The following is a 57,671-nucleotide window of genomic DNA, read 5'->3' on the forward strand; positions in this document are numbered from 1 at the left end:
GCTGTTATTGTTATCAAAGCAGGCGCCAACTTCCACCCTCAAATAGTCAGCTCCGCAAATGGTACTATCATAAATTATGGCTATTCGTTTTTCAATTTCGAATTTAAGCCAAACGTAGGTTTTCAATTACGCAACTACGGAACTTTACACCTTGCCCAAAACTGCGCCCTAACCAGTGCAACAGATTGGCTGAATACTTTTGGCGCCATCTTAGAATTTGATCAAACATTCTCAGTACAGGCCAGCACAATAACTAATTCCGGGGAAATAAAAATTGGAAAACTGGAGTTATATTCGGGCTCAACTATTACAAATAGAAACAAAATAACAGTTACATCCAATACTGAACTAAATGTAGGGACAGCTATAAATAACTTGGGCCTTATTGAAAACAAAGGCAATCTGACAAACAATGGAACCTATCAGAATGGATGTCAATTAAATGTAGCAGGGAATCTGAGTAATTTCGCTACTATTAACAATAGCTCCCTTATAACTTTAAAGGAAGGATATACATTTGGAAACTCTGGATTTATTAATCTGTCGGGTAATGGAACCATAAAGGCTTCCAACCTTACAAATGGCCATACAATTACTGGTTCTGGAAATCTTTATCTCACAGACAATACTGTTAACTGGGCCTTCATTGGCGTAACAGGCACTACTACCGATACAATAAAAATTTACGACGTAACCCGTACAAATGCACCTAAGTTTTTTGATGTAGACTGGGGCAGTATGAGGCCCAATGTTGTTTTCAGCGCTTTTAGCGAACCTGACCCTGCACAATTCACATCGGGATGTGCAGCAGAATTCACTGGCGCGGTTCCCCTGCCTATTCATTGGAAATCCTTTACGATTAACGAAATAAACAGGCGTCCCAATTTGTCTTGGAAAGCCTCCTATCCTAGTAACACAACATTTATTGTAGAAAGAAGCACAAACGGCCAGTCGTTTTCTCCTTTGTATTCAATTACCACAAGTTCAAATGGGGTATTTAACTGGTCAGATCAAGCTACTATTGGACCAGTATCTTTTTACAGGATAAAAGCCGTTGAAAGCAATGGAAATACAAGCTATAGCGAAACAATAAAATATATCAAAAAAGAAACGGCTTATAATCAAGCAAAGGTTTACCCAATTCCTTTCTCATCTTCCTTTCATTGGTCCTATGTTTCAACAGAAAATACAAACGTGACTATAGTGATCCGTAGCGTTAATGGACAAATGCTATTTCAGAAAACAGCCAAACTCAATAAAGGGCAAAATGAGATTTTGTTTGCTGAAGCTGCAGAATTACCAGCTGGCATTTACTCATTAGAAAGCTATAAAGGCAATGAGTTACTAACAACCCATAAGCTAGTTAAAAAGGGGTAGCCATTATAAAGAGAACCACTTACCCATTATCATCTCTAAATCGTATATCCTCTTACGTTACTCCCCTTCCCATTAGAGGAATAGCTTAGCATCCAAGCATATACACATCAACAAATAACATATTTGTATTTACTCTATCCGCCTATTTACTTAGTGAGCGTTAACAGGTATCAACTCCTATCCAAAAGCCCACGTTCGTTTATTCCTTAATCCTTAAACCAAAAGAAATGAAACATCACTTACCAACTAAAAAGCGAAAGCTTTTCTTAAACCTCTTCCTGATCAAGCTGCCTCAAAGATTAACTTATAGCGGTTAATGCAGCGTATCTGATCCATTGATCAGTCTACCAATCTTCCAATCAACTTCTTATAGTTTCCTGGTAGATGTTCTTGCGTGCGGTTGAATTATTAACACCTCTAAAAACCAACCCCATGAAAAAGAATCTAATCCTACGGGCTATTATTCCCGTACTATTCATCCTATGGACACCTCTCATTACACAAGCTACTATCTATAATGATAATGGCTCTAGTTTATCGTACAATCTGCTGGCAGGCGATGTCCTGAATATACAATCAGGCACCTACATTGGCCGGATTGATAAATTTGAAAAAGGCGCCCTTATTAAAGTCATGTCTGGTGCTACTTTCAAACCAGCAGCTCTTATTCGCCCACAGGGTAATATTATTAACGTAGGAACATCAGTACTATCCTTTTCAACAGATGAAAATGTTCCGCTAAGTGGGTTTAGCCTTGACAACTTTAGCATTGTTCAATTTTTAGGATCTACCAATACGAGTAGTGATGAAGTATGGTTCAATCGGTTCGGTGCTACTATGCTATTTTCTGGTGAGGTACAACTAAATGCAGGTGTTCACCTAACAAATAATGGCACCATTCAGAGCGATAATGATCTTATTATAAATGGGGGTACCTACTTCCTTAACAATAATTTAGTTGACGCTAAACGTAATGTCATGTTTAATGGAGGTACTTCTGTAAATAAAGGAACCTTACAGGCAAATGGTAATATCCTGTACCCCTTAGGAACCGACCATACAAACAACTGCCGGTTAATAGCAGAAGGGAATTTCGAAACGTACAATACATTTATCAATGATGGCTTTGTTTTGGTTAAGGGAGCAAGCAACACTTTTACAAATTATGGTCATAGTGCCTTAACCCTAATGCCCAATTCTATTATTAAGACACCGGACTTTATTAATTATAGTACCATTAATGGAAGCGGTTCACTTTACTTTACTGGCAATAGCTATAACCTCGGTACAGTTGGTTCAAATACAGAAACAGGAACTATTAAAGTGTTTGAGGCTAGTCGGGTTAATCCTACCGGCACCTTTGACTATAACTGGGGGACCATCCACCCGAATGTCAGTTATTCTACGATTTCTGACCCACCAGATAGTTATAGGCCCACAGGCTGTGCAGATCTATCGTTGATCGTTGTTCTACCTTTAAAATGGAACTATATACAGGCAACTGTAAAACAAGATTTGCCTGTTGTTTCATGGAAAGCCTCCTTTGATAATATAACTGATTTTATAGTGGAACGCAGTTATGATCAGCAATCATTCCAACAGATAGCCTCAATGGTGGCCACAAAGGATAGTCTTTACACACTTACAGATCACCAAGCGCCAAATTCACCAACACTATTCTATCGTATTAAAGCCATTGGTATAGATGGTAAGGCAACCTATAGCGAAATCAGGAAGGTATTATTAATTAAGTCTAATGCTCCCCAACTACGGATCATACCAAACCCTACAGTAGGGAAAGCATCAATAGTATTACAAGCAGAACATCAGGAAACCATTCAACTAACTATACGCAACATTACAGGACTACCCATATTTAGTACGATTTACAAACTACCACTTGGTCATATAAACGTAGAAATCCCTAACGTCTCCCAACTTCCGAGTGGTCTGTATATTATTGAAGTAAAAAGAGCTGATGGAACAATTCAAACAGCTAAACTGATAAAACAACAACCCTAAATAAAAAGCCCCGCAATTGCGGGGCTTTTTATTTAATTAGAATGTTTGCTTTATTCCGTATTTGTGATTGTAACGTTGATTCAACTGTTTTTGTTTATCAGTCAGATCCACCTTACGACCTTGTATAAAGGCATCTGTAACATTATTGGTTCTCATATCCAATATATCACCAGCGCTGATGATGATATTGGCATCTTTACCTACTTCAATGCTACCGGTCTTATCACTAACACCTAAGATTTTAGCAGCGTTAAGTGTAATGGCCTGTAGTGCTTGCTCTTTGGTTAAACCGTAAGTAGCAGCAGTACCTGCATTAAACATAATATTACGTCCACGTGTTTGAGCATCGTCGTCATTAATAGCATACGTTACACCGGCTTTTTGTAATGCCGCAGCTGTCTTGTACGGCTGATCTACATCATCATCATCCAGTGTAGGCAAGCTATGTGGTTGGTTCAGGATAACAGACACATTGTTTTGCTTCAGCAAATCAGCAATCTGCCAGCTATCGCTACCGCCAACAATAACTACATCAAAACCAAACTCTTTTACAAAGTCCAGTGCTATCAACATTTGCTTTACAGTATTGGCATGTACATACAGCTTTTGCTTTTTATCATACAAACCTTTTACTGCAGCAAACTTCAAATTGGTTTCTTCATGATTGTCAACGCTATTATACGCTTTTGCCTCACGGAAAAAGGTTTTCATACGTTCAATCTGCTCCAATCCTTGTTTTACTGGATCAGCTTGCGGTGCGCCAGCACCTCCGCCAAAGCCACCAAAACGCGGGCGGGGCATTAATGTAGGCATATAGAAATGCATGCCGGCATCGGTTTTAACGGCTGCATCTTCCCAGTTCCAGGCATCCAATTGCACCACAGAAGAAGTACCTGCTAACAGGCTACCCTGCGGTACAATATTCGCCATCAAAACACCCATAGAGCGAAGCGTGTTGATCACTTTAGAATCAGTGTTGTATGCAGACAAGGCGCGTACATTGGGGTTCCAGTCGCCGATCTCACGCTCGTCGTTAGAAGCTCTTACGTTGCCTTGTTCTACTAAACCAAGGTTACTGATTGGTAGTATAACACCTGGATATACATGCTTTCCAGTCGCATCTATAGTTGTAGCGCCGGCTGGTGCATTGCTTCCAGAACCAATGGCTGTAATCTTACCGTCTTGGATAGTGATAGAGGCATTGTTTAAAACCTGTCCATTACCTGTATGCACTGTGGCATTTGTAATGACAATGGTCCCCGATTGCTTCGGTGCCGGGTACACCGTCTCCTGCGCCTTTAGCTGCAACAAGAAACATAAAGAAGCTATGCTAAAAAGTATCTTTTTCATTTTTAAAGTTTTATAGTTTACATGTTTACATGTTCACTTGTTCGCTTAGTTTGTTTGACGATCTTTAAACTTTAAGCCTTTCAAGTCAGATTGCTTTAGATAGTCTATGAGCTTTTGCAATAAGATTATTATTTCTTTTGACAACAAAAACATTTCCTCAAACTCTTCCTTTGCTATATAACCTCTATCTAAAGCTCTATACAATTGAGACCGAAATTCTCCGCAAGATCCTTTAGATATATATATAAGAATTGAAGAAACTCACGATTACCACTTCGCTCAAATCCCTCGGCAATGTTATCCATTATAGAGCCAGCAGAACGCTCAATCTGGTTAATCAAACTATAATTCCGATTGAACCGTCCTTGATCTATATGGCGTCCAACTATCTCATTTAAAGCTCGAGCTTTCTGCCAAGATTGAATTTCCTCAAATGTTTTGATTGTTGCCATAACTAAACTTTCAAACTTGTGAACAGTAAACTAGTGAACTTTTAATTTACATCGTCCGTATCAATAGTCAACAAACCATGGCTATGACCATGCTCCGTACAAGTATGCATATATTGATAGCTAGGCATTGCAGGCTGAACAGGTGCACCGGAGCGCTTTTCACCTACCAGTTTTTTCACCAGGCGGTTACGTTCAGCATCTACTGTTTTTTGCATTTGCTCATCTTTAGCTCTATCAAAATAAACAGTACCATCTACAATGGTGTATAATGGTTTTGCATAAATGCTTAACGGATGATCGCTCCATAATACCACGTCACCATCTTTACCAGTTTTCAGACTACCTACTTTATCTTCTACGTGTAGCATTTTAGCAGGATTCAAGGTTACCATTTTCAGGGCTTCCTCTTCTGTTACACCACCATATTTTACAATCTTAGCAGCTTCCTGGTTTAAACGACGGGCCATTTCAGCGTCATCAGAGTTGATAGCCACATTTAATCCTACACGTTGCATGATAGCAGCGTTGTATGGAATAGCGTCTTGTACTTCCAATTTATAGTTCCACCAATCAGAGAAAGTAGAAGCATTGGCGCCATGTGCCTTCATTTTATCAGCTACTTTGTAACCTTCTAAAATGTGTGTAAAGGTGTTTACATGGTATCCCATTAACTCCGCTACTTTCATAGCTGTATTGATTTCGCTCTGTACATAGGAGTGACAAGTAATAAAACGTTTGTTGTTCAGGATTTCTACTAATGCATCCAGTTCCAGGTCACGGCGAGGAGCAGTCAGACCTTTTTTGTCTTTTGCTGAATTATAAGCATCCCAGCTTTTTGCATAATCCTTAGCACGCGTGAAGGCATCAATAAGAACCTGCTCGACACCCATACGTGTATCTGGATAACGCACGTTGTTGGAAGAGTTGCTGATAGAACTAGTAGAACGCTTCACATTCTCACCCAAGGCAAACTTGATGAATGGTGCAGAACCTTTGAATTTCAAGTCTTCATCATTAGCACCCCAACGCAACTTGATCAGTTGAGTTTGACCACCGATAGTATTGGCAGAACCGTGCAGGATATGTGAAGTTGTAACACCACCGCTTAACTGACGGTAGATGTTGATATCGTCAGGGTTTAAATTATCAGCAATACGCACTTCAGAAGTTACGCTCTGTCCACCTTCATTAATAGAGGAAGCCGCAATATGTGAGTGCTCGTCGATAATACCTGGTGTTATATGCTTTCCTGTACCATCAATAACACGGGCAGAAGCATCGGATAATCCTTTACCTACTGCAGCAATTTTACCGTTCTTGATTAACACATCGGCATTCTGTAAAACACCTTCTTTTTCATTGGTCCATACAGTTGCGTTTTTGATCAGGATCGTCTCCTGCTTTGGCGCTTGTGATTCATCCCAGCCATATGGCTCAAATGGATAGGTTACTTTACCTACTGGACCAGCAGGACGCTTACGTACGCTGTCAGCCTTTTGTGTAGACGGACGATCATAGGTAGCTGTCCAGGTAAACATGTTACCAACACTGTCTTCACCAGTACCGCTCCATACATCGTTATTAACAATACCACTCAAGCGCATATTTTCACCAGGCTTTCTTTCTGGTGCTACGTTGATACGTACCTGGCGGCCGTCAAAATAAAACTTAGACGTAATGGTATCCTTACCTATCAGGTTGGCAGAAGTATTACTCTTGAAGTCTAAGGTATAGTTAACAGGACCAGAAGCGGTATTTATTACCAGCTTGTAAGTACCGCGGTTATCTTTCCAGCCATCTTCTTTAACGCTGTACTTATTACCTTGTACCCAGTTTTGCAGAATGTTGGTCTTCTCACTGAAGATAGGACCACTAGTGATCAAGAAGTTGGCCCATTTACCAGCATCCAGACTACCCACTTGGTTATATACACCTAAAATAGTAGCAGGTGTTTTCGTTAATGCGGTTAAAGCAGCTGTCTCGCTCAAGCCATAATTAAAGGCAGAACGTAGATTGGTCATAAAGGTCTTTACATCACGCAGATCAGCAGTGGTTAAACAGAATGGAATTCCTGCTTTTTCAAAAGCTCCCGGATTCGTAGGTGCCAGCTCCCAATGTTTCATATCAGATAATGATACAAAACGCGCATCATTAGGATCTTCTACATCCTGCGCTTGCGGATATGCAATAGGCACAATGAAACTAGCATTCGTAGCCTTCATTTCTTTGATACGCTGATATTCATTACCACCACCTTTAATAATGTACTGAACACCAAACTCATCACCAATGCGATCAGCACGCAGATCGTTCCATTTATCATTGGCTTCAAAGATCTGTGGTAATCCCTGCTCATCATTCCAAAACTGTAATGATAAGTTAAGGCCTTCAGCAGCAGGCTTGGTCTTATACCATTGAGCATCCAGGTAGGTTTGACGCAATAAGGCAATCATCCCCATCATAGAGCCAGGGTAGCTTTGTGTAGATGTACCTTTATTAAAAGAGTAGTGTGCAGATGCACGGTCTTTAAGAATTACAAAGTTTTCTTTGTCGGTAGCAAGTGTTACCAAGGTACCAGTACCACGGGCAATACCATCTTTTACATGCGATAACACCGTACCAAAGCCTAACTCACGTAATGGCTTAGCCTTAGCGTCATCCACTACAAATTGTTTATAAGCTTCAACGTCAGTTTTGATGGCCTGGTTCCAGCCATAGGCACCTTTAGCAGCACTATTCAATTGTGCTTGCTGTGCAAAATTAAACCCGCCGGCCTGGCGCTGGGGTGTCGCAATGCCGTAGTCAGCATAAATATCAATGAACGATGGGTAGATGAACTTTCCGTTACAATCTACTTCTACAGCCCCGGCAGGAACCTTAATTCCCGTGCCTACAGCAGTAATCTTCCCGTCCTTGATAATAAGCGTTGCATTGGTCAATGTCGTTCCGGCATCTTTTACAATTGTGGCATTTGTAAATGCGTAGTGCCCGTGTCTTGGATCAGCTACTCCGTTCTCAGGGAAGGACGGTTGAGCTAAACCAAATTGAGCAAGCAATACAAAGCCGCAAGCCAAGAGCCAGCTTTTCTGTTTTGTCATGTGCATTTGATTTTTGAATTACTTTGTGTGTTTATGTAGGGAAAAACGGTCCCGCTCTAAAATTAAATACTTTTTACATGTCAATAGCCTCTTACATCGACCATACCATACTAAAACAAACCACCACAACCGAAGATGTGACTAAAGTGTGCAAAGAAGCTTTAGAATATTCATTTGCAGCTGTTTGTATTCCCCCTATATATGTCAAGGAAGCCGTTAAACAGCTTCTGGGAAGTACGGTAAAGGTGGCTACGGTTATTGGCTTTCCTTTTGGCTATACCTATACTGAAGCCAAATTAGAAGAAGCGAGGATAGCCTTAGGCGAAGGAGCCCATGAGCTGGACATGGTTATGAATGTAACCGCGCTTAAAAACAAGGATTATCAACAATTAGAAGAAGAAGTAAAGGCAATCCTGGCTATTTCAAAGCCTCAGGAAGCAGCACTTAAAGTCATTATAGAAAGCGGCGTATTGACAGATGAGGAGATCGTTCGCTGTTGCGAGATCTACCGCCAATTTGATATAGACTTCTTAAAAACATCTACCGGATATGCCGAAAAAGGGGCTACCATTGAGGCCGTGCAACTAATACGGGCACATCTGCCATCTTCTATTCAAATCAAGGCTAGTGGCGGCATCCGCAGTTATGAGTTTGCTAAAAGCCTGGTAGATGCGGGTGCTACACGCCTGGGATGTAGTGCCAGTGTGGCCATTGCTAAAGGGGAAAATGCAGGTATCGGAAATTACTAATAGAAAACTGGAACTATTTTTGACTAGAAAACGTACAATAAAGAATACAATTAAGAAATAATGAAAAACCTATTATTAATTATTACCCTATTTGGACTACAGACCGCCGCCTGGTCACAGGAAACGGCTTCATCCATTACTTCGGCACCATCAACATCGGTTATTGTTCATAAAGATCCACGCGTAGACGCCTTGATCAAAAAACAAGGCAGTATCAATAAAACGGTAAAGAAAAATTCAGCACGCTTTGGCAAAGGTTATCGCCTAATGATCGTGAATACCAACAAGCGTGATGAAGCCATTGCTGCCAAGACAAAAGTTTACACCTACTTCCCTGAATTAAAAGCCTACCTCTCCTACCAGTCGCCTTACTTCAAATTGAAGGCTGGCAACTTTAAAACACGCGATGAGGCCGAACGCTATCGTAAATTAATGTCGCCACACTTTCCAAAAGGTGTCTTCATAATGAACGATACGATTGAAATTAAACCGGAAAAGGATACTGGCGAAGTAGAAGAATAAGGACTTCCATTTATAAACTATTTATCCATCTCACTAGAGATGGATTTTTTTTATAGCCAATTAACAGATAATCTGGAATTTTGCAGCCGTATGATACAACAAAAAATCAAACAACTGGCGCAGGCCTATGCTCCAGACTACATAAATGTTCGCCATCATCTTCATGCAAATCCTGAACTGAGTTACCAGGAATTTGAAACGTCCAAGTATATACAGGAACATCTGAAGCGCTATAATATTCCCTTTGAAGTAAAAGCTACAACAGGTGTTATTGGTATCATTGAGGGCCGCAACCCGCAAAGCAGGATCGTTGCCCTTCGTGCAGATATGGACGCTTTACCCATTACAGAAGAAAACGATGTTCCGTATAAATCCACCAAACCGGGTATTATGCATGCCTGCGGCCATGATGTACACACTACCTGTTTGCTGGGAGCTGCCCGTATATTATCGGAAACAAGGAACGATTGGGAAGGCACTGTCAAACTGATCTTCCAGCCGGGAGAAGAAAAGAACCCCGGTGGTGCTAGCCTTTTAATCAATGAAGGCGTACTGGAAAACCCTAAACCCCAGTGCATTTTTGGCTTACACGTTAATCCGCAACTGGAAACAGGTTTATTGAGTTTCAGAGGAGGCAAGATCATGGCCAGCGCTGACGAACTCTATATTACCATTAAAAGCAAGGGTGGTCATGCGGCAGCTCCACATCTTACGGCAGATACTATCCTGATTGCCTCACACTTAATTGTTAGCCTGCAGCAGGTAATTAGTCGCAATAACAATCCATTATCACCTTCTGTTTTATCTATCACATCTATCCAAGGCGGCCATACTACTAATGTTATACCCACTGAGGTAAAGCTGATGGGTACCTTCAGAGCTATGGATGAAGAATGGCGCTTTAAAGCTCATGAGTTGATCCGCAGGCAAACTGAGTTCCTGGTGAAAGCTATGGGCGGAGAAGCCGATTTACATATCGATGTAGGCTATCCTACGGTTTATAATCATGAAGGACTGCACGAATATGCCAAGCAAATAGCAAAAGACTATATGGGAGAAGAAAAGGTGGAAGAAACCGAAGTACGCATGGGAGCTGAAGATTTTGGCTTTTATTCCCAGGCCATCCCAGGTTGCTTCTATCGCTTAGGCACCGCAAATAAAGCTCAGGGCATTACATCTGGCGTACATACGCCAAGGTTCAATATTGACGAATCGGCCATTGAGATCGGCATTGGCATGATGGCCACGTTCGGAGCCACAGCAAATTTTCAATAAACTAAAAAGACCTATAAACGTAAAGCTTATAGGTCTTTTTCTTTTCTATTACTAATTCCTTTCTTACTGGCTACCCCTGGTAGAGCCTCTCCCCGTGGATGACGCGCCTCTTCCAGATGATGCACTACGGCTACTGGTACTGCGTACGTTGCTACGGGAACTTGCACTTGACTTACGAACGGGCGTTTTTGCAGTTCTTGAACTGGCGGAAGTCATTCCTCTTTTCGAGGTGTCGCGACCGGTAGAAGAACTACCTGTTCCTGCAGTCCGTGCAGCGTTTCGTCCTCCTGCAGCACTACTGGCAGAAGTTCTGCTTCTTGATGCAGAAACATTGCTTCTGGAGGCTGTTGACCGGCTGCTGGAAGTACCAGTTCGGCTGGCTGAAGCACCTGTACGACTACCAGAAGCGCTTCTTCCACTTGCAGTAGTTCCAGTACGACCGCTGGTTGTTCCTGAACGACTGCTAGAAGATCCAGTACGACTGTTGGACATTCCAGAACGGCTACTAGCCGCTACCGGACGACTGCTGGCAGAACTAGAACGGACACTGGAGGAGCCTGAACGACCAGTGGAAGGCGCAGACCCACTACTAGTTGTTTTTGAGCGACTACTAGAAGTGCCTGTACGACTAGTTGAAGAACCCGTACGACTGCGGCTACTGCCCCCTGATGCACTTCCTGAAGATGATGCCCGGGAAGTTGACGGAGTACTTCTGCTAGATGAAGTGCTTCCACTTGCAGCTTTCCGCATGCCTTGTTGATTAGCTTGTGAACGAGGTTGCTGACTCGCCGTGCGACGACCAGCAGCACCTCTTTTGTTTGGATCACCTGCCATAAGTTAAGTTTTATCTATTGTTTCAAATGGCATGCCACGCAACCCTATCCGCGTTCTTTACGAAACTTCAGATCCAAATAACCAAGAATCAAAAAGAAAGCACAATACCCTATTGAGTTTAATTCATGATTTTCTATCACTAGGCTGTTGTTCTTCCCAATTGATTGTAAGGTTAGGAAGGGATGTGCAAAGGGAAACTTGTAAATATGCTTCCAACCAATTTGTGCCAGTATGATGGAAGCGATGATCATTGCCAATCCAATACCCACCGGCGCTATAAAGTTTTTGATACGGAAACTTAGCCAGTATTGGATTGCCGTAATGCCCAGAATAGAAATATATGTTTTTAAGCATAAGCGGCCAAGCATAGCCCAATCAATACTTTGATCTAAAAACTGGAATTTTGAATTGATCAGATTGACGATGATAGCGAATGAAATTAGGAACACATTAAACAACATGAAGAAGAAAAAGATCATCATGTGGATGGATATAAACTTGGAGAAGTACACATTCGCTAAAGGCTGAGGCGAAGCGTATACCTGCTTCCAGGTGTTGTTCTTATATTCAATTTGAGGAATCAAACTGCAGATCAAAATGATAAACATGGGAAATAGGAAGGCGTTAGCTACCTGCCAGGCATTCCCAAAATGGAAGCTCCAGGCATTACCACTTAGTTTCATCTGCCTGATTAAACTCTCTGGTTCTACAGAATAACCAATAGAAAAAAGAGTGGGCAGGAATAGGGCAGCAATAATGCTTAACCAAAAAGAAGCACTACGCTTTGTCTTTAAGATCTCTGTCTGTGTGGAGATTAGAATATTCATAGCAATTAGTTTGTAGTAAGGTCAATAAATAATTGTTCAAGGTTGGTTTGTTGAGCGTGTAAGTGGTATACATCCAATCCCTCCTGTACCAGGATGCGGTTTACCAAAGCTGTCTCTTCCCGGTTGTTAAATGGAAGAATGATGTGGCCATTTTGTCTTTCCACTTTAAACTGAGGTTGTAATACACGAAGCGCCGTATCATTATTACTGGTTATTACCTGAAGCTGGCTCTCCTTAGCCTTCATTAGCTGTAATTCTGACAACGTGCCTTGGAACAAGAACTTTCCTTTATGGATAATACCTACATGAGTTGCCATCTTTTCAATCTCCGCCAGAATGTGACTGGAAACGATAATGGTAACACCAAATTCTGTATTTAGCTTTTTGATCAATTCGCGGGTCTCAATAATGCCGTTAGGATCTAATCCATTTGTAGGCTCATCTAATATCAACAATTCAGGTTGATGCAAAAGGGAAATGGCAATGGACAGCCGTTGTTTCATCCCCAACGAAAACTGCTTTGCTTTCTTGCGGCCAGTATCTTCTAATCCAACCAACTTCAATACGTCTGCTACACGCAGTTGGCTTACCTGGTATAACTTACGGTATATTTCCAGGTTTTCTTTAGCAGTCAGGTGGCCATACAAGGAAGGCTGTTCAATTAATGAACCTAAGCGCTTAAGAATATTGACCCGGTTGGTTGCCAGATCTTCCCCAAACACTTCAATACTTCCCTCCTGCTTTTTCAACAAGCCTAATAGCAGTCGTAAGGTAGTGGTCTTACCAGCTCCGTTAGGGCCTAGAAAACCATAGATCGAACCTTTGGGTACTTCAAGGTTTACATCTTTTAATGTTTGAAAGCCATTGCTGAATGTATAATTCAGACCGCTGGTTTTAATAATAAGATTACTCATGAGCAGTTGCTTTATTGGTTAGGTTTGATAGATTTTTATATTGAAGGTTAATACGAGAGGCGCTATCGGCTTTCAATTGTAATTCCTGAATGTCAGATTTCTCTTCTTTTAACTCAGAGTCATTCAGTTGAACAGCCATTTTATTGATGTGTGCATTCTTTAATTCAATGGTGGCCTGATTGGCAGCTTCTATATTCAGACTATCAATTTGCAGCCCGTTTTTATCCTGCACAATACCTAATAGTCCGCCAGAAGTTATGAAGTTTAGATTGCGGATCGTTTTCCCAGCTTCTCCTTCTACGTTTACATACGCCTTGTAAGCTGTGATCACAGCATTTTCGGGCACATATACAATGGTATAATCAAACATGGTCCTGGAGCCAATGGAATCTTTTAAGGCTATTGTTACCCTACCCCCCTGCTCACTTAATACAACTTTGTCAGCTTGATTACCAAATTGCTCTACTTTCATTTTATCACCAATACGTACCACCACATTAGTGAGATAGCGGATATCAATGGATCGTGCATTAGCAAACTCTTTCACCGTTGCCGCTTCCTCGTCTTTCTTTTCGCTGAATGGCACATAATTACCCGCTTTGTAGCGTGCATATATGGCCACATTTACAGCTAGCAGTACCAGCATAATGGTAAGCAGGCCTCCTAATAATAGTTTATTACTTGTTTTCATCAGTAAATAATTAATCAGTTCGTTTTAATTAATAACATAAACCCCTACTTGCCACACATTCCACAGATCCACTTCTATTGCAGAAGAAGGTTTCACTACATTATGCTGTTTATTGACAGCTGGTTTCCAGATAAAGCACAGGATCACCATTAACAATATCCCAATCAGTAATGGACTTAAACGCTCAATATCTGTTAGTTCTTTTTTCATGATGAAATGTTTGATGTTTATGGTTAAGGTTAGCTGAGGTATTGTTTCTTGAACTTTTCAAATTGGGGTCTCAACTCTTCTACATCCATGCCCAGCATGTACATATTGCGGAAAACGGCAGGCAACTCTTTGTCCATAAACTCTGTTTTCTTGTATTGCATGGCGTTGTTGATAGCATCGGCCGATACGAAATAGCCAATCCCCCGCTGGTTATAAATGATGTTTTGTTGCTGCAGAAACTCATAGGTACGCATTACTGTATTCGGATTCACCTCCAGTTGCATAGCCAGTTCCCGCACAGCCGGAATACGCTCCTCGGACTTCCATTCTTTGAGCAACACACGCTCACATACGTATTCGGCAATTTGTAAGTATATCGCGCTTGATTCTCGGAATTGCATAAATAATTTGTTTTAAAACTTACACTTCTTTCTCCTTTAACCGGAAATACGTAACCACCCAGAAGAAAAACGGGAATCCCCATTGAAACAACGCTATGATTACTTTTCGTATAACCAATGGCAGCTCTATCAGGTAATCACCTTCACCCTTTTCACTGGATATGCGATAAGTGCCAATATCTCTCATATAGCTGCCATGCGGCAATAGTGAATTCAAAAGGAAGCCAACTATTAGCCATAACACTATAAGTAGGCAGAAGAGACTGATAATGGTCTTTACAAAACTGTATCGCTCAAAATAAACCGACCCTAATAAGAAAGCTGCTTGTACGGCGAAGAAAGCTGCTAAGAAAAACGGAATAGCGTTTTCAATACCAAACCAACTGAAAACATTGACCACACTTGCCTTATGTATCACGCCATTGGCATTAGGTGTATTATAGGCCGAATGAAAAGCATTCGCAAAGTTTACCATTATCATATCTACCAAAAAAAAGATGGCAGTATAAACGATAAAGTAAAGCACGACTACATATAAGAGACTTACCATCAGTTTTTCCAAAGAAGAAGCCGGCAATAGCAAATAGTTAATGGCCTTGCTCCTTGAACCCAGTTCTCTAAAGAACTGGCTGGCATAAAAACAACCGCCAGAAAAAAGAAGAAAGAAATACGTTCCTCGTTGGATGCTGTCTTCCATTGGGTCCAAATCGTTGACCATCATCATAAAGAAAAACCACATGGATAAAATACCCGCAGCGGCACCTACCGATAACAGGTAGCGCTTCTTATTTTCAATCCAGTGCTGTTTCACCAGCAATACCCATCTGCTAAAATCAAAAGAGGGAATCATAGAATGCATTTATACGTTGAATAGTTTTTGAATAGTGATACCATTGGTTACAATGGCTTTGTAAAGCAGCTCCAGGTCTAGCTTTCCTTCTTCGCCTTCCGTATTTGCAGCTACAATCACACTGCCTCGCAATGAGGGCTCAGCATAAAAAGCAGCCTTTACCTCGGCATCATCAAAAGAATAGCGGAATGATAGTTTTTGCACGATAGCCTCTACTGTTTGATCAAAGAGGATGCGACCATCTTCAATGATAGTTACCCTGTCAATTAAATTTTCCAGATCCTTTACTTGGTGAGTACTAACGATAATGCAGCGCTCATCATTAATAGACTCTGCCAATACTTTCCGAAACTGGCTCTTACTCATAATATCCAGTCCATTGGTAGGCTCATCCATCAACAGCAACTTGGCATTCGATGCCAACGCAAAAGAGATCAGCACTTTCTTTTTTTGACCATAACTCATATGCTGCAGCGTACTGTCCCTGGGAATGTCAAAAATGTGCAGGTATTGCTGAAACTGCTGGTTATTAAACTGAGGATAAAAAGGCGCATAGCCGTCTAAAAAAGCTTCGATGCTAATATTAGGCAGGTGAAACTCTTCAGGTACCATATATATACCTTGTAGAAACTCCGCCTGGCGCTCAGCCGGGTTAAACTCATTCACCCGCACCACCCCTTCTTTGGGAAAAAGCAAACCAGCCATATTGCATAGCAAGGTTGACTTCCCCATGCCGTTCTTTCCCAACAAACCATATATATGTCCAGGCTTCAATTCCAGGTTTAGCCCATCAAACACCTTTTTCTTTTTATAACTGAAATGCAAGTTTTGGATTGATACCATATGCAGTGATTTAGTGTACTACTTAAATAGTACACTACGAAGATAGATAGCTTTTCCAGTTTTCCAAATCCATTTTCCGGCTATTTATTAAAAAAGCTGGTATTGAAGGTTCGACGGTCATTAAAAACGATAAACGGTATTTAGCTAATAATGACCTTTACTGCCAGTCTTAAACTCGCTTACCCGTACCTACCCTCTTTTACCATGATCACCTTGAAAAGGTGGCATCGGCAGCTTCTTTTGGTAGGGTTTTGTTCGATAGGAACAAAATAGGTCGAATCCTGCCGCTTGTGTCTTGTTTTCGGATCATTCCTTGTTCCTTGAGCATTGAGCGTTGATTATTGAGCATTCAACATTTCCCCTCTTTTTCCCAATTCCTTCTTTCTTCCTTTCGCATTTCGACTTTCCCTTTTCGATTTTTTCTAACTTCTATCTTCTTCATTCCCTGTTCCTTGTTCAATATTCTCTTTTCCTCCTTTCCCTCTTTTCACTCTTAGCTCCTCAAATTCTGGTTCTGACATTCCCCGCTGATTAATTTGTATTTTGCGCCCGAATTGTGATGAGAGCAGTGGGTAATGGTGAACCTGCCCTAACTACAAGGATGGTACAGTACTCACTATACACGAAAAAAATACTATGCAAAACGACTTAAGAAAGCAACAGGCATTAGAATATCATTCGAAAGGAAAGCCGGGAAAAATTGAGGTAGTACCTACTAAAGAAGCCAAGACCCAGCGGGATTTATCCCTGGCCTACTCCCCTGGTGTAGCAGAGCCATGTAAAGAAATAGCAGCCCAGAAGGAAAATGTCTATAAATACACCGCCAAGGGCAATCTGGTGGCTGTTATCAGCAATGGTACAGCTGTGCTGGGTCTAGGCGATATTGGTCCTGAAGCCAGCAAGCCGGTAATGGAGGGCAAGGGCGTTTTGTTCAAAATATTTGCCGATATTGATGTATTTGATATTGAGGTCAATGAAAAAGACCCTGAAAAATTTGTGCAGATCGTAAAGGCGCTGGAGCCAACGTTTGGAGGGGTAAACCTGGAAGACATTAAGGCACCGGAATGCTTTTATATAGAAAAGGCATTGCGCGAGCAAATGTCTATTCCTGTCATGCACGACGATCAGCACGGCACAGCTATCATTTCTTCAGCCGCCTTATTGAATGCCCTTCAAATTCAAAAGAAGAAGATCGATAAGGTACATTTTGTGGTGAATGGTGCCGGTGCAGCCGCTATGGCCTGTATTAATCTTTATGTATCATTAGGTGCCCGTCCGGAAAACTTCTGCGTGTTTGATATAAAGGGGCCTTTACATAAAGACCGAGACGACCTGGAAGAATTTAAAAAACGCTTTGCCAACGCCAAGTCCGACTTAACGCTAGATAAGGCGCTGAAAGACGCCGACGTATTCCTGGGTCTGAGCGTGGGCAATGTGGTAACAGGCGAGATGGTGAAAAGCATGGCCAAGAACCCTATCGTGTTTGCCATGGCTAACCCTGATCCGGAAATTAGCTGGACAGATGCTACGTCTGCACGCAAAGACATTATTATGGCTACTGGCCGTAGCGACTTCCCTAACCAGGTAAACAACGTACTGGGCTTCCCTTACATTTTCCGTGGTGCCCTGGATGTACGTGCTACGCAGATCAATGAAGCCATGAAACTGGCTGCTGTACACGCCTTGGCCGACTTAGCAAAGACGCCCGTACCCGATATCGTAAACCTGGCTTATAATGAAAAGACCATCAGTTTTGGTCCCGACTATATTATTCCTAAACCTTTAGATCCTCGCTTGCTGGCTACGGTAGCTCCTGCTGTGGCAAAAGCAGCCATGGAAAGCGGTGTAGCACAACGCCCCATTACTGATTGGGAAGGTTATTCAAGTGACCTGAACAGACGCCTTGGTTTAGACAACCAGGTGATCCGTGTGTTAGGTAGCCGCGCCCGCCGCGATCCCCGTCGTATTGTGTTGCCGATGCCGATAATGCCAAGATCCTGAAAGCTGCACAGATTGTTATTGATGAAGGTATTGGCTATCCTATCTTATTAGGAGATGAAGCCAAGATCCGCACCATTGCTGCTGCAAATGGTATCGATATCGAAGGCTTGCCCATTCTGGATCCACGCAGTGACAGCATGGAGGAGCAACGAAACACGTATGGCGAGCTGTTCTTTAAAAAGCGTCAACGTAAAGGCTTTAACTGGTACGAATCGCGCAAGGTGATGAAAGACCGCAACTACTTTGGTTGTATGATGGTAGAAACCGGCGATGCTGATTGTATGATCTCTGGTCTTTCAAAAAACTATCCTAGCACTGTTCGTCCTGCCATTCATTGTATTGGTATGGAAGAAGGCACCAAGCGAATAGCTGGCATGTACCTAATGCTGACTAAGAGAGGCCCACTCTTCCTGGCAGATACAACGGTTAACTTTCACCCTACAGCAGAAGAATTGGCAGAGATCACCTTATTAGTTGCAAAGGAGGTACGCCACTTCAACTTGCAGCCACGGATAGCTATGTTGAGCTATTCCAACTTTGGTAGTTCTGATTCTCCAGAGGCACAACTGGTTGCCAAGGCCCGCGCTATTGTAAAAGAGCGCATGCCTTCCCTGGTCGTTGATGGTGAAATGCAAGCCAGTGTAGCCTTAAACAACGACATTTTGAAGGAAAACTATCCCTTTAGCGAACTCGTAGATAAAGAGGTAAATACACTGATCTTCCCTAACCTGGCAGCTGGTAACGTAGCTTATAACCTGCTGAAGGAAGTAGGATCGGCTGATGCCATTGGCCCGATTTTATTAGGACTTAAGAAACCAGTGCATATCTTACAACTAGGAAGCTCTGTACGGAACATTGTAAATATGGCAACAATTGCGGTTGTAGATGCTCAGTTGAAAAGCCAAAAAGCAACAGAAGAGGCTATGCGTCGCTCTTCCTGGTGGAAGAGACTGAAAAGATCAAATAAAGAAGAAGCACGAAATAACATATGATGACATTTCTAGATGAAGCCGGTCGTTACCTTTTGATGCTGAGAACCATGTTTTCCAAGCCTGAAAACGGGAAAATGTATTGGAAAGAATTTATGCATCAGTGCTCTGAAATTGGTATTGGCTCTCTAGGAATTGTGGTTATTATCTCCGTTTTCATTGGTGCCGTATCGGCTGTACAAACTGCTTACCAGATGACCACTCCTTTGATTCCAAGGGAGACCATCTCTATGATTGTACGCGATACGGTAATCCTTGAATTTGCTCCTACCCTAGTTTGTATAGTATTAGCTGGTGTGGTAGGCAGTAAAATTGCTGGTGAATTGGGAAACATGCGGGTATCAGAACAAATTGACGCGCTGGAGATCATGGGAATCAATACCAAGACCTACCTGGTATTACCCAAAATATTAGCGGCTGTTATTGTTATCCCTATGCTGGTTGTTATTTCAATGATCCTGGGTATTTGGGGTGGCCGCCTGGCATCTACTATGTCCGGTATCATTTCGGCAGAAACCTTTGACAAAGGCTTGCTCATGGCCTTTATACCATACAATGTTTTCTTTGCCATTGTAAAAGGCTACACATTTGCCTTTATCATTTCCAGCATACCTGCTTTTTATGGTTATTATGTAAAAGGGGGCGCCCTGGAAATTGGACGCGCCAGCACTAAGGCAGTAGTGGTTAGTTGTATCGCTATCCTGTTTGCCGACTATATTCTATCCGCTTTACTCTTATAAGTTATGATTGAAGTTAGAAACCTACGTAAAGGCTTTGAAAATAAGACGGTATTAAATGGAGTGGATGCTGCCATGCAAACGGGCAAGTGTAACCTCATTATTGGCAGTAGTGGTAGTGGCAAAACGGTCTTAATGAAATGCATTGTAGGCCTATTTCAACCTGACGAAGGCGATGTTATGTATGATGGTCAGAACTTTACCAAAATGACGGTGGAGGAGAAAAAGGAAATCCGCAAACAAATTGGCATGCTATTCCAGGGCTCTGCCCTATTTAGCAGTATGACGGTAGAGGAGAATATCATTTTCCCACTAGACATGTTTACCAAACAAACACGTAAGGAAAAACTAAACCGGGTAAATGAAGTACTGGAGCGTGTGAATCTGGAAGGTGCCAATAAAAAGTTCCCCGCTGAATTATCGGGCGGTATGATGAAACGCGTGGGCATTGCACGTGCTATTGTACTCAATCCCAAATATCTCTTTGTAGACGAGCCTAACTCTGGCCTGGACCCACAAACCTCTGGACTGATTGACAAGTTGATCCAGGAAATTACCGAGGAATATAATATCACCACCGTTATCAACACACACGACATGAACAGTGTGATGGAGATCGGTGATAATATTATTTACATGTACCAGGGAGAAAAAGAATGGGAAGGCAATAGCAAAGACATCATTTTTAGTAAGAACGAACGCCTTAACGACTTCATTTTTGCCTCCAAATTCCTCAAGGACGCCAAAGACATGCGTATGCTGGAAGAGACAGGTATGGTACCTGAAAACCGCGACATTGAAGAGATCATAAATAATGCAGAGGAGCCACTTATTCCGCCTTCTGATAATGAGGAAACGCCCAACCCTCCTGTTCAATAATTGACCACAACTGATAGCGCTACGAGTGTTTGTATTAAACACCTACTCCTCCTGCCTATACATCTGAATATACAACTATTGCTTTTGGTATTTTTTGCAGTATCTTTCTTTCAAAGAACGTATTCATGGAAACGAGCAACCAAACTGCAACTATGTCAAGTAATGACCTGTTTGAACCACAACAAAAGGGCCTGACGGGCACTCTTAAGACCCTATCAATTCTTTCACTTATTGGCTGCGGAATCGCCTATATAATGGGCGTTTATAGCCTTATAGATTCGTCTAACTATGAACAGAAAATGGCGGAATTTGAAAAGGCGCAAGAACGAATTGGTGATAATGAGATGGCCAACAATATGGTTCAAAGCTCCATAGAGATCTACCAAAAAACATACGACTATCGCTATTTCCTTTTTATTTCCACGATAGTATTTACTACGCTTTGCCTGATTGGTGTTCTTCAGATGCGTAAATTAAAGAAAACTGGTTTTGCGATATATACCGTGGGCGAACTGACCCCACTAGTCATTTCTGCTGCTTTATTGGGCTTTAGCTTGGTGGGCGGTTTCATACTCATTATAAGTACCATCATTGCAGTATAAGTACCATCATTGCAGTGGCGTTTGTAGTTATGTATGCATCGCAGCGAAAACACCTAGTCAACTAATTAACTTTCGGATGGGTAGTGTGATATAAGCCTGTATATTACAGGCTTTTTTTATTGTTACAATCTCCATATTGAAGCTAAAACCAAGCTATTCCTCTCCTCTTTAAGTAATTAATCTGGTGAAATGAGCTTAGTATTTCATCTATTTGCCAAGCTCATTTTCTAATCTTCACGCTCCATTACACGAATTCCTTACTTTTGCCCAACTTTAAAAATCACTATGAGCGTTCTTGTAAATAAATCCTCGAAAGTACTGGTACAAGGTTTTACCGGTACAGAAGGCACATTTCATGCCTCGCAAATGATTGAATACGGTACAAATGTAGTAGGTGGTGTTACCCCAGGTAAAGGTGGCTCTACGCATTTAGACCGTCCGGTATTCAATACTGTGGCTGATTGTGTTAAAGCAACAGGTGCTAATGTTTCTATCATCTTTGTACCACCAGCATTCGCTGCAGACGCTATCATGGAAGCTGCTGATGCCGGCGTAGAATTAGTAGTTTGTATTACTGAAGGTATTCCGGTTCAGGATATGGTGAAAGTAAAGAACTTCTTGCTGAGCAAGAATACGCGCCTGATCGGACCAAACTGTCCTGGTGTTATTACAGCTGAAGAGTGTAAAGTAGGTATCATGCCTGGCTTTGTATTTAAGAAAGGACGTATTGGTATTGTTTCTAAGTCTGGTACATTAACATATGAGGCTGCAGACCAGGTAGCTAAGGCTGGCTTGGGTATTTCTACGGCTATTGGTATCGGTGGTGATCCTATCATTGGTACTCCTACTAAAGAAGCAGTAGAATTATTGATGAACGATCCAGAAACAGAAGCTATTGTAATGATCGGTGAAATTGGTGGCGGTATGGAAGCAGAAGCTGCTCGTTGGATCAAACAAGATGGCAACAGAAAACCTGTAGTAGGTTTTATTGCTGGTCAAACTGCTCCTCCCGGCCGTCGTATGGGTCACGCAGGTGCTATAGTTGGTGGCGCTGAAGATACAGCTGCTGCTAAAATGAAGATCATGGAAGAATGTGGAATTCATGTAGTACAAAGCCCAGCTGATATTGGTAAAACAATGGCAGAAGCTTTAAAGAAATAAGCTCTTTCCAAATAGTAAAAAAGCGGCAGATCTGCCGCTTTTTTAGTGCCCTAATACATCATAAAGAAAGCCCCTGAAAAACAGGGGCTTTCTTTATCTATATAACAAATTCTATTCTTCTAGCGATAGTTTGCAATATAACGGGTCAGTTCATCTTTGCTGGTACGTGAAGCAAAGGCGTCGCCCAAATACAACATATAATCAGGCTGGTTTACGGTTCTACCATAGGCATACTTGGCAATATCCAGTCTATTGGCATCATAAGAGAACATCAATACGATATCTTTCACTTGAGATGCAGTAAAGTAGTATCCGTCAATCGCTTGCTTTGCAGCTGTTAATTTAGTGGCATCTGAATAGGATGCCTGTATATTGCTTTTCACTCTATTGAAATCAACATCACTAATAACAGTCTTACTTGTTGTACCATTATCATAGTTACTGCTATTCTCTTGTATAAAGCGAGTCAATGCGTCTTTACTGGAACTAAAAGAGAATATGTCAGATAATTGATAATAGTTCGTGCGATCTACCGTCTTTGGATAGGCTTGCTTTACCAATTGCATTTTATCATCCTCAAAAGAAAAAAGCTGCGCCATCTGTCTTACCTGCTCCGTTTTAAAGTAGTTGCTGCTGATAGCGGTTTTAGCTTTTGCCATTCGGTTAGACGTAAACTTCTCCTGTTGCAGGCTTCTTTTCAAGGCATCAAAGTCAAGATCAGAAATGGCATTTCCGTAATTATAATCACCGTCGTTATCATACACTTCTTCGTTATAGCTACTGCTGTTGATATCCATTTCATCAATCAACGTTTTACCATAGCGATTGATCACAATATCTACGTGATAGTTAGAGCGGACGTAAACAGAACCATTATACAATACTTTCTCGCGGTTGGTGGGTACATTGTAACCAGATGCTTGCACCTCGGTTATTTTAATGGTATGATTGCCTGGCTCCACATCATTTAACACCAGCATATTATATTCTAAAGGATAACGTCTGCCGTCAATAGTAATACGAATAGTGGATTTATCATGGCTATAAATGGTCAGCTTTCCTCCACGTGGGGGCGCAGCAAAAGCACAAAGTGCAACAAAAAAAGAAAGGGTAAATAGTATTTTTCTCATATAGGGACGATTTACTTTGTTCGTTCAAAACTAAAGGGAATGGGGAGTAATGTATTGTTAAAGATGCATAGTTAAAACATTCTTTAAATAGTCAATCATTAACAAATATGGGTATACGAAAAGACCCTTACCGGAGTAAAGGCCTTTCCTATACTCCACCAATCAATAGCGATAATCTTTTATATAACGGTCCAGTTCATCTTTTGTACTCTGAAAACTGAACACATCATAAAGCTGGTAGTAGGAACGCTGATCAACCGTATTGCGATAAGCCAGCTTAGCCAGCTCCAGCTTGTCGTTTTCAGATGAGAACAACTGCAACACTTGTCTTACCTGTGATGTGGCAAAATAGTTTCGGCTCAGGCCGTCTTTAGCTGTATTCATCTTACCGTTATTAAACCACTGGGTTTTCACCTGTTGCAGAAACTGGTTAAAGGCGCTCTCACTCATGGCCTGGTTATATTTATTATTATAATCCCCATTGTTATTATAGCCCCCGCTATTGTTATCACCATACCAGTCATCATCATCATTCCAGCGGCCGTTAGATCGTAAGGCTTGTTCATCAACCAACGCTTTACCAAAACGGTTCACCATTACATCAACATGGTAATTAGGCTTTACCTGCACTGTAGTAGCATACAACAGTTCATTGCGGTCATTTCGGCCACGTCCATTACCATTGCCATTTCGATAGGCCTTGTAAATCTGGATGCGGTGATTGCCCGGTTGTACATCGTTTAGGACAATTGAGTTGTCATTTTGCTGATACGCACGTCCATCCACAACCACTTGCATATTGCTTTTGGATGCCAACGTAATGGTCAACTTGCCTTCATTGTAAGCAAAGGCAGACGTAGCAATGCTTGTAGCGAATAAAAAAGTAAAAATGGCTTTCATAATTTGGTTCCTCCACCTGATAGACGGCAGAGTTTATTCAACGTTTAGAACGACCTTTATAAACAAACGTTAAAGCCGTAAAGCCGCTCGCAACATTATGTAATTGTTTATGTTCGTGCATCTTTACTGCAATTACTGTTAGATTTTAAGCTTTATGAAATTGATTAAGCCATTTTTGTTTTTAGCCATTATCCTTTGCAGCGCCAGTTTATTGTATGCCCAAAAGGTCAAGACCTATGACGCCCAATGGAAGAAAGTAAATGACCTGGTACAAAAGGAATTACCTAAATCTGCATTAATAGAGGTGCAGAAAATTTATACCCAAGCTAAAGCAGAGGGTCAGGATGCACAACTGATCAAAGCATTAGTATATATCACTGAACTACAAGCTGAAAACCGGGAAGACAATGAAGTTGTCAGCATCCGGGAATTGGAAAAAGAAGTAAACCAGGTAAAAGAGCCGGCCACTTCCATTTTGAAAAGCTTATTAGCCAATCGCTACTGGCAATATTTCCAGCAGCAACGCTACCAGTTATATAATAGAACCAATACGGTTGACTTTAAAAAAGAGGACATTGCCACGTGGACAGCAGAAGACCTACATAAAAAGATCAGCTCCTTGTATTTGCAATCGTTGCAAAACAAGCCCCTATTGCAATCTACAAAGCTGGACAACTATGAAGCGATTTTACTAAAGGGGAATGTTCGCAGTCTGCGGCCTACTTTGTATGATCTTTTAGCACATACAGCATTAAACTATTTTAATAATAGCGAGCGCGACATTAAAAAGCCAGCCTACGCATTTGAGATCAATCAACGGGAAGCCTTTGCACCAGCAGAGGAATATGCAAAGGCCCGCTTTGTTACCAACGATTCCATTTCACTACACTATAAAGCGCTACTAATTTACCAGGAGCTGATCCGTTTCCATATAGCAGATAAAGACCCTTCAGCCTTAATAGATGCGGATATTGATCGTCTGCAATTTGTTTATCAAAATACTGTACTGACCAACAAAGACGATCTGTACAAACAGGCATTGGAGCAATTAACGAATAAATGGCAGAACATACCTAGCGCTTCACAAGCCTGGTTTTTATTAGCGGCCTATTATTATCAATCAGGACAGCAATACGCGCCACTGAAAGATACCACGAACCGCTTTGCTATTGTACAGGCCAAAACCATTTTGGAGCGTATTATCAAAGAGAATAAAGATAAAAATGAAGGCTGGACAAATAGCTACAACCTATTGCAGGAAATCAACCGCCCGAGTTACCGGTTTGAAATAGAAAGAGTGAATGTGCCCAACCTGCCATTCCGCTCCTTGATTACCTACAAAAATGTCCCCTCCCTTTACTTCCGCATTATTAAAGCCGATAGCAGTACAAAAAAGCTAATGCGTAGCCTCTATGAGGATAAACAATGGGATGCGTTAACAAAGACCACTTCCCTACGCCAATGGCAACAAGCACTTCCAGCCACAAATGACTTACAAGAACATGCAGCAGAAGTAAAGATCGATGCCCTACCGGTAGGAGAGTATGTTTTACTAACAGCCACCAATGACAATTTTGGGAAACAGTACCACCTGGCTGCCCAGCTTTTCTATGTATCCAATATCAGCTATATCAACTTAAACAACCAGTTCTTTATCCTTAACCGCGAAAGTGGCCAACCAATAGCAAATGCCGCTGTTCAAGTGTTTACGCAAGAATATGATTACAAAACTTCAAGCTATAAGAAACAAAAGCTGGGTGAGTATAAATCTGATAAAAATGGCTTTATTGAAGTAGTTAACAAAAAAGAAAAGCAAGACAACAGCTATTATTTGGATATTAGAACAGGTTCTGACTTTCTCAACATGGAAGATCCATTCTACCATACCTACTACTACGATCAACGCAATGAAAAACCTGCAACTAAACAGATCTTCTATTTTACTGATCGTGCCTTATACCGCCCAGGTCAAACCATCTATGTAAAAGGTATTGTGATCAATAAACAAGGTAAAGAAAACAGCATTGCCACCAATTATAAAACTACTATCCTTCTAAGAAATGCCAATTATGAAGATATCGATTCACTTTCTGTGACCACTAATGAGTTTGGATCGTTTACTGGCAAATTCAACCTCCCGCAGAATTTGTTGAACGGAGAGTTCTCTATAAGAGACAAAGAAGGCAATGGCATGGCGGAGTTTTCTGTTGAAGAATACAAGCGTCCGAAGTTTTATGTGGATTTTGAAAAAGTAAAAGAAACCTACAAAGCAGGCGACACCGTAACCGTCACAGGATTTGCAAAAGCCTATGCTGGCAATAATATAGATGGTGCAAAAGTAGCTTACCGTGTAGTGCGTCAGCCACGTTTTATCTACCCATGGCTAACCTGGCGTTGGTGGCTACCCCGTGCTGAAACTATGGAGATTGCTCATGGTATAACTACAACTGATAAAGATGGCAAGTTCACCGTTCGTTTTACAGCTATTCCAGATAAAAAGATTGATCGCAAACTGGAACCTGTTTTTGACTATCGTATCTATACTGATATTACCGATATAAATGGTGAAACGCGTAGCGGAGAGAATATTGTATCTGCTGGTTACAAGTCGCTCTTACTTTCAATATACACACCTGAAAGAATTGCTGCTGATTCATTGAAGACTATTCAGGTACAAGCCAAGAACATGAACGGGGAAGTACAAAAGGCTACTGTTACATTAAACATCGCTAAGCTGCAACCCGAGCAACGCCTGATCCGCAAACGGTATTGGCAACAACCTGACCAATATATAATGAGTAAGGAGGAATACATTCGCTTATTCCCTAATGATGAATACAGCAATGAAAGCGATCGTACCAGCTGGCAAAAAGGTCAAACAATATATACTCAAACGGACAGTACCAGAATAAATGGTGCGTGGGCATTAGAGAAACTTAATGTAAAGCCGGGCTTCTATCAGTTTGAATTCATAACAAAGGATAATGAGGGACAAGAAGTAAAAGACATCAAATATGTAGAAGTCTTTGATACAAAAACAAAAGAACTGGCAAAACCCGATTATCTATGGACGGTAGCAACAAATAAAGACATACAACCGGGTGAAAAAACAAGTCTTCAAATTGGATCATCAGCTAATGATGTTTTCCTGGTTCAACAAACCGACAAGAATAAAGAAGCACAAAACGATGCATACACCTACAACTACACTACGCTGAACAATGAAAAGCGGGCTATTGAATTAGGTGCAACAGAAGCTGACCGTGGTGGTTATGGTGTAAGCTTTTTCTTTGTCAAGCACAACCGCTTCTACCAATATAGTGAAACCGTTTCAGTGCCATGGAGCAATAAAGAGTTAGACATTACCTATAGCACTTTCAGGGATAAACTACTGCCTGGCAGCCAGGAAAAATGGCAGGTAAAGATCAGTGGGTATAAAGGCGACAGAGCGGCTGCTGAAGTATTGGCTAGCATGTATGATGCTTCGTTGGATCAATTTAAACCACACAACTGGTCTATTCCTTCAATCTGGGCCAGCTACTACCGTACTGGACAATGGCAAGGCACTCAAAATTTTAGCGCCGTACCGTCTCAAATCAAATGGGTAAATGACCGCGACTACCAAGGTTTCTTTAAACAGTACGATCGTTTCTTTTTTGAGGAAGACACCAGAGTTTATTCCTACAATAGAAGGATGGCTGTAAAAAGTGCCGCCGCTGCTAATAGTGCTGCACGTGAAAAACAGAGCAAAGCCATGCCTACTACTGATTCTGCGGCACCAGCGATGGCACAAAGGATGGAAGTAGTAGCCGTAAATGGAGTTTATAAAGATATAGATGATGTACAAGTAACAGACACTTCTACTTCAACTCCAGAAGGTAATAGCGCCATTCAAATCCGCAAGAATTTAAATGAAACGGCCTTTTTCTTTCCGGATCTCCAGACAGATTCTGCCGGTAATATTTCTTTCTCCTTTACCACACCAGAAGCTTTAACACGTTGGAAGTTGCAAACACTTGCCCACACGAAAGAACTGGCATTTGGTAGTTTGCAGAAAGAAGTGGTTACCCAAAAAGAATTGATGGTACAACCCAATGCGCCTCGCTTCTTACGCCAAGGTGATCGACTGGAGTTAACAGCCAAAATCGTTAACCTCACCGATAAAGAAATGACGGGTCAGGCGGAATTACAATTGGTTGATGCAGCTACCAATACGTCTGTAGATGGTTGGTTTCAAAACATGTTCCCTAATCAATATTTTACGGTAGCACCCGGGCAAAGCGAAGTTGTAAAGTTCCCTATTGAAGTACCCTTTACCTTCAACAGTGCCCTGGCATGGCGTGTAGTGGCCAGATCTGGCAACTTTAGTGATGGCGAAGAAGCAGCCATACCTGTACTGACCAACAAAATGCTGGTGACAGAAACATTGCCATTACCTATGCGCGGTACGGGCACTAAAAACTTTACGTTTGAAAAACTGTTGAATACAAACAGTGAGACATTACAACACCTTAATCTGTCTGTTGAATATACTGCCAATCCGGCCTGGTATGCGGTACAGGCTCTCCCCTATTTGATGGAGCAGGAATGTGAGTACACAGAGCAGATCTGGAACCGGTATTATGCCAATGTGCTGGCCATGAAGATTGTAAAAGATGCACCTCGGGTGAAGCAGATCATGGAACAATGGAAGACCATTGATACCGCTGCCTTGTTATCAAATCTGCAGAAAAATGAGGATTTAAAATCAGCACTATTAGAAGAAACACCGTGGGTACTGCAAGCAAAATCAGAAACACAGCAAAAGAAGAACATTGCTTTGTTATTTGATCTGGTGCGGATGAGCGGTGAGCTAAAGACTACATTGCAGAAGCTAAAAGAAATGCAAAGTGAGAATGGTGGCTTTGTTTGGATCAAAGGAGCACCAGAAGATCGCTACATGACCCAATACATACTTACCGGCGTTGGTCAATTAAAACAATTAGGAGCTATTACGCTTGAGGGCGGCACAGAACTTAGCAGCATAGTAAGCAAAGCCCTTCCTTATTTAGACATGAAGCTCAAGCAAGATTATGATCGCTTGATCAAAGCCAAGGCTAATCTGAAAATTCAGCCATGCGATCCGTTGCAAGCCCAGTACCTGTATATGCGCAGCATGCTGCTAGACTATTCGATTAGTAAAGATGTGCAAACTGCGTATAACTATTACCGCAAACAGGCACAAACGCAATGGACTAAGGCTGGCAAAAACGGGCAAGGCATGATTGCGCTAGCGCTTCACCGTACAGGCGACACTAAAACGCCTGTAGCAATATTGAAGTCATTGAAAGAGCGGGCATTGATAAGCGAAGAGATGGGCATGTATTGGAAAGACAACAGCTTTGGCTTTAGCTGGCTTTGGTATCATGCGCCAATTGAAACACAATCGCTATTGATTGAAGCCTTTAGTGAAATCACTAAAGACACTAAGGCGGTTGATGATATGCGCACGTGGCTGATCAAGAACAAACAGACCAACAACTGGCATACTACTAAGGCCACAGCCCATGCATGTTATGCCATGCTTTTACAAGGATCTGAATGGTTGACAAACGAACCGGTGGTTACTGTAAAATTAGGAGGCACTACTGTTTCCTCTCAAGACAATAACCGAACAGAAGCAGGAACTGGCTATTTCAAAAAGACAATTGAGCCGCAGTTTATTAAGCCTGAAATGGGTAATATAACTGTTACCGTTAACGAGACAAAACATACAGGTGCCAGTCAGCCGGTGAATGCACCAAGCTGGGGTGCTGTCTATTGGCAGTATTTTGAAGACTTGGATAAGATCACTTCGGCTGCTACACCATTAAAACTTTCAAAGAAATTATTCATTGAAAAGAACACCGATCACGGTCCTGTGTTGACTCCTGTTGAAGAAGGCGTACCGGTAGCTGTAGGCGATAAGATAAAAGTACGCGTGGAACTGCGTGTAGATAGAGATATGGAATATGTGCACATGAAGGATATGCGTGCATCTGGATTAGAACCAGTGAATGTTTTAAGCGGTTATAAATGGCAGGGTGGCTTAGGGTATTATGAAACCACCAAAGACGCCAGCACCAACTTCTTCTTCCCTTATTTGCAAAAAGGCACCTATGTGTTTGAATACCCGCTGTTTGTTTCCCATACAGGCAACTTTAGCAATGGAATTACAACGATTCAGTGCTTATATGCACCAGAGTTTTCAGCGCATAGTGAAGGTGTAAGACTTACTGTAGAATAGTGTTAAATAGTTATTGCAACTTAAAAAGGCCGCATTTTAGATGCGGCCTTTTTTCTTTTCGTTTCTAATTGTATTACACTGATCTCCTGAAGCAATTTTGTATCTTTAAACCTCTTCTTTTCCAGATATCTTCCCTATTTACATTATTCTTTTCTCTACTATTTATGTCTGTTTGCATGCAGGTTACCTAGGCAGGGTACGGTGGTAGGATCGGCCGTAGTAGGGCCGAGATACGGGTGAGGTACGGTGTTACCTAGGGTACACAGAGGAGTAGCTATGAAGTAGCAGAGGAGTAATGGTGAAGGAAGGACGGCAGATGAGAGAGGGTTAGCTGGCTTTTAAGATAAGTGTTCGTTTAGGGTTTAGGCTTCTTTTTAGGCAAGAGCAGATGCTGAAACGAGTTCAGCATGACAGTTAAAGTCTTTACAGATAGCAAACAGGTTAATAAATGAAGACTCTGAGATCCTTCACTTCGTTCAGGATAACAAAGGCAAGAGGCATTATGAATGACAGACAGGTTGAAAGTGGAAGAGTGAAATCAGAAATGGGCAATCTGAAATCTTAAAATCAGGAATCTTAAAATCCTACTCCTTCGCTCTATACGAATCCTTCCTACGAGACACCTAATTTCAAACCTCAAACTTCAAATCTCAAATCTATCTTTACATACGCATTATGACATTTGATTTTTTAATAGTTGGACAAGGCATCTGTGGTACCATGCTTTCCTGGTTTCTACACAAAGAGGGCAAGAGCATTTTGGTCATTGACGAAGGCAAAGAAAATACATCTTCAAAAGTAGCAGCGGGGCTAATCAACCCGATCACGGGTAGGCGCTATGTAACCTCCTGGATGATCGATGAGCTTATTCCTTTTGCCAAGGAAACCTATACTTCTATAGGCAGCTATTTGGGACACAACTTCATCCAGGAAAAAGGTGCGATTGATTTTTTCACCTCGCCACAAATGCGTGATGCTTTTGTAAACCGGATTACAGAAGATGACACCTACCTGCACCCCTTTCCCGATCAGAATCATTTCAACCAGTATTTTAATTACGATTTCGGCTGCGGACAGGTTCGACCAGCCTTTATCGTGAATCTTTCCGGTCTTTTACAGGCATGGCGACTTGTTCTAAAAAATCAAAATGCTATTCTTGAAGAGCACTTTGATCTGAATGCTTTACAAGTAACAGAAGATGGCATTAAGTATGGAGAAATCAGTGCACAAAAAATCATCTTTTGCGATGGTATCACATCCATGAACAATCCCTGGTTTGAGCTGCTCCCCTTCTCTGCAAACAAAGGAGAAGCATTGATCATTCATAGCGAGGAATTGATTAATGAGTACATCTTCAAGAAAGGAATGATACTGGCACCATTACAAGAACAAAATATGTTTTGGGTAGGCTCTAATTATCAATGGGAGTTTGAGGATGATAAGCCTACAGAGAAATTTTATGAGCAAACCCTTCAACATTTAAAGAACTGGCTGAAGGTGCCTTTTGAAGTAGTAGCACATAAAGCAGCCGTACGCCCAGCCACTGTAGAACGTCGTCCCTTTGTGGGACTGCATCCGCACTTACCTTCTGTAGGCATTTTTAATGGCATGGGAACCAAGGGTACTTCACTGGCACCTTTCTTTGCCAATCAATTGGTACAACACGTTGTTCATGGCCTGCCGATAATGCCTGAAGCCGACGTACACCGCTTTAGTCGAATTTTGGCCAAATAAGTTTTTGGGAAATATTATTTTTGACGCCATACTTCAAAAGTCGTCACACACACTACATGAAAGAAAGCAATGAGCCCCAATATGTAATTCCGGCCCGTTATCGGAAAATGGAAAACATGCACATCATTTTCTGGCTACTCAAAGATCTGAGCTGGTGCATGATCTGGAAAGTATTGGGAATAGCCATGATTGCCCCTACATTGATCATTGCCATTATCATTGCCTGGCGCACCCGCGATATAAAAGCAGAACTGGCACATAATCTGGCTATTGCATTCTGGATCTCGGCAAACTCGTATTGGATGATCAGCGAATTCTTTCATATTGATACAATACATATCTGGAATGGCTTTGAGGGCAGACACCTGGCCATAATTCCTTTTGCCATTGGTGCATTGATATTAGCTTTTTACTACCTTATACAGAAGCCACGCGAAAGCAAACAAGAGGCAGCTATGGCTACGCTGTAAGCTTGCGCACGAAGCTTGACCGTGAAACGTGAAAGGTGAAACGTGAAAAGTGAAACGTGAAAAAGAGTCCTGATTATCAAACACATTGTAACTCCTCAGCCAGACAAGATCCAAAGCAGCTATATGGAGTTTAAGCGCGTACACCCATAAACTTCACGTAACTTAATGAACGTAATTAAACGGGTGTGGAGAAAAGAGATTATGATGCAATTATCGTTGGCTCTGGGCCGAATGGGTTAGCGGCTGGTATTACAATACAACAAGCAGGACTTTCAGTATTGATTGTAGAAGCAAAAGATACAATAGGTGGAGGTCTCCGATCTGCAGAACTAACACTACCTGGTTTTATACATGACGTTTGCTCAGCTATTCATCCTTTGGCATTAGGCTCCCCTTTTTTCAAAACACTTCCATTAGACCAATTTGGCCTGAAATATATTCAACCCACTATTGCCGCGGCACACCCATTTGATGACGGAAAGGCAGCGGCACTACACCGGTCTATAGAGCAAACTGCACAAACACTTGGAACTGACAAAGAGGCCTACATAAAGCTCATACAGCCATTGGTAAAAAGCTGGCCGCAGTTGGCGACAGATGTATTAGGGCCGCTACGTTTTCCAAAACATCCTATAGACATGGCCCTATTTGGATTAAAAGCCTTAACATCTGCCACTCATTTAGCCAAAGGGTTTCAAACAAAAGAAGCTAAAGGACTTTTGGCAGGAATGGCTGCTCATTCCATACAACCACTAATCAATGCTGCTACATCAGCTATCAGTTTAGTTTTATTAACAACTGGGCATGTAGTTGGCTGGCCTATACCTAGGGGTGGCGCTATAGCCATTGCCAATGCACTGGCCTCCTATTTTGTGTCATTAGGTGGCACTATTGAAACTGGACAATATATACGTTCATTAAACCAACTCCCTTCCGCTCATACTGTATTATTGGATGTTACGCCTCGCCAATTATTACAAATTGCAGGACATCGTTTTTCTTCCCTCTACAAGTGGCAACTGGAGCGTTACCGCTATGGTATGGGTGTGTTTAAGATAGACTGGGCATTGGATGAACCTATACCTTTTACAGCTGAAGCTTGTAGGCACGCCGGAACGGTACATTTAGGAAACACACTGGAAGAACTAGCTGCAGCTGAACAATTAACTGCAGCAGGACAACATCCAGACAAACCCTTTGTTCTCTTAGCCCAGCAAAGTTTGTTTGATACAACCCGTGCACCAAAAGGGAAGCATACTGCCTGGGCCTATTGCCATGTTCCTAATGGCTCTGTTACAGACATGACTACGCGTATTGAAGCCCAGGTTGAACGTTTTGCACCAGGCTTTAAAAACAGAATCATCGGAAGGCATATTATGAATACCAATCAGCTGGAAGCCTATAATCCCAATTACATTGGAGGTGATATTATTGGTGGTGTAACAGACTTGGGACAACTGTTTACGCGTCCCGCCTTACGATTATCGCCTTATAAAACTTCAGCAAAAGGTATTTATATCTGCTCCTCTTCTACTCCGCCGGGCGGGGGAGTTCACGGCATGTGTGGCTATTATGCAGCCAAAAGAGCCTTAAAAGATGTGTTTGGAAGAAAGGCGGTTGCTCTGCATTAATGTTAGGCATTCCGATTGCTGCTTTTAAAAAGCTGCAAGCTATACGCTGCACGCTTCACGCACCTTAAATTTATCTTTTCTTGCGTGTAGCGTGCAGCTTGAAGCGTAAAACTTGTGACATGCAATTTAAAGTTTGCCACCCGTCATCACCTTCTAACGTCAAAGCACAATGGAAGTTGCAACCAACTGGAATACATCAGGGACATTAAGTATACGAAGACTACGCCCCACTTACTGGCTTACGCGCTATGTTATCTTGCGCTTGCTAGGACTCAACTACGCTATTGCTTTCCTGGTTGCCATTAATCAGATTCTCCCGCTGATTGGTTCTAAAGGATTATTACCTGTAGGAATGTATCTGAAGCGTGTAAGTAATGCGCTTGGCTCCGATACGGCAGGTTTTATGCGCCTGCCCTCGCTCTTTTGGTTTTGGCATTCCAACACAGCGCTTATAACTGTGGCCTGGGTAGGTTTTATTTTGGCCTGCTTAGTAACCGCAGGATATGCCAATGCATTAATTCTAGTGGCTCTTTGGGTCCTCTATATGTCGTTTGTGCATGTAGGGCAAGAGTGGTATGGGTACGGCTGGGAAATACAGTTAACGGAAACCGGGTTCCTGGCCATTTTTCTTTGCCCGCTACTAGATATGCGTCCCTTTCCACGACGCCCGCCGCCCTACCCTGTCATCCTCTTATTCCGCTGGTTGATCTTCCGCATCATGCTGGGCGCCGGGTTGATCAAAATGCGCGGCGATGTGATCTGGCGCAATGCTACTGCACTTTATTACCATTTTGAAACCCAACCTATACCCGGGCCTCTGAGTAGAACGTTTCATTTTCTGCCTCATTCTGTTTTACGAACAGGTGTTTGGTTTAATCACCTGGCCGAATTGGTAGCGCCCTGGTTTGTATTCTGGCCGCGCTTAGCACGCCATACAGCCGGAGGCATTATTGTACTCTTTCAGATCAATCTTATTCTAAGCGGTAATCTCTCGTTTTTGAACTGGCTTACGATTGTTCCCGCATTAGCCTGCTTTGATGATGGCCTCTGGGCAAGGATATTACCGCGTCGGCTTGTTAGAAAGGCGGAAGAAGCAGAAGCGCTTGCTATAGAATCGCAGTCCATGACCAATGTTGCCTGGGTGGTGACGGCACTTATTGGGTGTTTGAGCATACGGCCTATTACCAACATGCTTTCACCAAGACAAATCATGAATACCAATTTCGACCCATTGGACCTGGTCAACACCTATGGTGCATTTGGTACCGTGGGACGAAAACGTTACAATGTGGTCTTTGAAGGAACCATGGATGCAGACACTAGCAACAACGCCATTTGGAAGCCCTATATCTACAAAGGGCTACCGGTAGAGCTCAATCGACGATCGCCGCAAATAGCGCCGTACCAGTTGCGGTTAGATTGGCAAATGTGGTTTGCTTCTATGTCCACACCTAACGACTATCCCTGGACGGTGCACCTGGTCTGGAAACTCCTGCATAATGATCCTGGTGCTATAGGTTTGTTTGCCGGCAATCCATTCCCAGAGCAGCCACCACGTTATATCCGCGCTGTACTTTACCGCTATAGCTTCGCCAAGCCCGGCAATTCGGAAGGTCTTGTTTGGAACAGGGAGTCACTTGGACTTTGGCTGCCACCGATGGATGTAAATGATCGGCGTCTTTTGAGTTTTCTTAAGAGTGAGGAATGGATAGAATGACAGGTAAAAGATTAAGAAAATAATTGCCGTTTACAAGTACCCATACGGCCTTTATTAAAGTTGCTTATTTCAAGTTACGACTATTGTTTTTCAAGGGCAAGCTTGTTCAATTATCTTTTGATACTCAATAAAAATTGAACAATGGGGTATATTTGATAATTAGCAGCTACAATATGCAATCCGTCGCTATTAATAAAACAATCCAGTATTTACTTACTCTTCTCATCATTTATAGCTGTAATAATTCGAAGTGGGAAACAATTGCAGGAGAAGGCATAAGCGATGAACCAAAATCAATTGATAAGGCCATATACTTCGAAAATGAAAATAATGGTGTTGTTGGTGGGTTTACATTCAGTCGAAATACAGGTGCAACCATTGGCCTTTCCGCTGCTATGATGCCTGTATTATACCTAACTAAAGATGGTGGCAAGAATTGGAGCTTGATAAATTTTGATTCAACTATTAACCAATCCATTCAAAATGCTTATCTACGGTTTGATACATTAATCTGCCAGACCGCTTCTCATGTTCTCATTTCTGTAAACAAGGGCCGTAACTTCAAGACAGTAGAAGACTCAGCACAGCGCAGTTTGATTATTAAAAATTATTTCAGCAATGATAACCTCCCAAGCCACAATGAAGTCTTTCAATTCGGGGGCAAAAAATATTCACTAAAAGAACGTCATCAAAACAATCTGGCAACGGTTATAGTTTGCAAAGACCAGGAAACTTTGACCGAATATTACTTTATTTCTTTTAATAAAGGAAAGAGTTGGACTTTTTTACAGAAAGACTTTGCTGATAATAGGAGACGATTTCTGCTATCTGATAAATTCTTTTACAGGTATTATTTCCCTCTTGGATTACAACGTTTAAAATTAAAATAAGCCCTCATATGCCCGCTGAGCCTCACTTCTTAGCTTTTGTACTGTGGGCGTTTACTCGGCGGCCGTGTAGTAGCAGCCTAATGCCACATGCAGATTAAACCTACATCCCAGAAAAACGCCGAGTCTCTGCAGCCGCACAAGAGCAACGCAAAGGAGAATCGGCTGAAAAAAAGGCGTTCCACCTTTTAGAATTAAGTATTTAGATAGTTTTCCACCAGTGTTTTGAATCTATAAACTTGTTAGACTTCCCACAGAAAATCATTGAAAATTAAACAAGTAGTTGCGTATATTAGAGTACTGTGCGTCATGCCTTCCAGCATAGAGAAGCCATTCATTAATTACGGACATTGAAGACTGCCCTAGTTTATTAGCCTCTGAGAGACTGCCCCACTTCTTCTTAACTTAAAAGCTACGTTTATGCAACGCAGAAAGTTCCTCAAGGACACAGGCACGATAGCCTTAGGTGTAGGCGTCTTTGGCTCCATTCATTGGATCAATGACCGCTTTATTGGAGATACTCCTACAACTACCGATATCCTGGGACCATACTACCGGCCAAACGCTCCCATGAGAATCAATATAAGCCCAGAAGGTTATTCAGGTAGCGTGTTTCATCTGTCTGGTACGGTATTCAGAGCAGACGGGACAACGCCGTTTGGGAATTGTTTGGTAGAAATCTGGCAATGTGACGAAAACCAAGTCTATGACAACACGTCTGATGCATACAAATACAGAGGTTTGCAAAAAACGGACAGTAAAGGAAAGTATCATTTCATTACCGCCCACCCGGTTGCCTATAAGATAAGTGAACAATCAAATGTTTACCGTCCGGCCCACATTCACATGCGTATTTCCGGAGAGGGGCAGCAGGATTTGGTCACACAGATCTATTTCAAGGGCGACTCTCATATCGAAAAAGACCCCTACGCTTCTAATCCTCATGCCGCAAGCAGAATTTTACCCATTACTAAAAACAACAAAAATGAAGAGATAGTGCGGTTTGACGTTGTAATGGCAAAGGAATTCAAACCAAGCGACAGCGTTTTTAAAAAAATCAGTGGTGTTTACCAAATGAACAACAACTCGCTAAGAGAATTTTATAGAGAAGGAGATTCGCTGTTTATGAAATTGAATGGCCAAATAGTAGCCGTGCTGGCCTACAAAGGCAATAATGAATTTGTTTCGGCAAACGATAATGCGGTTCGCTTTGAACTGCAAACGAATGGTGAAGTAAATGTTTGTTTCCAAAAAGAGCATTCAACAGAATGTGAGGAAACAGGAGTTAAGGCTTTCAAGTATTCGTAGATAGTTATTGTATTTAAGTTGTATCTCCATTGAAGGCCTCAGCTCCGAGACACAACGATAGAAGAGCCTGTTTAATGTTATGTATTTCCTTTTGAGTATTTAAATACAAGAGCAAAATTAAATTTCATTTTTTAACCTCACAAAATCAACTATTATGGACGCAGAAGCAAACAAACAACTAGTCGAGCGCATGTTCTCCGAAATTATTCCCGGAAAAAACCCAGATGCCATGGACCAATTAATTTCATCAAAATTTGCACACCATGCTTCCTTTGATGAGAAACCTGGCGTGGAAGGTTTTAAAGAAATATTAAAAGGTTTCCAAACAGCATTTCCAGATTTGAAAATACATGTACAAAAAATGGTTGCTGAAGGTGACGAAGTTGCTACACGAGGCTATATGACAGGCACTAATAAAGGTTCGTTCATGGGCATACCAGCCACCAACAAGGAAGTAAGGATTGATTACATTGACTGGTGGAAGTTTGAGAATGGCAAGGCTATTGAAAACTGGGTGCAGATGGATATACCTGGCCTGATGACTCAGCTTGGAACTTCACAGTCCAGTATGGCAGAAAGCCATTAATACCCATCAAGCTCCTATGAGTGAGCTTTGTAAGGGTTGCTAACATGCAACTTGTTACTACTTCTGGAATAATTCTTACTGGAATGCCAAACCTATTTTCCGTGCCCTTAGCTTTTCTGCTATCTCTGAAAGAATCAGCGGATCATCGATGGTAGAAGGAGTAGCGTATTCTACGCCATCGGCAATATGACAAATGATCTTACGAAGGATCTTGCCAGAGCGTGTTTTGGGTAAGCGTTTTACAATGGCAGCATTCTTAAAACAAGCCAGTGCGCCTATCTTTTTCTTTATCAAACCAATGAGTTCTGTTTCCAGCTTTTCTTCTTCTATTACGGCGCCATCCTTTAATAACACCAGCGCAACAGGCCGTTGCCCACGCAGTTCGTCTGCAATACCTACAACAGCACATTCCGCTACGTCATTATGCATGGCCACCAACTCTTCCATGGCGCCTGTGCTTAAGCGATGACCAGAAACATTGATCACATCATCAATACGACCCATGATATAGAAATAGCCATCGCTATCTTTATGACCTCCATCTCCTGTTAGGTAATAACCGGGAAAACGTTCTAAGTAGCCTTTCCGGAATCGTTCATCGTTTTTCCAAAGCGTAGGTAAGCAACCTGGTGGCAAGGGTAATTTCACCACCACCGCTCCTTCTTTGTTTTCTTCAAGCAGCTGTCCATCTTCCGAAAATATTTCAACATCATAACCACAAACAGGAAGTCCTGCTGATCCGGCTTTAGGTGGCAGAGGCTCTACTCCAGTCATGATACCCAACATAGGCCAACCACTTTCTGTTTGCCACCAATGGTCAATAACAGGACGCTGCAGCAGGTCATTTATCCAATGATAGGTAGGAGGATCACAACGTTCGCCAGCCAGGAATAACGTATCAAAATAGCTCAGATCATATTTCTTCAACAATTTCCCTTCAGGGTCTTCTTTTTTAATAGCACGAATGGCTGTGGGTGCAGTAAACAGGCTACGTACTTTATGTTGTTCAATAACTCGCCAAAAGGCGCCCGCATCTGGTGTCTTCACAGGTTTGCCTTCGTACATTACGCTTGTACATCCATGAAGTAATGGACCGTAAATCAAATAGGAATGCCCAACTGTCCAACCAATATCACTGGCGGCCCAAAACACATCACCCGGATTAATGTTATAGAAATAGATCATGCTGAATTTGAGGGCTGTAGCATAACCACCATTATCCCGTATCACACCTTTTGGTTTGCCCGTAGTGCCTGACGTGTAAATGATGTATAAAGGATCAGTTGACAACAACGGAACGCAATCTACAGGGGTTCCTTTCTTCTGCACAATTAAAAAATCAAGCTCATCGTTGCCATTCAGCTTATCATAATCCGGCTGACGCTGGAAAAAGATCTTATAAGCAGGCTTATGCTGTGATAGATTAATAGCTTCATCCACCAATGGCTTATAGGGAATTACTTTATCCACCTCTATTCCGTAGGAGGCTGAAATGACAGCTTTGGGTTGTGCATCATCAATGCGTATGCTTAATTCATGTGGTGCAAAGCCTCCAAACACCACAGAATGAATAGCCCCAATGCGGGCACAGGCTAACATAGCAATAGCAGCTTCGGGTATTACCGGCATGTAGATAACTACAGTATCGCCTTTTGTAATACCCAGACTGTGTAAACCACCGGCAAATTGGGCAACGGCGTTTTTAAGCTCGGTGTATGTATAGGACTTTATAACCCCAGTTACTGGCGAGTCATAAATTAATGCAGCTTGCTCTCCTCTTCCCTGCTCTATTTGATAATCTAAACACAGGTAGCACGTATTCATTTTACCATTGACAAACCAATGATAAAACCCTTTTTCATCTTTATTTAAAATAGTCGTTGGTTCTTTAAACCACTTCAGCAATCGAGCTTGTTCGGCCCAGAACTTTTCTTTTTCCTCAATGCTATACTGATAAAACTCTTTATAGTTCATAGCTTACAATAGTTTCTACTATAAGTTAAGCAAAATGAAAGAGAAAAAAGCTGATACCATTTCATTAGCTAAAAAAACACAGCATAGCCAAAGACATGTGCATTCTGGCATCAATCGGCACGCTGTAACATTATTTTAAAGTCTGATTACGGTACATTATTTCTAAAAAATCAATAAAAAACAACAAGCTTACTAACGTTGCGGATTATAGTAAGTTATTGTAACTTTCTAATCAAACAACCGCATATGAGAAAGCTGTCATTTTGCATGCTGTTTCTCTTTGTCACTTCTTCCCTTTTCAGCCAGCAAACAACTTCACGGGATTCACTTACCAAACAGGATTATCTTCAAAATAGTAAGGATCAAAAAACGCTAGCTTTTATTTTCTTAGGCTTAGGTGTTACCCTGGTAGCCGTAGCAGCACCTGGTGACGTTTCATTTGACACACTACCTGTTCTTGTAGGAGGCACCGCTATCTCTTTCATCAGTAGTGGCTTACTCTTTCTGGCTTCTGGACGCAACAAACGAAAAGCAAGGCAACTCAATGCTTATTTTGAATTACAACAACACCCATTAAAATCCTACACAAAGATTGAAACACATTCTATACCTGCCTTATCCATTGCCATACACTTCTAATAGGCCTTTTCTTTCTCAGCCTATTTTTATAACATATAGCAGAGTTGAGTTAGAAAGACATTGTTAATACCCCGTATCATGTTTATACAGCAACATCGCATTAAAACTTATGTATATTAGCACACTTGCATATTATACATTTCTAATTGTCTAAACCTAATAATACATATCCCAAGTACTATCTCTACAATCGCATTGTAAAGGCGAAACTTTTTATAGATAGCAATTATGACCAGCGTATCGATCTGGACAATATTTCCGACGAGGCCTACTTCTCAAAGTTTCACTTTATCCGGCTTTTTAAATCCATTTATGGTAGAACGCCTCACCAATACCTGACATATGTGCGATTAGAGAAAGCAAAACATTATTTGAGTAATGGATTTACTGTTACTGATACCTGCTTTAAGGTAGGCTTTGACAGTCTTACCTCATTTACGGGCTTATTTAAAAAGCAGGTAGGTCAAACTCCGTCTGCCTACCAACAGTGGTATCACCAGCGACAGGCACAGATCAAAACACAGCCCCTCGGGTTTATTCCACATTGCTTTGCTGCACAAAAGGGCTGGACAGAAAATAGCAATTTTCAAGAAGTGCCATAATCATTCCCTAGTGAGATTTGTGACATTGTTTGAAAGAATAAAAAAGAAAATAACAATGATCACAAAAATGAACCACGTTAGCATTTTTGTCTTGGACCAAGACAGTGCTTATGATTTTTATGTAAACAAACTGGGCTTTAAAGTACACACAGACGCATCCATGGGACCCGGCATGCGATGGCTAACCGTTTGTCCACCCGAGCAACCCGAGCTTGAAATATCCTTAATGGCTATTCAAGAAGGTATGATGTTTAAAGGCGAAGCAGCCGCCCAAATGCGGGAACTGGTTAAGAATGGAACGTTTGGCTTTGGCGTGTTCCAGTGTAACGACCTGAATGCAACATATGAAGAATTAAAAGCAAAGGGTGTTGTCTTTAAAAAGCCACCAACAAAAGAATTTTATGGCTATGAAGCTCTTTTTGCTGATGATTCAGGCAACTGGTTTTCATTGGGTGAAAAGAAGGAAGGCTGATCCAAACTTATTAAGTGCTGCTTGCTTAAACAACGACCCTTTCTATGGCAAGCAGCACTCACTATAATTATTCTATTCACCTACAATTGAATTAGGATATCTACTAATTCTTGTGGCTTACTGAAAAAAGGGGAGTGACTGGTAGCCAGTTGATATACTTTTTCACACGGTGTTTCAGCATACATCTTTCTTTGAATAAATGGTGTAACGGCACGATCTTCTGTGCACTCTATATATACTCTTGACACTCTTCCAAAGTTTTCATCTGTTAACTCGAGTGGTGTAATACCAGACTCAACTGGTTCATGGCTTAACAGGACTTTTGCCAATTCTGTAATGGTATCATCACAGTCGTGATACAAGCCTTCTTTATAGATCTCGTTTTGCAAAGTATGTGAGGCTGTTTCTGGATGCTGGGTCACGTAAGGTTTCAGCCAGCCCTCGGTATCTTGTATTGAATACTCTCGCTGTGTTTTACCATTGGGAATTAAATAGGCTGCCAGGTAAACCAGCTTTTCTATTTTATCTGGTCGGTATTCAGCAGCCTGAGAGATCATGATCCCATTTTTACTATGCCCAACCAAAATAACTTTACCAGGAATGTTATCCATCAATGCACAAATCTTTTCAACGGTAGACTTCATTTTCACTTCCTGGATGGGAGTTTTATCTCTACCCATGCCGGGCAAGTCAATAGCAATGGCTTTATGACCGGCCTTTTCCAAAAGAGGAACTATGCGATGCCAGTTCCAGGCACTATGCCAAGAACCATGAATAAGAATAAACGTTTTCATGCTAATTTATTATGCGGTAAAACTGGAAAAATCAGAAAGAGATTTCAACCCAAACCTTTAAACAACAGTAGATACTTTAGCTGCTTCCCAGCCAATCATGGCCGTTTTGCGGGTAGTTCCCCAATGGTAGTTACCAATGCTGCCAGATGATTGAATAACCCGGTGGCAAGGAATGATAAAAGCAACAGGGTTTTGACCAATCGCAGATCCAACGGCCCTGAGCGCGTTGGGGTTATTGATCGTTGAGGCTACGGCTCTGTAAGAGGACAGACCGCCCACTGGAATTTTAAGAAGTGCCTCCCATACTTTCAATTGAAACGCTGTTCCTTTCAAATGAAGTTTAATTTGATCCAGCATACTCCAATCGTGCGTAAATATATGGAGGGCATTTTGCTGCATCAGATCTACCACTTGTTTATATACAGCATTCGGAAACTGGCATTGAAGCTCGTGCAAGGCGTTTCGTTCATCATCAGCAAAGGCCAAATAACAGATACCCTTGGATGTAGAGGCTACCAGAATATTTCCGAAAGGGCTTTCAGCAAAGCTATAATTGATGGTAAGTGCAGCACCACCATTTTTGTACTCACCCGGTGTCATTCCTTCTATATTAATAAAGAGATCATGTAGTCTCCCAGTACCGGAAAGTCCTGTTTCATAGGCTGCATCAAACAAACTAGCACCAGTTTCTTTTAAAAGACCTTTTGCATAATCAACGGTCAGGAACTGTAAGAACTTTTTTGGACTCACACCAGCCCATTCTGAAAACAAACGTTGAAAATGGAAGGGGCTTAAATGGACTTTTTGTGCAATATCATCCAGTGTCGGCTGCTCTTTGAAGTTTTGGGAGAGATATTCAATAGCATCGGCAATGCGGTTGAAATTGATGTTCTCTTGTTGATTCATTGCTGATTCATTTATACCTCAAAACTATTTTGCGAAAGGGCCACGGGAAACCCGATTCTTGCTAAGTTAGTGAGTATACAACTTCTTTCTAGAAAGGATGCAACTATGATAGAATTTGATTTTCCATTACAGCCACCCAGAGCGTCGAAACTGCCGATACAGCAAAATGCATGCGCCAAGGGTTAAAGCTAAGACCACCGGATAACTATAATGCCAGTTTAACTCTGGAATGAATTTAAAATTCATTCCATAAATGCCAGCTACCATAGTAGGTACACCTATAATAGCAGCCCAACCTGCAAACTTTTTGAAACTTCATTCTGTGAAATAGATATCAGTGAAAAGTTGACCTCCAGGACACTGTTAACCATTTCACGAGTATTATCCACCACTTCATTAATGCGCATCACATGATCATAAATATCGCGGAAGTAAGGCCTTGTTTCCTCCGAAATATGGACAAAGTCAAAACGAATTAACCGGTTGCACATATCAATTAGAGGAGATACTACCCGTTTTACTTCAACAACCTCTTGTTTCAATCGATAAATTTCTTCTGTGGTTTCCCGGTTAGGCTTTTTACTAAATACCGCCTCTTCCAATCGGGTTAATTCCTCCTGCAACTCTTCCACCACAGGAAAATATTGATCTACGATGGAATCCATAACGGCATAAAATGCAAAACTGGGTCCTTTGCCCAACAACTGAGGTGTGCTCTCGCACCGCGAGCGTACTGTACCATACGAAATAGTTGAACCATGACGGATAGTTAGAAGAAAGTTGGAGCCAAGGAAGAAATGTGTTTCCCCAAAATTGATATGTCCCTGGTTCATGAAAGCGGTACGCATTACCATAAAAAGCGTTTCGCCATAGAGCTCAATCTTAGGGCGTTGATGAGCATGATGGGCATCCTCTATAGCCAGATCGTGCAGTCCAAATTGATGTTGTGCCTGCAAGAGCAGTTCCTCATCGGGCTCATGAAGGCCTATCCAAACAAACTTATCTTTTTGCTGAAGGATTTGATTAATATCTGAGACTTTGGCATCGGCTATACGGCGACCATTGGAATAAGCGGCACAGTTGATCACAGCGCTCATCGTAGCAACCTTTTACTTAAAATTACCACTTTTCTACAGGCTCATCAAGGACTGGGAAAAGATTAGCTGATTAGCTGATGTGATAATTAGCTGATGTAAGCGAAGAGAATATTGAACAAGGAACAAGGATTGATGAATGATGAAGAAATTGGGAACGGGAAATGCGAAAACAGCAATACGCATATTATCCATTTTTGAAACACAAGGCAATCAACTAAAGTTTAGGCTTTACCAACTGGCATGAACTTTTTACTATCTTATTTGTAATAAGGAAGCACTAGTTGAAATCATACAGTAGTGCAGTTAGACATAATTCGTCTGTTATGGAACAATTATTAAATATGCCGCAAACAAGCAAGACAGCTACATCTGCCCCTGGAAATCCCACCATTATTTTGGCAGGTGCCACTGGAGACCTTGGACACCGCATTGCCAATTATCTTGTTAAGTATGGAGCTGTGGTGAAAGCATTGGTACGTAAAGGAAGCAAGAGCGACCGGCTGCCTTCTTTGCAACAGCAAAAAGTAAAGATCATAAGTGTAGACTTCAACAACCCGGAGCAATTAAAGCAAGCTTGCAAGGGCGGCACTTGCCTTGTGTCTGCCTTGAATGGATTAGAGGATGTTATGATTGATGTACAAACACAACTGCTCACTGCTGCTTTGGAGGCAGGTGTTCCACGTTTTATTCCATCCGATTACTGTATCGATTATACCAAACTCTCTTATGGCAGTAATCGCAACCTGGATCTACGCAAGCAGTTTAATGAACGCTTAGACCAAGCACCCATCAGCGCTACTTCTATCCTGAATGGCATGTTTACTAACTTGCTGACTGGGCAAGCGCCTGTTATTCTTTTTGGATTAAAACGCGTTGTTTACTGGGGAGATGCAGATCAATTACTTGATTTTACTACAATGGAAAATACAGCTGAATATACAGCCCGTGCAGCTATCGACTACAATACTCCACGCTATTTACGTATTGCAGGAGAAGTAACCAACGTCAGGGGGCTTCAGCAATCGGCCATCAAAGCCACTGGAAAAGAATTTCGGCTACTCAGAGCGGGTAGCTTAAACAACTTGCAATCCATGATCTCCATTACGCGTACCTTATTCCCAAAGAAAAAAGAAGTATTCCCTCCTTGGCAGGGTATGCAATACCTGCACAACATGCTTTCAGGGAAAGCGAAGCTTTTACCTCTTGACAATGAACGCTACACTGGCATCCATTGGACTTCTGTAAAAGAAATACTGGTTAAAAGCGTATCGTAATTTTATTGCGTATGTCCTTTTACGTTACACGGTTCCTTCAAAGAGCTATCAAAAGCAAAAGCTAACCCTTACTTTCTTACTACCATTCATCAGTCCCCTCCTACCATTCATCAGCCGAGCAATCCACTCAGCAAGCTATTTTTACGCCAATCCGCTTATTTTGCCGCTCATCACACATACTTTACCGATCGGCTAAGAAAAAACACCACTCATATCGGATTTTCTTCTACCCGATTTAGCCACTATATAACTTTGGTTCTTCAATCAATCGGAGTATATCTCCCATGTAAAATGAACAAAAAATTCTGGATGCTTAATTTACCCGTTGCCGTCAACGAGTGAAACTACTACCGGAAATCTCCATCCTGTAATCACCCAGTCAAAGATTCAACCGAGTTAAACGAGTGACCTGCAAAGGTCCGGTTCACCACTCATTCTATTTCCAACGGTCACAGTAAAAAGTAACTATCATCAACATGAAAAAGAAACATGTGATGATCGTAGTGATAGCTATTGCCTTGCCTATCCTCTTTCATCACGTTAAAACATATAAAAGCGCTGAACAAGCGCCCAATAAAGCCATTGCTCCCAAAACCAACAGTGTTACGAAAGAGGTAGACCTCTTTACCAACATCAGTTTTTGGAGCTAGGAGTTTGTTCACTTTTAAAACCAACAACAATGAACATTGGCAAAAAGATCCTGTCGGCCTTTGTAGAAGTATCGGACAAAGAAAAAGAATCGTCCGAGCCGCCGGCAGCAGTACAAAACACTTCTACACCTGTTAGTAATGGTACGAATCCGGCATCTACCGGCAAGTTTCAGCAGCATTTTGACAAGCTGTTTGCGGAAGCCAACATTCCAGGACCCGATTATTTCGAGTTCTCCAAAATGGTGGATGTAATGAGCGTCATTCCTGATGAAAAAGCGCGGTATGCAGCAGCGTTTGCCGGCTTGACCGTACAAGGCCTGGATAAGCAAAAGCTGCTTTCAACAGCCAACGAGTACATCCGTTTGCTAGAAGCAGATGCCACAGCATTCCGTAGCACCATTGACCAGGCCGTACAGGAAAAAATACAGGCCAAACAGGCCGAAGTAAAAGAGAAAGCGGCCCGCATTCAGCAGCTGTCGCAAGAGATCACCGAACTGCAAAACCGCATCGTGGAACTGGATGCGGCCATCAAGGAAAACGAAGAAAAAATATACCACAGCACCGAAGGTTATGCAGCGGAATCGGAAGAGCGAAAGCGAAGGATACAGGTGGATATGGAGAAGATCGAGCAGCATATTGAGTGAAAGAGCTGCAAGCTACAAGCTGCACGCTGCAAGCATTAAACAGCCAATCGTGAATGGTGAGTGGCGAGTGTTGAGTGTTGAGTGGTGAGTGAGAGGCTACGAGCCGTGAGAAATGAGAAATGAGTGATGAGTGATGAGTGATGAATAATGAGCGACTTATGGAATTTGGATTTTGTGATTTGGAATTTATGCCTGAACAAACAAAAATGAGCAACAGTTTTTATAACAATTAAAACAACAAACATGATACAAACAATTGAAAACAAAAAGACACCGGGCTGGTTCTCGGAGCCTAAGAATGTAGCCACTACCGTTGTGGGCTTATCATTGGTAGCAGGACTTACCTATGGTTTCCTGACCTACGTATTACCCTGGATGGTAACCGTTACCTGGAACCTTGTCAACCTGATCATAGGTGGCGCCATCCTTGGCTTTATATTAATGATTGTAAGTAACAAGAAATTCTGGAGAGCTATAAAATACTTCTCTGAGTTTATTGCCAACTACACCATTGGTCTGGCCATTGAGCTTAACCCTTTTGCCATCCTGCAAATGAAAATCGATCAGGGATATTACGACCGTAAAACGTTGTATAAACAATCGGCAAAATTGAAGGGTAAACAAAGCGAGCTAATGGGCAAGCTTACTACCAAAGAGAAGGAACTGCAATTGAATGTGCAGAAGGTAAAGATCCTGCAGAAGGAAGGTGGCAACAATCGTCAACTGGATCTCTATGCCAACAATGTGTTGCGCTGTAGAGAGTACATCGACAATGTAACTCCCATTGTGGGTGACCTGACCAAACTGATCAAGTTTGCCGACATGGCGTATGATGAGAGTGGTATCATGCTGGAAGATGCCAGACTGGATCTGGAAGCCAAGAAAGACTTATACTATTCTGTCACCACAGGTTTGTCGGCCGTAAGCAGTGCCATGAAAGCTTTCAAAGGTGATGATGAATTGAACCGTGACGCAGAGAAAGCCCTGGCTTTACTGAAAACGCAGATCGGTGAAAAGATCGGTCACATCAAGTCGGCCATCGATGTCACTTCTCGCTTTATGGATGATCGTGTATTGGAGGACAAGGCCAAGTCCGCACAGGCTATTGAACTGATCAACCAGTTTGATATGCAGTCCGACTTCAACTACACGAAACAGGCTCTCCGCAAAGAAGGCGGTCACCTGAAAGATGTCAATATCACTGACCGCTACAGAGGACTGCTTGATTAGAGTTCATGGCGCCCTATGAAAGGAAAATCCAAATAGGAAAATCCAAATTCCAAAGGTTAGGACAGTTAACTCAATGGAATTTGAATCAATCCTTCGCTGCGCCGCCAATACCCATGTAAAATAAGTTTAGCTCAATAGCATTCCTATTGCTGAACGGAGCGTCGCCACTGGTGAAAAATCAGGGTGATGCAGCCGGGAGCCCAATCCATGTCCAAACAAAACCAAAATAGTTTAAACCAATTAAAACGAAATACAATGACAATCAAATTAAAACCCGCTGGTAAATTATTAATCATCGCTGCTATTGTAACAACAGGCATTTTGGCCATTCGATGGTATCAACGTCAACCTAAAGAAGTAGGCGACTCCATTGCCATTGGCCAGGTAGCCTTACCCGATGTAGCTGAAGCCTCATTAAGTACTAATGCCGTAAAACTGCCTTTGCCAACCACCGAGCCGGCTAACAACGGTGGTTCTCAAATTACATGGGAACGAATGGCCTGGAACAGCCAGTTCTCTGGAATGTATGCCAATGGTGGTATGCGCACCACAAGAGGCTCCTTGTTTGACAAAGCTCATGTAGACATTACCTATGTACGTCAGGACGACTGTAACAAACAGATGGCTGACCTGGTAAAGTTTGCCAAGGAGTATCAATCCAGTTCCAATACGCCTGGTGTGTTGATTACGTTTATGGGCGACGGTATGCCTGCGTTCATGACCGCGCTGTCAAAAGAACTGGAACCGTTAGGACCAGAATATCAGCCGATCATCCTGCCCTTAACACACGGTAAGTCGTATGGTGAAGACCAGGTTATGGGTCCACAGTCATGGAAGCAAGATCCACACAATGCTATTGGTAAGGCAGTAGCCGGTGTGTTGCGTGATGGTGACATCAACATCCTGTTGAAATGGGCTGGCGACAACGGCCTGAAAGTAAACCCTGATGAGACTACATATGACCGTGAAGCTATTAACATCATTGCTGCCAACGACTTCCTGGATGCACCCAACAAGTACATTACAGGTTATTCTGAAAAGAGAAAGATTGTGGTGAATGGCCGTACTACAGGTAAAGACACTACGATTGGTGTAGATGCGGTAGCAACCTGGACGCCAGGCGACGTGAACGTGGCTACCAAGAAAGGTGGACTGGTAACCATAGCCAGCACCAAACAGTATGCAGCGCAAATGCCTAACCAGACCATCGCCATTAAGAAGTGGGCGTATGATCACCGTACTGATGTAGAGAACATGATCATCGCTCTAGCTATGGCAGGCGACCAGGTACGTTCCTTTAACGAAGCCAAGGCCTTTGCCGCTAAAGTAAGTGCACAAGTGTACCAGGAGCAAACACCCGAGTATTGGTTGAAGTATTACAATGGTGTGGAAGAAACAGATATGCAGGGCCTGAAAGTTAACCTTGGTGGTTCTACCGTGTTCAACCTGTCCGACATGGCCAATACTTATGGCTTGGGTAATGATAAGGTAGACCGCTATAAGGCTGTATACAACACGTTTGGTAACCTGATGGTAAAAATGTATCCAGCCATTATGCCTTCATTCATGCCTTATGAAAAGGCGGTAGACAAGTCGTTCTTGTTTTCTGTGATCTCTAACCACCCTGAGCTGTTAGAAGGTAAATCAATAGAAGCCCAATATGCTTCTCAGATCACATCAGCTGTATCGTCTAAATCGTACAGCATTGTGTTTGAGACCGGGTCGGCTAACATCCATCCGTCATCTTACCGCATGCTTGATGAGATTTTTGAAAGTGCTGTAGTGGCGGAAGGTTTAAAACTAGGTGTGTATGGCCACACGGACAACAATGGTTCTGATGCCATCAACATACCACTTTCTGAAAAACGTGCTAATGCGGTGAAAGCCTACTTGTTGAAGAAAGGCTTAAAAGAAGCCCGAATTGAAACAAAAGGATATGGTGCCAGTCAGCCGATTGCTGATAACAACACCGAAAGCGGAAAAAGCAAGAACCGTCGTGTAGAGATTGTGCTGGGTGAGTAATGAACGGGGAGAGGAAGGATTGAGTGAATGGTGAGAGAAAAGCTACGAGCTATGAGCTCTGAGCTGTGAGAAGGGAGCTATGAGAAGTGAAAGGTGATACGTGAGAAAAAAGGTCATTTGTGATCCTTCCCTCCTTCCTAAAAGGAAAACCAAAAACCAAATTCCAAAATCAAACACTTTGATCAGACATCAGAGATCAATAAATCAGACATTCCAAAACTCTTCATTATGGTTCAAACATTATTTAAACCCTTTGCCAAATTAAGCAAGCAATCTTTCATCACCTTAGTGGTGTTGCAGGTAATACTAGCCTTACTGTTCTGGCATACTGCTTCCAACGGGCTTATACCCCAACCACTGAAAGTGGCTAAGGCATTTGTCTCAATGTTAGGCAGCCGCCAGCTACTTGACAATACACTAATTAGCCTGGGACTAACAGTACAGGCTATGTTATATTCGATAGCGATAACCTTATTATTTGCCTACTTGTCTGTAGTCCCCTTTTTCAAAGGCATGGCGCAATTCCTGGTCAAGTGTCGCTATCTCACATTAACCGGTTTGATCTTCATCTTTACGTTGCTCACGAAAGACGGCAGCCAGTTGAAGCTATCACTACTAATATTCGGTATCGTACCCTTTTTCGTCACCTCGTTCCTATCGGTAATTCTTAACAGCAACAGGCAGGAGTATGAATTGTGCCAGACACTGGGTTACAATAACTGGCAAACACTTTATGAAGTGATCATTGTTGGCAAGGCCGACCAGGTGTTAGAGATCCTACGTCAAAACTTTGCCATTGCCTGGTTGATGATCACCCTGGTTGAAGGACTGAATATGAGCGAAGGTGGTATTGGCGCTTTATTAATTAAATACAATAAGTATAACGATCTGACGCATGTATTAGCCATACAACTGGTGATCTTTCTCATTGGTATTGGCTTCGATTATTTATTAGGGACTGTCCGTCATTGGTTGTTCCCTTATACAAAACTCAATGGAGGACATAAAGCATGATGACCTATAAAAAAGAAGAAGAGATTTTGTCTGTAAAAGACCTGAGCCTGCAATATGATAGCCGTCTCATTCTACGCGACATCAACTTCCAAATCAAAAACATAGTACGCCCCGGTTGCCTGCAAGGACAGGTGGTATCACTCATTGGCCGAAGTGGCATTGGCAAAACACAGTTATTCAAACTGCTGGCGGGATTACAAACACCTACATCAGGGTCTATTACCATACATGATAACCAGGTAGTAAAAGCAGGCGACATGGGTGTTATTTTCCAGAACTACTACCTGTTTGAATGGCGCACCATACAGCAGTCGTTACTATTGGCCGCCAAACAAAACACCAGGCTAAGAGGAAAAGAAAAAGAAGCCATGGCAGCCTATGTTACTCAATTTGATCTGGAGCAGTGCCTATGGTTGTACCCGCAACAACTTTCCGGTGGTCAACGCCAACGTGTAAGCATCATTCAGCAATTGCTCAAGGGCGCCGATTTCCTTTTGCTGGACGAGCCATTCTCAGGCCTAGATGTATGCGTACTGGATAAGGTAGTGGATCTATTGAGGCAAGTCTCTCTTTCGGATGAACTAAAAACACTGATCATCGTATCGCACGACATTGAAACTGCGGTAGCCATTTCAGATACGGTATTCATACTTGGTCCGGATAATGGCCAACCAGGTGCAACAATCAAAAAAGAGATCGATTTAATAGAGCGTGGCCTGGCCTGGCAAAAAGATATCAAGAAAACAAAACCCTTTTTAGATACTGTCGACGAGATCAAACGCTGTATCTAGTTCGTTGGTTTTAATTTGAAGAGCCCCTGTTTCTACGGGGGCTTTTAAAAGCTGCACACTTAACGCTGTACGCTGCTAACAGCGCACCGGAGCGCGAAGAGGGATAGGAACCACACAGGCACTGGGAGCACGGAGGGGCACAGAGCAAATTGGGGCCGCAAAAATGCAAAGGCACAAAGGAGCACAAAGAGAAGTTTGCGCACAGAGGAAAGGAAGACCGCAGATGAGTGGGATTTAGAAAGGATTAGCAGGATTAGTGTCAGCAATCCATATTGCCAGGCTGCCGAGTTTTGCTGCGACCTCATTCAAAACGTTTTAGGCATTTTCACTTTTTAAACAATAAGTATTTTACCCTATATCGTTGTAACCAATATACCTAGACCATAAAGGTTTTCACTCATATACGCCCCTAAACAAAACCCTACCAATACATTCATAGTATTAAATATCTTATGAAAGAAAAACATAATTGAAGCCCCAAAAACAGCTTTTACTAATTAGGTTTGAACTTTGAAAAAGGCTGATTGAGGCTTCCCCTTCAATCTTTTTTCTCAGTAACCCTATAGATTATGATAAAGACCATACTGACCGTATCCATTTGCTTTATCACTCTTTTGCTGCACGCTCAGAATACTGATCTCCCTGGGCCCACTCCTCAATTACAAACCTTGCCCTCTGGAAGCTATATTATTGCCATGGACAACACCTTGCAGCTAAACAGTGCAGGCAATTTTAATTTAAAAGCCTATGGCCTTGTTGTTTATTTATTGAATAACAACGTTAGAGTGAAATGGGCTATCAAAGCTGGGAAAACGAAAGACGGCATCGACTTTACCGGAACTGCTGAAACCATAAAACCTACGCTGGTAGCTGCTGGGGCCGCTAAAAATTTCAAAGCGGGACCATTCGTCATTTTTGCATCAGACACAACAGGGGTAGCTTTTCTAATCGACGCGTTTTATGCAGCTAATTCCTTGACAGGATTAAATCGTCCCACTATTTTTCGATTAACGGCCGATGTAACAAACGTAGACATACGTTATGATCTTTCGGGGTTTCGCCCCAAGGCAGCAATACTAACAGATGGCGGCAATCAAAACATTCATCTGGCTTATATGACAGCGGCCGCCATACCCGCTATTAGCTATGCAACTTCGCTGGGCACCGACCTTTTAATTAATTGCTTCACATTCGCTTCTGAACCACACAATGGCAAAACGGGAACTGCTGTAAACAATGCCATAAATGCCATTAAAGATTTTGTTACAAAAGGTGGCAATTTTTTAGCTCAATGTGATGCCATAGATAACTATGAGAATAATAGCCTTGGTCGTTTTCAAACAACGGGTGGCATTAAAGTCACTAACACAATAGGAACAAATTATACGTACCCTAATCCCGACCTGAGCCTTTCTCAATATGAAGGAAACTATGATGGAAATGCTGGGGGAAGCGTAAGAGACTGGAAGGTTATTGGAACAACTATCAACAACCAGCATAGTCATTTTAAAGGCACCCTAGCGGATACAATGGCAATCGGCGTTAGTGTATCCAAACATTTCAATGGTAAAGGTGGGCTTGTTTTTTATGTAGGCAATCATGATTTCGATCCTTCAAAAGCCGCAGAAATTAATGGCATTCGCATGTACATGAATGCTTTTTTAACGCCATCCAACACCAACTGCCCGTTACTAACTTTCACTCCGCTTGATGCAAAGCTGACCCAATTTTCTGGTAATACTCAAAACGGAAAAACAAAATTGGCATGGACGGTTTCAAACAATGAATCTGTTAAACAGATTTTTGTTGAAAAAAGCCTGGATGGAACAAACTTCAGCCTGGTTGCAGTTTACCCTCCTTCAACAAATACTGGTATAAGCAACTATCAATACACGGAAGTACAAAATGTAACAAAGACTTATTATCGTCTTAAATTGATAGATAAGCAAGGCTCCAGCCAATCCTCCCCTGTAGTTTTCATTTCTTATCAGGAAAGCCAGCAGCCCTTTATACGCGTTTTAAATGACGCAGGCAAAGATGATATAATGATCAGCTATCATAGCAATAAAAAAGACATGGCAAACTTTTATGTCTATAATTCTTCCGGCACGAGAGTTTATTCAGGAAAACACATGCTTGTTGAAGGATCGAATATTGTATCTATTCCTGCAACTAGTTTAAACCAAAAAGGCATTTATTTCGTTGAGGCTATCAATCAGGACAATTCTGTTCTTAAAACAAAATTGATGAAGCTCTAATAAAGCATTCTCAAGTTCCACTTTGTTTGAGAGGTTAAAGCAGCTATACCTACACTTTAAAAGGACAAGAGTACTTTATCATCGGAATTATATTTTGGCAATTGATGAGCTATTTGCCTATAAATAAGCTTTTGTCTAAAGCAATGCAGTATTTAAATACCTGCTATAATGATCACACGATAAGCCATCGTATAAAAAAGCCAAAAGCCAATATTCCCACATTCTCAAATTTCGTAGATTAGTAAACGACATTTTACCTTTACCCTATCCATCCCTTTTTATTACTTCCTTTCCTTTTGAATTCAACATCATTTGTCATTCACATCTACCCTGCTAACTGAACCTACCCGATAAAAGTAGGAATGGGCTTAGTTGTTAACCACTTATTTATTTCGTTTATGAAAAAGAAGCTGTCTCAACTCATTACTTTGTTTATGTTTTTATTCTTAAGCATTTCAGTTAATGCACAGAACACAATGCAGTCACCTACATACCGGGCGACTAAGCTCACAGAATGGATGAAAAAAGATCTTCAGCTTACAGATGGACAAGCCTCCAAAATACAGGATATCAACCTAAAATATGCCAATAAAACGGAAGAGGTAAAAAACAGTACTGTAGGCAAAAGACAAAAAATCCAAACACTTAAAAATAATGAGCGGGCAAAGGACGCCGAACTAAAACAAGTTCTTAACGAAACCCAATATAAAACCTATGTGAACAAAAAAAATGAACTAAAAGAGAAAGTGAAAGAAGAAGAGAGAGTCCGGAAAGAAGGATATTAGATGCACCTCTATTTGTATCCATAGCAACCAACTTTGATTATTTTCAACCAGTAAATCAGCTACAGAAAAATCACTAAGACTAAAACGGCACAAATTATTTAGAACATGGAAGAAACCTGGATCGACAAATGGAATGAACGATATAGCGCTGAAGCGTTTGCTTATGGCGAACAACCCAACAACTACTTAAAAGAGCAATTGGAAAAACTACCAGTTGGCTCTATCCTATTTCCGGCAGAAGGAGAAGGTAGAAATGCTGTATTTGCTGCAAAGCTTGGCTGGAAAGTTTCAGCCTTTGACATCAGTATGGAAGGCCAAAAGAAAGCTTTAAAGCTAGCCGATGCTAATAATGTAAGCATTGACTACCAGGTGGGTGAATTGGAAACCCTAAACTACAGCCAAGGTCAGTTTGATGCCATAGCGCTTATTTATGCCCATTTCCCGGCAGATATTAAATCACAGTATCATAAAAACCTTGGCAAGTATTTACGCAAAGGCGGCATCGTCATTTTTGAAGCTTTTAGCAAAAAACATATTGACTATCTATCAAAGAATGAAAATGTGGGTGGCCCAAAAGATGTGGCATCCTTGTTCTCTATAGAGGAAATCAGGTCAGATTTTGCCAATTATCACTTTATTGAATTAGAAGAAACTGAGATTGAACTAACAGAGGGACTATTTCATAATGGACTTGGATCTGTCATTCGATTTGTAGCACAAAAGAAATAGATACAATTAGCGGCAGCCTCCCTTAAAACGTAAGCACAAATAGTACAATGGTTCTACTCAACAGGCTTGTATATCTCTAATAAATTCACTATTTATGGCAAGTCGATAGCTGTTACAACTGCAAGATGAAATCTGTCAGGCACAAACTGACAGCCTTATATTTCGTTGTAATGGCACGAAGTCAATAATAATCAGAACGAAGACTATGCCGGTATTTATATTAATGATGCACGTAAAACCTACCGACGAGAATCCCGGTGTCAATGAAATTGCTGGCGCTTATGTGAATTGTTTTGTAGAATCTGACACATTTGATACTGCAGAGAAAATAGCTATCCAATTTATTAGAAATCATCATTGGGCGCCTATAGATTTAGA

50 protein-coding genes and 1 pseudogene (2 of these 51 running past the window's edge) are annotated in these 57,671 nt (G+C 41.8%); 34 read left to right on the forward strand and 17 right to left on the reverse strand.

Annotated features, from left to right (window positions below):
* Positions 1-1,377, forward strand: partial view of a T9SS type A sorting domain-containing protein gene (locus tag SY85_RS07465; protein ID WP_066403044.1) — the 3' portion only. Its footprint begins 192 nt before the window's first position; 1,377 of the gene's 1,569 nt are visible here — the last part of the coding sequence; its start codon lies beyond the left edge, outside the window; its stop codon occupies positions 1,375-1,377.
* Between the two features lie 432 nt (positions 1,378-1,809).
* A complete protein-coding gene (locus SY85_RS07470; RefSeq protein WP_066403050.1) occupies positions 1,810-3,399 on the forward strand; it encodes a T9SS type A sorting domain-containing protein in 1,590 nt (529 codons plus the stop codon).
* Positions 3,400-3,435: 36 nt separating this feature from the next.
* Here SY85_RS07470 and SY85_RS07475 read toward each other — a convergent pair whose 3' ends face one another.
* From SY85_RS07475 to SY85_RS07485, 4 genes are read right to left on the reverse strand one after another with little or no spacing between them, the layout of a single operon-like run.
* Entirely contained in the window at positions 3,436-4,749 is a 1,314-nt protein-coding gene (locus SY85_RS07475; protein WP_066403051.1) for an amidohydrolase family protein, read from the reverse strand.
* 45 nt (positions 4,750-4,794) lie between these two features.
* Positions 4,795-4,953, reverse strand: coding sequence for a four helix bundle protein (locus SY85_RS26200; protein ID WP_418251535.1), 159 nt, complete (start codon positions 4,951-4,953; stop codon positions 4,795-4,797).
* Positions 4,938-5,201, reverse strand: a complete 264-nt coding sequence (locus tag SY85_RS26040) for a four helix bundle protein (RefSeq protein ID WP_236938269.1) — start codon at positions 5,199-5,201, stop codon at positions 4,938-4,940. Before SY85_RS26040 ends, SY85_RS26200 begins: the two co-directional genes overlap by 16 nt.
* Positions 5,202-5,242: 41 nt before the next feature.
* Complete coding sequence (locus tag SY85_RS07485; protein ID WP_082886326.1) at positions 5,243-8,299, reverse strand: amidohydrolase family protein; 3,057 nt, start codon at positions 8,297-8,299, stop codon at positions 5,243-5,245.
* Between the two features lie 77 nt (positions 8,300-8,376).
* Between SY85_RS07485 and deoC the strand changes: the two genes are divergently transcribed.
* The 4 genes from deoC (at position 8,377) to SY85_RS07505 (ending at position 11,605) form a co-directional block, all read left to right on the forward strand.
* Positions 8,377-9,048: a deoxyribose-phosphate aldolase gene (gene deoC / locus SY85_RS07490; RefSeq protein WP_066403055.1), complete on the forward strand. Its 672-nt coding sequence runs from the start codon at positions 8,377-8,379 to the stop codon at positions 9,046-9,048.
* 60 nt (positions 9,049-9,108) lie between these two features.
* Positions 9,109-9,570, forward strand: coding sequence for an SPOR domain-containing protein (locus tag SY85_RS07495; RefSeq protein ID WP_071890956.1), 462 nt, complete (start codon positions 9,109-9,111; stop codon positions 9,568-9,570).
* A 90-nt stretch (positions 9,571-9,660) separates the two neighbouring features.
* Positions 9,661-10,845, forward strand: coding sequence for a M20 metallopeptidase family protein (locus SY85_RS07500; RefSeq protein ID WP_066409480.1), 1,185 nt, complete (start codon positions 9,661-9,663; stop codon positions 10,843-10,845).
* Between the two features lie 94 nt (positions 10,846-10,939).
* Complete coding sequence (locus SY85_RS07505) at positions 10,940-11,605, forward strand: hypothetical protein (RefSeq protein WP_066403057.1); 666 nt, start codon at positions 10,940-10,942, stop codon at positions 11,603-11,605.
* A gap of 118 nt (positions 11,606-11,723) precedes the next feature.
* Here SY85_RS07505 and SY85_RS07510 read toward each other — a convergent pair whose 3' ends face one another.
* Genes SY85_RS07510 through SY85_RS07540 form a run of 7 tightly spaced genes read right to left on the reverse strand, consistent with a single transcriptional unit; the run spans position 11,724 to position 16,415 of the window.
* A complete protein-coding gene (locus tag SY85_RS07510; RefSeq protein ID WP_066403059.1) occupies positions 11,724-12,506 on the reverse strand; it encodes an ABC transporter permease in 783 nt (260 codons plus the stop codon).
* Between the two features lie 5 nt (positions 12,507-12,511).
* Positions 12,512-13,420 (reverse strand): ABC transporter ATP-binding protein, encoded by a 909-nt coding sequence (locus tag SY85_RS07515; RefSeq protein WP_066403061.1) that lies wholly within the window; start codon positions 13,418-13,420, stop codon positions 12,512-12,514.
* The gene (locus SY85_RS07520) at positions 13,413-14,111 is read right to left on the reverse strand and encodes a DUF4097 family beta strand repeat-containing protein (protein ID WP_066403063.1); all 699 of its coding nucleotides are present in this window, start codon (positions 14,109-14,111) and stop codon (positions 13,413-13,415) included. The genes SY85_RS07515 and SY85_RS07520 overlap by 8 nt, the downstream gene beginning before the upstream one ends.
* Positions 14,112-14,135: 24 nt before the next feature.
* Positions 14,136-14,321, reverse strand: a complete 186-nt coding sequence (locus SY85_RS07525; protein ID WP_066403066.1) for a hypothetical protein — start codon at positions 14,319-14,321, stop codon at positions 14,136-14,138.
* A gap of 29 nt (positions 14,322-14,350) precedes the next feature.
* Complete coding sequence (locus SY85_RS07530; RefSeq protein WP_066403068.1) at positions 14,351-14,722, reverse strand: GntR family transcriptional regulator; 372 nt, start codon at positions 14,720-14,722, stop codon at positions 14,351-14,353.
* 19 nt (positions 14,723-14,741) lie between these two features.
* Positions 14,742-15,572 (reverse strand): hypothetical protein, encoded by an 831-nt coding sequence (locus SY85_RS07535; RefSeq protein ID WP_148661131.1) that lies wholly within the window; start codon positions 15,570-15,572, stop codon positions 14,742-14,744.
* A 9-nt stretch (positions 15,573-15,581) separates the two neighbouring features.
* Positions 15,582-16,415, reverse strand: coding sequence for an ABC transporter ATP-binding protein (locus tag SY85_RS07540; RefSeq protein ID WP_066403079.1), 834 nt, complete (start codon positions 16,413-16,415; stop codon positions 15,582-15,584).
* 636 nt (positions 16,416-17,051) lie between these two features.
* Between SY85_RS07540 and SY85_RS25910 the strand changes: the two genes are divergently transcribed.
* The 6 genes from SY85_RS25910 to sucD all read left to right on the forward strand — a co-directional run bounded on the left by SY85_RS25910 (position 17,052) and on the right by sucD (position 22,784).
* Complete coding sequence (locus SY85_RS25910) at positions 17,052-18,416, forward strand: malic enzyme-like NAD(P)-binding protein (RefSeq protein WP_226999038.1); 1,365 nt, start codon at positions 17,052-17,054, stop codon at positions 18,414-18,416.
* Positions 18,417-18,445: 29 nt separating this feature from the next.
* The gene (locus SY85_RS25915; RefSeq protein ID WP_236938284.1) at positions 18,446-19,408 is read left to right on the forward strand and encodes a phosphate acyltransferase; all 963 of its coding nucleotides are present in this window, start codon (positions 18,446-18,448) and stop codon (positions 19,406-19,408) included.
* Positions 19,405-20,145, forward strand: coding sequence for an MlaE family ABC transporter permease (locus tag SY85_RS07550; protein ID WP_226999040.1), 741 nt, complete (start codon positions 19,405-19,407; stop codon positions 20,143-20,145). The genes SY85_RS25915 and SY85_RS07550 overlap by 4 nt, the downstream gene beginning before the upstream one ends.
* Before the next feature lie 3 nt (positions 20,146-20,148).
* On the forward strand, positions 20,149-21,021 hold the full coding sequence (locus tag SY85_RS07555) for an ABC transporter ATP-binding protein (protein ID WP_082886327.1): 873 nt from the start codon (positions 20,149-20,151) through the stop codon (positions 21,019-21,021).
* 152 nt (positions 21,022-21,173) lie between these two features.
* A complete protein-coding gene (locus tag SY85_RS07560) occupies positions 21,174-21,623 on the forward strand; it encodes a hypothetical protein (protein ID WP_158512944.1) in 450 nt (149 codons plus the stop codon).
* Positions 21,624-21,908: 285 nt separating this feature from the next.
* Positions 21,909-22,784 carry a succinate--CoA ligase subunit alpha gene (gene sucD, locus SY85_RS07565; protein ID WP_066403083.1) on the forward strand — a complete coding sequence of 292 codons (876 nt, stop codon included), beginning with the start codon at positions 21,909-21,911 and terminating at the stop codon, positions 22,782-22,784.
* 119 nt (positions 22,785-22,903) lie between these two features.
* Here the strand turns inward: sucD and SY85_RS07570 are convergent, their stop codons facing one another.
* Together SY85_RS07570 and SY85_RS07575 are read right to left on the reverse strand one after the other, a co-directional pair.
* Entirely contained in the window at positions 22,904-23,914 is a 1,011-nt protein-coding gene (locus SY85_RS07570) for a DUF4476 domain-containing protein (RefSeq protein WP_066403085.1), read from the reverse strand.
* Between the two features lie 162 nt (positions 23,915-24,076).
* Positions 24,077-24,814, reverse strand: coding sequence for a DUF4476 domain-containing protein (locus tag SY85_RS07575; RefSeq protein WP_066403087.1), 738 nt, complete (start codon positions 24,812-24,814; stop codon positions 24,077-24,079).
* Positions 24,815-24,968: 154 nt separating this feature from the next.
* Between SY85_RS07575 and SY85_RS07580 the strand changes: the two genes are divergently transcribed.
* The 8 genes from SY85_RS07580 to SY85_RS07615 all read left to right on the forward strand — a co-directional run bounded on the left by SY85_RS07580 (position 24,969) and on the right by SY85_RS07615 (position 39,412).
* Positions 24,969-31,079, forward strand: a complete 6,111-nt coding sequence (locus SY85_RS07580) for an alpha-2-macroglobulin family protein (RefSeq protein ID WP_066403089.1) — start codon at positions 24,969-24,971, stop codon at positions 31,077-31,079.
* A 675-nt stretch (positions 31,080-31,754) separates the two neighbouring features.
* Positions 31,755-32,813, forward strand: coding sequence for an NAD(P)/FAD-dependent oxidoreductase (locus tag SY85_RS07585; protein ID WP_066403091.1), 1,059 nt, complete (start codon positions 31,755-31,757; stop codon positions 32,811-32,813).
* Positions 32,814-32,869: 56 nt separating this feature from the next.
* Entirely contained in the window at positions 32,870-33,283 is a 414-nt protein-coding gene (locus SY85_RS07590) for a hypothetical protein (protein WP_226999041.1), read from the forward strand.
* Between the two features lie 185 nt (positions 33,284-33,468).
* Entirely contained in the window at positions 33,469-34,914 is a 1,446-nt protein-coding gene (locus SY85_RS07595) for a phytoene desaturase family protein (RefSeq protein WP_066403093.1), read from the forward strand.
* A gap of 169 nt (positions 34,915-35,083) precedes the next feature.
* Positions 35,084-36,631, forward strand: a complete 1,548-nt coding sequence (locus SY85_RS07600) for a lipase maturation factor family protein (RefSeq protein ID WP_066403096.1) — start codon at positions 35,084-35,086, stop codon at positions 36,629-36,631.
* 134 nt (positions 36,632-36,765) lie between these two features.
* Complete coding sequence (locus SY85_RS07605; RefSeq protein ID WP_066403099.1) at positions 36,766-37,521, forward strand: hypothetical protein; 756 nt, start codon at positions 36,766-36,768, stop codon at positions 37,519-37,521.
* Positions 37,522-37,938: 417 nt separating this feature from the next.
* Positions 37,939-38,826 (forward strand): dioxygenase family protein, encoded by an 888-nt coding sequence (locus SY85_RS07610; protein ID WP_066403107.1) that lies wholly within the window; start codon positions 37,939-37,941, stop codon positions 38,824-38,826.
* A gap of 154 nt (positions 38,827-38,980) precedes the next feature.
* Positions 38,981-39,412, forward strand: a complete 432-nt coding sequence (locus tag SY85_RS07615) for an ester cyclase (RefSeq protein WP_066403109.1) — start codon at positions 38,981-38,983, stop codon at positions 39,410-39,412.
* Positions 39,413-39,487: 75 nt separating this feature from the next.
* Here the strand turns inward: SY85_RS07615 and SY85_RS07620 are convergent, their stop codons facing one another.
* Positions 39,488-41,386 carry a propionyl-CoA synthetase gene (locus SY85_RS07620; RefSeq protein WP_066403112.1) on the reverse strand — a complete coding sequence of 633 codons (1,899 nt, stop codon included), beginning with the start codon at positions 41,384-41,386 and terminating at the stop codon, positions 39,488-39,490.
* Between the two features lie 246 nt (positions 41,387-41,632).
* Here SY85_RS07620 and SY85_RS07625 point away from each other — a divergent pair, with 246 nt between their 5' ends.
* The 3 genes from SY85_RS07625 (at position 41,633) to SY85_RS07635 (ending at position 43,099) form a co-directional block, all read left to right on the forward strand.
* Positions 41,633-42,025 (forward strand): hypothetical protein, encoded by a 393-nt coding sequence (locus SY85_RS07625; protein ID WP_148661133.1) that lies wholly within the window; start codon positions 41,633-41,635, stop codon positions 42,023-42,025.
* Between the two features lie 146 nt (positions 42,026-42,171).
* Positions 42,172-42,627 (forward strand): helix-turn-helix transcriptional regulator, encoded by a 456-nt coding sequence (locus SY85_RS07630; protein ID WP_066403120.1) that lies wholly within the window; start codon positions 42,172-42,174, stop codon positions 42,625-42,627.
* Between the two features lie 55 nt (positions 42,628-42,682).
* Entirely contained in the window at positions 42,683-43,099 is a 417-nt protein-coding gene (locus SY85_RS07635; protein WP_066403123.1) for a VOC family protein, read from the forward strand.
* A gap of 80 nt (positions 43,100-43,179) precedes the next feature.
* Here SY85_RS07635 and SY85_RS07640 read toward each other — a convergent pair whose 3' ends face one another.
* The 3 genes and pseudogenes from SY85_RS07640 to corA form a co-directional block, all read right to left on the reverse strand.
* Positions 43,180-43,893: an alpha/beta fold hydrolase gene (locus SY85_RS07640; RefSeq protein ID WP_066403124.1), complete on the reverse strand. Its 714-nt coding sequence runs from the start codon at positions 43,891-43,893 to the stop codon at positions 43,180-43,182.
* A gap of 57 nt (positions 43,894-43,950) precedes the next feature.
* Positions 43,951-44,799: a bifunctional helix-turn-helix domain-containing protein/methylated-DNA--[protein]-cysteine S-methyltransferase gene (locus tag SY85_RS07645; RefSeq protein ID WP_066403125.1), complete on the reverse strand. Its 849-nt coding sequence runs from the start codon at positions 44,797-44,799 to the stop codon at positions 43,951-43,953.
* 126 nt (positions 44,800-44,925) lie between these two features.
* A pseudogene (corA, locus tag SY85_RS07650) lies at positions 44,926-45,896 on the reverse strand (magnesium/cobalt transporter CorA).
* Positions 45,897-46,219: 323 nt separating this feature from the next.
* Here corA and SY85_RS07655 point away from each other — a divergent pair.
* The 11 genes from SY85_RS07655 to SY85_RS07700 form a co-directional block, all read left to right on the forward strand.
* The gene (locus SY85_RS07655; protein WP_226999042.1) at positions 46,220-47,170 is read left to right on the forward strand and encodes an NmrA family NAD(P)-binding protein; all 951 of its coding nucleotides are present in this window, start codon (positions 46,220-46,222) and stop codon (positions 47,168-47,170) included.
* Between the two features lie 476 nt (positions 47,171-47,646).
* Positions 47,647-47,820 carry a hypothetical protein gene (locus SY85_RS25610; protein WP_158512945.1) on the forward strand — a complete coding sequence of 58 codons (174 nt, stop codon included), beginning with the start codon at positions 47,647-47,649 and terminating at the stop codon, positions 47,818-47,820.
* Positions 47,821-47,849: 29 nt separating this feature from the next.
* Positions 47,850-48,464: a hypothetical protein gene (locus tag SY85_RS07660; RefSeq protein WP_066403128.1), complete on the forward strand. Its 615-nt coding sequence runs from the start codon at positions 47,850-47,852 to the stop codon at positions 48,462-48,464.
* A gap of 243 nt (positions 48,465-48,707) precedes the next feature.
* Positions 48,708-49,694, forward strand: a complete 987-nt coding sequence (locus SY85_RS07665) for a hypothetical protein (RefSeq protein ID WP_066403130.1) — start codon at positions 48,708-48,710, stop codon at positions 49,692-49,694.
* A 255-nt stretch (positions 49,695-49,949) separates the two neighbouring features.
* Positions 49,950-51,716 (forward strand): OmpA family protein, encoded by a 1,767-nt coding sequence (locus SY85_RS25920; protein ID WP_226999044.1) that lies wholly within the window; start codon positions 49,950-49,952, stop codon positions 51,714-51,716.
* A gap of 228 nt (positions 51,717-51,944) precedes the next feature.
* A complete protein-coding gene (locus SY85_RS07675) occupies positions 51,945-52,730 on the forward strand; it encodes an ABC transporter permease (RefSeq protein ID WP_066403137.1) in 786 nt (261 codons plus the stop codon).
* Positions 52,727-53,521 carry an ABC transporter ATP-binding protein gene (locus SY85_RS07680; RefSeq protein ID WP_066403139.1) on the forward strand — a complete coding sequence of 265 codons (795 nt, stop codon included), beginning with the start codon at positions 52,727-52,729 and terminating at the stop codon, positions 53,519-53,521. Before SY85_RS07675 ends, SY85_RS07680 begins: the two co-directional genes overlap by 4 nt.
* A gap of 569 nt (positions 53,522-54,090) precedes the next feature.
* On the forward strand, positions 54,091-55,779 hold the full coding sequence (locus SY85_RS07685; RefSeq protein ID WP_066403141.1) for a T9SS type A sorting domain-containing protein: 1,689 nt from the start codon (positions 54,091-54,093) through the stop codon (positions 55,777-55,779).
* Positions 55,780-56,177: 398 nt separating this feature from the next.
* Entirely contained in the window at positions 56,178-56,564 is a 387-nt protein-coding gene (locus SY85_RS07690; protein WP_148661134.1) for a hypothetical protein, read from the forward strand.
* 105 nt (positions 56,565-56,669) lie between these two features.
* On the forward strand, positions 56,670-57,293 hold the full coding sequence (locus SY85_RS07695; protein ID WP_066403145.1) for a class I SAM-dependent methyltransferase: 624 nt from the start codon (positions 56,670-56,672) through the stop codon (positions 57,291-57,293).
* A 205-nt stretch (positions 57,294-57,498) separates the two neighbouring features.
* A protein-coding gene (locus SY85_RS07700) for a hypothetical protein (RefSeq protein ID WP_066403151.1) crosses the window boundary here: on the forward strand, positions 57,499-57,671 show its 5' portion. The gene runs 118 nt beyond the window's last position; 173 of the gene's 291 nt are visible here — the first part of the coding sequence; the start codon lies at positions 57,499-57,501; its stop codon lies off the right edge, out of view.

This window comes from Flavisolibacter tropicus (assembly GCF_001644645.1).
In the GTDB taxonomy this organism is placed as follows: domain Bacteria; phylum Bacteroidota; class Bacteroidia; order Chitinophagales; family Chitinophagaceae; genus Flavisolibacter; species Flavisolibacter tropicus.

What these genes read in the sequence shown, in the direction of transcription:
- SY85_RS07470 (WP_066403050.1), top strand. Translation starts at nt 1,810, where the DNA reads ATGAAAAAGAATCTAATCCTACGGGCTATTATTCCCGTACTATTCATC.
- SY85_RS07475 (WP_066403051.1), bottom strand. Translation starts at nt 4,749, where the DNA reads ATGAAAAAGATACTTTTTAGCATAGCTTCTTTATGTTTCTTGTTGCAG.
- SY85_RS26040 (WP_236938269.1), bottom strand. Translation starts at nt 5,201, where the DNA reads ATGGCAACAATCAAAACATTTGAGGAAATTCAATCTTGGCAGAAAGCT.
- SY85_RS07485 (WP_082886326.1), bottom strand. Translation starts at nt 8,299, where the DNA reads ATGACAAAACAGAAAAGCTGGCTCTTGGCTTGCGGCTTTGTATTGCTT.
- deoC (WP_066403055.1), top strand. Translation starts at nt 8,377, where the DNA reads ATGTCAATAGCCTCTTACATCGACCATACCATACTAAAACAAACCACC.
- SY85_RS07495 (WP_071890956.1), top strand. Translation starts at nt 9,109, where the DNA reads ATGAAAAACCTATTATTAATTATTACCCTATTTGGACTACAGACCGCC.
- SY85_RS07500 (WP_066409480.1), top strand. Translation starts at nt 9,661, where the DNA reads ATGATACAACAAAAAATCAAACAACTGGCGCAGGCCTATGCTCCAGAC.
- SY85_RS07510 (WP_066403059.1), bottom strand. Translation starts at nt 12,506, where the DNA reads ATGAATATTCTAATCTCCACACAGACAGAGATCTTAAAGACAAAGCGT.
- SY85_RS07515 (WP_066403061.1), bottom strand. Translation starts at nt 13,420, where the DNA reads ATGAGTAATCTTATTATTAAAACCAGCGGTCTGAATTATACATTCAGC.
- SY85_RS07520 (WP_066403063.1), bottom strand. Translation starts at nt 14,111, where the DNA reads ATGAAAACAAGTAATAAACTATTATTAGGAGGCCTGCTTACCATTATG.
- SY85_RS07525 (WP_066403066.1), bottom strand. Translation starts at nt 14,321, where the DNA reads ATGAAAAAAGAACTAACAGATATTGAGCGTTTAAGTCCATTACTGATT.
- SY85_RS07530 (WP_066403068.1), bottom strand. Translation starts at nt 14,722, where the DNA reads ATGCAATTCCGAGAATCAAGCGCGATATACTTACAAATTGCCGAATAC.
- SY85_RS07535 (WP_148661131.1), bottom strand. Translation starts at nt 15,572, where the DNA reads ATGATTCCCTCTTTTGATTTTAGCAGATGGGTATTGCTGGTGAAACAG.
- SY85_RS07540 (WP_066403079.1), bottom strand. Translation starts at nt 16,415, where the DNA reads ATGGTATCAATCCAAAACTTGCATTTCAGTTATAAAAAGAAAAAGGTG.
- SY85_RS25910 (WP_226999038.1), top strand. Translation starts at nt 17,052, where the DNA reads ATGCAAAACGACTTAAGAAAGCAACAGGCATTAGAATATCATTCGAAA.
- SY85_RS07550 (WP_226999040.1), top strand. Translation starts at nt 19,405, where the DNA reads ATGATGACATTTCTAGATGAAGCCGGTCGTTACCTTTTGATGCTGAGA.
- SY85_RS07555 (WP_082886327.1), top strand. Translation starts at nt 20,149, where the DNA reads ATGATTGAAGTTAGAAACCTACGTAAAGGCTTTGAAAATAAGACGGTA.
- SY85_RS07560 (WP_158512944.1), top strand. Translation starts at nt 21,174, where the DNA reads ATGTCAAGTAATGACCTGTTTGAACCACAACAAAAGGGCCTGACGGGC.
- sucD (WP_066403083.1), top strand. Translation starts at nt 21,909, where the DNA reads ATGAGCGTTCTTGTAAATAAATCCTCGAAAGTACTGGTACAAGGTTTT.
- SY85_RS07570 (WP_066403085.1), bottom strand. Translation starts at nt 23,914, where the DNA reads ATGAGAAAAATACTATTTACCCTTTCTTTTTTTGTTGCACTTTGTGCT.
- SY85_RS07575 (WP_066403087.1), bottom strand. Translation starts at nt 24,814, where the DNA reads ATGAAAGCCATTTTTACTTTTTTATTCGCTACAAGCATTGCTACGTCT.
- SY85_RS07580 (WP_066403089.1), top strand. Translation starts at nt 24,969, where the DNA reads ATGAAATTGATTAAGCCATTTTTGTTTTTAGCCATTATCCTTTGCAGC.
- SY85_RS07585 (WP_066403091.1), top strand. Translation starts at nt 31,755, where the DNA reads ATGACATTTGATTTTTTAATAGTTGGACAAGGCATCTGTGGTACCATG.
- SY85_RS07590 (WP_226999041.1), top strand. Translation starts at nt 32,870, where the DNA reads ATGAAAGAAAGCAATGAGCCCCAATATGTAATTCCGGCCCGTTATCGG.
- SY85_RS07600 (WP_066403096.1), top strand. Translation starts at nt 35,084, where the DNA reads ATGGAAGTTGCAACCAACTGGAATACATCAGGGACATTAAGTATACGA.
- SY85_RS07610 (WP_066403107.1), top strand. Translation starts at nt 37,939, where the DNA reads ATGCAACGCAGAAAGTTCCTCAAGGACACAGGCACGATAGCCTTAGGT.
- SY85_RS07615 (WP_066403109.1), top strand. Translation starts at nt 38,981, where the DNA reads ATGGACGCAGAAGCAAACAAACAACTAGTCGAGCGCATGTTCTCCGAA.
- SY85_RS07620 (WP_066403112.1), bottom strand. Translation starts at nt 41,386, where the DNA reads ATGAACTATAAAGAGTTTTATCAGTATAGCATTGAGGAAAAAGAAAAG.
- SY85_RS07625 (WP_148661133.1), top strand. Translation starts at nt 41,633, where the DNA reads ATGAGAAAGCTGTCATTTTGCATGCTGTTTCTCTTTGTCACTTCTTCC.
- SY85_RS07635 (WP_066403123.1), top strand. Translation starts at nt 42,683, where the DNA reads ATGATCACAAAAATGAACCACGTTAGCATTTTTGTCTTGGACCAAGAC.
- SY85_RS07640 (WP_066403124.1), bottom strand. Translation starts at nt 43,893, where the DNA reads ATGAAAACGTTTATTCTTATTCATGGTTCTTGGCATAGTGCCTGGAAC.
- SY85_RS07645 (WP_066403125.1), bottom strand. Translation starts at nt 44,799, where the DNA reads ATGAATCAACAAGAGAACATCAATTTCAACCGCATTGCCGATGCTATT.
- SY85_RS07655 (WP_226999042.1), top strand. Translation starts at nt 46,220, where the DNA reads ATGGAACAATTATTAAATATGCCGCAAACAAGCAAGACAGCTACATCT.
- SY85_RS25610 (WP_158512945.1), top strand. Translation starts at nt 47,647, where the DNA reads ATGAAAAAGAAACATGTGATGATCGTAGTGATAGCTATTGCCTTGCCT.
- SY85_RS07660 (WP_066403128.1), top strand. Translation starts at nt 47,850, where the DNA reads ATGAACATTGGCAAAAAGATCCTGTCGGCCTTTGTAGAAGTATCGGAC.
- SY85_RS07665 (WP_066403130.1), top strand. Translation starts at nt 48,708, where the DNA reads ATGATACAAACAATTGAAAACAAAAAGACACCGGGCTGGTTCTCGGAG.
- SY85_RS25920 (WP_226999044.1), top strand. Translation starts at nt 49,950, where the DNA reads ATGACAATCAAATTAAAACCCGCTGGTAAATTATTAATCATCGCTGCT.
- SY85_RS07675 (WP_066403137.1), top strand. Translation starts at nt 51,945, where the DNA reads ATGGTTCAAACATTATTTAAACCCTTTGCCAAATTAAGCAAGCAATCT.
- SY85_RS07680 (WP_066403139.1), top strand. Translation starts at nt 52,727, where the DNA reads ATGATGACCTATAAAAAAGAAGAAGAGATTTTGTCTGTAAAAGACCTG.
- SY85_RS07685 (WP_066403141.1), top strand. Translation starts at nt 54,091, where the DNA reads ATGATAAAGACCATACTGACCGTATCCATTTGCTTTATCACTCTTTTG.
- SY85_RS07690 (WP_148661134.1), top strand. Translation starts at nt 56,178, where the DNA reads ATGAAAAAGAAGCTGTCTCAACTCATTACTTTGTTTATGTTTTTATTC.
- SY85_RS07695 (WP_066403145.1), top strand. Translation starts at nt 56,670, where the DNA reads ATGGAAGAAACCTGGATCGACAAATGGAATGAACGATATAGCGCTGAA.